This window comes from Ideonella sp. (genome assembly GCF_041914305.1).
GTDB lineage: Bacteria > Pseudomonadota > Gammaproteobacteria > Burkholderiales > Burkholderiaceae_C > Ideonella.
This window is the reverse complement of sequence record NZ_JAYSDQ010000010.1, coordinates 1-57,671: the sequence shown is the minus strand read 5'-3', so window position 1 is coordinate 57,671 and position 57,671 is coordinate 1. Positions and strand designations below refer to the sequence as shown.

The following is a 57,671-nucleotide window of genomic DNA, read 5'->3' as shown; positions in this document are numbered from 1 at the left end:
CTGCTGGCGATGGACCCGGTGCGCATCCGCGACCTGTTCCTGCGTCTGGTGGCCGAGCAGCTGGGCAGCCGCACCCAGGCGCTGCGTGGCCGCTGGCTCGAGAAGACACCGCTGCATGCGCTGTACGCACCCCGCATCGGCCGCATGTTCTCGCGCGCGCAGTTCATCTGCATGGTGCGCAACCCCGAGCTGGCCTTTGCCTCGCGGCGCGAGCTGAACGAGCCCGGCAAGGGTTGGGGCGAAGCCTGGCGGCCGATCGAGGCGCTGTGCGCCGAGTGGCGCGGGCTGATGGCCTCGATGCGGCAGTTCGAAGAAAAGCAGCCCGGCCGCGTGCTCTATGTGCGGCTCGAAGACCTGTCGGCCCGGCCCGGCCGCGAGCTCGGCCGCATCGCACGTTTCCTCAAGCTCGACAGCGACGACGCGCAAGGCGAGGTCGACGAAGACGCGCTGCTGCAGCCGTTCGAAACCTGGAAGGCCGACGCCTTGAAGCCGGCCGACCGCGACATCGCCGCCCGCGCCGGCCGCTCGCACCTGGACGACTACGACCGCTGGCGCGTGCAGACCTTGCTTGCGCCGGAGATGAAGACCTTCAAGTACAACGACCCCGGTGTCGTGGCGCCGGCGATGGACCCGCTGCACCGCAAGCTGGTCGAGTCGCTGGACTGGTACCTGAACCCCCGCTACTGACAGCCGCACCGGCCACACCATGGACACGCCGCTGCTCGAGGTCGACCAGCTGCGCATCACGCTGCCCGGCCCGCACGGCCCGGTCGAGGTGCTGCACGGCCTGTCGTTCACGCTCGGGCATGGCCAGACGCTGGGGCTGATCGGCGAATCGGGCTGCGGCAAGTCGCTCACCGCGCTGGCGGTGATGGGCCTGCTGCCCGAGGGCGCCCGGCGCAGCGGCCGGCTGCGGTTCGATGGGCAGCTGGTCGAGCCTGACGACGAAGATCAGTGGAGCCGGCTGCGCGGCGCGCGCATTGGCATGGTGTTCCAGGAGCCGATGAGTGCATTGAACCCGCTGCACCCGATCGGCCGCCAGATCGGCGAAAGCCTGCGCTGGCACCGGGGCGTGGGCGCCGGCGCCGCGCGGGCCGAGGCGCTGCGCCTGCTCGAGCGGGTGCGCCTGCCGCAGGCCGCGCGCCGGCTCGACGCCTACCCGCACGAGCTGTCGGGCGGGCAGCGCCAGCGTGTGCTGCTGGCCATCGCGCTGGCCTGCGGGCCGCAGCTGCTGGTGGCCGACGAGCCCACCACCGCGCTCGACGCCACCGTGCAGCGCGAGGTGCTGGACCTGATCGCCGAGCTGGTGGCCGAAAGCCGCATGGCGCTGCTGCTGATCAGCCACAACCTCGCGCTGATGGCGCAGCGTGTCGAGCGGCTGATGGTGATGTACGCCGGCCAGGTGGTCGAGCAGGGCCCGACCGAGCGCCTGTTCGCCGCGCCGCGCCACCCCTACACCTGCGGGCTGTTCGCCGCGCGCCCGCGCCGGGGCCAGGCGCGCAACGAGCCGCTGGCCACCATCCCCGGCCGCGTGCCGGCGCCGGGCGAGCGGCCGGTCGGCTGCGCGTTTGCCGAGCGCTGCACGCACGCGCAAGCCGATTGCCGCGCTGGCCCACCGGCTGAACACGCCCTGGCCGATGCCGGCCACGCGCTGCGTTGCCTGCACCCCGTCGGCATTGGCGAGGCGGCCGCGTGACCGCGCCCCTGTTGCAGGTCCAGCAGCTGTCGCGCCATTTCCGGCTGCCGCGCGAGCGCTTGGCGCAGCCCGCCCCGGTGCTGCAGGCGTTGGACGATGTCAGCTTCACCCTGAGCGCAGGCCGCAACCTGGGCGTGGTCGGCGAATCGGGCTCCGGCAAGTCGACGCTGGCCCGGCTGGTGATGGCCCTGGACCAGCCGACGGCAGGCACCGTTCACTTTGAAGGGCAGGATCTGCACCGCCTGGACGCACCCGCCTTGCGCCGGGCCCGGTTGGGCTTGCAGATGGTGTTCCAGGACCCATACGGCTCACTCGACCCGCGGCGCCCGGTCGGCCGCTCGGTCGCCGAGCCGCTGGCGCTGCTGCCGCCGATGCCGCTTGCCGAGCAGGCCGAGCGGGTGGGCGCGATGCTGCAGGCGGTCGGCTTGGGCCCGGCCGATGCGCAGCGCTACCCGCACGAGCTGTCGGGCGGCCAGCGCCAGCGCGTGGCGATGGCGCGGGCCCTCGTCACGCGGCCACGCCTGATCGTGGCCGACGAGCCCGTCAGCGCGCTCGATGTGTCGGTGCAGGCCCAGGTGCTGAACCTGATGCGCGAGCTGCAGCAGCGCTTTGGCGTCAGCTACCTGTTCATCAGCCACGACCTGACCGTCGTGCAATGGCTGTGTGACGACCTGCTGGTGCTGCACCACGGCCGGGTCGTCGAGCAGGGCGAGACGGCCGCGGTGCTGAACGATCCCCGCCACCCGGTCACGCAGGCCCTGGTGCAGGCCGCGCGCGACGGGGCGGGCCTGTGACGACGCCATGGCCGCGCTTGCGGCACCATCACGTTTCCCCAGTGGGAAGGAGCCGACCGATGAACCGAACCCGATATGCCCTGGCCACGGCCGCACTGGCCGCCAGCGCGGCACTGCCTGCCCCGGCACTGGCCCAGCCCGGCAAGACCAGTGCCGTGATCGGCATGGTGCTGGAGCCGACCGGGCTGGACCCGACGGTCGCGCCGGCCGCGGCGATCGGCGAGGTGGTGCACTACAACGTGCTCGAAGGGCTGATGAAGGTCAACGCCGACGGCGGCGTCTCGCCGCTGCTGGCCGAGGGCTGGGCGATGGACCCCGACGGCAAGAGCTACACCTTCCGGCTGCGCCACGGCGTGCGCTTTCACGACGGCGAGGCCTTCGACGCCAGCGACGTGAAGTTCAGCTTCGAGCGCGCCAAGGCCGAGGGTTCGACCAACAAGCTGAAGAAGGGGCTGTTCGACAACATCACGTCGATCGCCACGCCCGACCCGTACACGGTGATCCTGACGCTGGACCACGCCGACGGCAACTTCCTGTTCCGCCTGGGCGAGAACCCGGCGGTGATCCTGGACCCGAAGAGTGCGGCCACCACCGCGTCGCGCCCGATCGGCACCGGCCCCTACCGCTTCGAAGACTGGAAGAAGGGTGTCTCGGTCACGCTGGTGAAGGACCCCGGTTACCGCAACGCCGCAGCGGTGAAGCTGAACAAGGTGACGTTCCGCATCATCAACGACGCGGCCGCGCAGGTGGCTGCCTTGCTGGCCGGCGATGTCGACGCCTTCCCCCGCGGCCTCGCAACGCAGAGCCTGATCCAGTTCAAGGCCGACCCGCGCTTCAGCGTGACCACCGGGTCGACGGCGGGCAAAGGGATCCTGGCGATCAACAACAAGCGCAAGCCGTTCGACGACGTGCGCGTGCGGCGCGCGCTGGCCCATGCGATCGATCGACGGGCTTTCATCGCCGGCGTGCTGGACGGCTTCGGCCAGCCGATCGGCAGCCACATGGCGCCGACCGATGCCGGCTATGTGGACCTGACCGGCGTGACGCCTTTCGACCCCGAAAAATCGAAAGCGCTGCTGAAAGAGGCGGGCGTGAAGACGCCGCTGGACGTGACGCTGACCCTGCCACCGCCGCCCTATGCACGCCGCGGCGGCGAGGTGATTGCGGCGCAGCTGGCCAAGATCGGCGTCAACGCGAAGATCGAAAACGTCGAATGGGCGCAGTGGCTGTCGGGGGCCTACAAGGGCAACTTCGACCTGACGGTGATCAACCACGTCGAGCCGCTCGACTACCTGATCTACACCGACCCGAAGTACTACTACGGCTACGACAGCAAGGCTTTCCGCGACCTGGTGGCCAAGCATGCCGCCAGCACCAACCCGAAGGAGCGCAGCCAGCTGTTCGGCGACATCCAACGCCAGCTGGCGCAGGACGCGGTCAACGTCTACATCTTCAACCCGACCCAGGTGGTGGTCGCGAAGAAGGGGCTGAAAGGCCTGTGGGCCCACTCACCGATCTTCGCCAACGACCTGGCTGCGCTGCACTGGGAGTAGCGCCGGCCCGAGGGCGGCACGCGTTGCACGCCCCCAATGAACAAAGCCGCCAGGGCGAACCCAGGCGGCCTTGAAGGGGTGGGATGGTGCAGCCTGCAGACTGCACCGATCGACTGCTTACGGTGCCACGGCGGGCTTGGTGCCCTTGGTCGGGGCGGCGCCGGCCAACACGGCGGTCCACGTGCCGTGGTTGATGTAGGCACCGTCATTGGCGCGATAGACAGTCCAGGTGGCGTCCTTGTTGACGACCCAGGTGAACTCGGCGCCAAAGCCTGCGCCCACGCCGTACGAGCCCATCACATAGCCGGCGGCGGTTTCGCCCTTGCCCTTGCCTTGCGGGCCACCGACGGCGGCGTTCGTGCCCGCGCAGTCGAGGTTGGTCCAGGTACCCGTCGCGCCCGTGCCGACCTTCGTCAAGCCGGTCATGCCGTCGCAGTAGCCGTCGAACTGGATATTGGACGGAACGCCGGCGTGTGCCGCGCCGACAGCGCCCAGCAGAGCCAGCAAAGAAACGATCTTGCTCTTCAACATAAGTGTGCTCCGGAAGTTTGTGTGGACTAGGGTGTCCCGCCGCCTCGACGCAAGTGCCAACTAACTGCTGGATTTCTTGCAACGTGTTGAGTGGGTAAGTGATTGTGTGAGGGGGCTTGAAAACGTTTATATCCCTCGTTCAAGGGGTCCCGGGAAGACCCTTGGTTCATGCGTTCTAGGGGGCTGACGCGGCGTCAGGCTAACGCTTCAGATCAGCGGTATTGATCACATCGACAGCCCCTTGCCGACCGGCCACGCCTCGTTGTCGGCGAAGATCAAGGCCTTCGCTTCATGGGCGCTTGCACGCGCCCGCAGACCGAGATCCCATGGCCGCCTTGCATCAACTGAACGCCTTCGAACTGTCCGCGGCCTATGCCGCCCGCCGACTGTCACCCAAAGAGGTGACGCAGGCTTTGATCGATCACATCTCGCAGTGGGAGCCTCATATCTGCGCACTGTGGCAACACGAGCCCGAGCAGGCACTAGCCCAGGCCGAAGTGGCCGAAGCCCGCTGGGCCCGCGGCACCCCGGCGAGCCCGCTGGACGGCGTGCCCGTCACGTTGAAAGAGAACATCGCGACGCGCGGCGTGCCGGTGCCGCTGGGCTGCGCGGCCACCGAGTTGCAACCGGCCGCCGAAGATGCGCCCCCCGCCGCGCGGCTGCGCGAAGCCGGCGCGGTGTTTCTCGGCAAGACGACGATGCCGGACTGGGGCATGTTGTCGTCGGGCTTGTCGAGCTTTCACAAGCTGGCGCGCAACCCGTGGAACCTGGCCAAGAACCCCGGCGGCTCCAGCGCCGGTGCCGGTGCCGCGGCGGCCGCCGGTTACGGCCCGATTCACCTGGGCACAGACATCGGCGGCTCGATCAGGTTACCCGCGCACTGGTGCGGCGTGGTCGGCTTCAAGCCGAGTCTGGGCCGGGTGCCGATCAAGCCGCCCTATGCCGGCCGGGTGGCCGGGCCGATGACCCGCAGCGTCACCGACGCGGCGTGGGCGATGAGCGTGCTGAGCCGGCCCGACTGGCGCGACGCGATGAGCCTGCCGGCCCAACCCATCGACTGGCTGGCGCTGGCGCGCGACGCGCGTGGCCTGCGCATCGGCCTGTGGCTCGATGCGAGCTGGGGTGACGCGCTGCTGCCCGAGGTGCGCGCCGCGGTCGAGGCGGCGGCGGCCGCCTTCGAGCGGGCCGGCGCCACCGTCGTGCCGATCGCGCCGGTCGGCACCCGCGCGATGGTCGACGGGCTGGACCGCTTCTGGCGCATGCGCTCGTGGCTGGACTACCGCGCACTGCCGCCCGAGCGGCAGGCCCTGGTGCTGCCCTACATCCGCCATTGGATCGCCAGCGGCGAGCGCCTGAGCGGCGAAGAAGTCTTCACCGGCTACAGCCAGATGGGTGCCCTGCGTGACGCCGCGGTAGCCGCGCTGCAAGGGCTGGATGCGCTGATCTCGCCCGTCAGCCCCGACGTCAGCTTCGCCGCCGAACAAGCCAGCCCACGCAACGACTCCGAGCGGCCGTTCGAGCACATCGCCTACACGGTGCCGTTCAACTTCAGCGAGCAGCCGGCGATCTCGGTGCCCGCGGCCATGTCCAGCGACGGGCTGCCGATCGGGCTGCAGATCGTCGGCCATCGGCACGACGACCTGGGCGTGCTGCGCGTGGCCCGCCTGTGGGAGCAACTGCGCGGGCCGCTGCCCGCCGGCCCGACGCTGCCGCGCTGAAGAGCGGGCCGGCGCATCCACTACAGTTGGCGCCATGACGCTGCCGACCGCCTCGCCCCGGCTCGTGGACCCACGCGACAACCGCCTGGGCACCGCCTCGCACGAAGCGGCCGACCGGGTCGAGACGGCCTTGTGGCGGATGATGACCTTCTTCGACGCGCCGCTGGCCGACCTGGAAGCGGCACAGTCGGCCGACCCCGGTTGGGCCTTGCCGCGGGTGATGCAGGCGGGCTTCCTGCTCAGCCTGACCGAGCCGCAGCACCAGGCCGAAGCGCAGCGCCTGCTCGACACCGCCGAGCCCTTGCTGCAAGGCGCACCGGCGCGTGAACGGGCCCATTTCGAAGCCCAGTGCGCGGTGGCCGAAGGCCGCTGGCAACACGCCTGCCGCGTGTGGGACGAACTGCTGCTCGAACACCCGCGCGACGCACTGGCGCTGCAATGGGCGCAGCTGTGGGACTTCTACCGCGGCGACGCGCTGAGCCAGCGCCTGCGCCCGGCGCGCGCGCTGCCCGAGTGGAGCGAGGCCGATCCGTTGTTCCCCTGCGTGCTCGGGCTGTATGCGTTCGGGCTGGAGGAATGCAACCTCTACCCGCAGGCCGAAGAGGCCGGCCGGCGCGCCGTGGCCGGCGATGCGCGCGTGCCCTGGGCCGTGCACGCCGTGGCGCATGTGATGGAGATGCAAGGCCGCTTCGAAGACGGCGCGGCCTGGCTGCGCCAGCACCAGCCGGGTTGGGCCGAAGGCAACGGCTTTGCCGGCCACTTGTGGTGGCACATGGGCCTGTTTCGCCTCGAAGCGCTGGACGTGCCGGGGGTGCAGCGCCTGATCGACGCGCACCTGAGCGGCCCGGCCTTGCAGATCACCTTGCAGCGGCTGGACGCGGCCGCGCTGCTGTGGCGCATGCACCTGCTGGGCATCGACGTCGGTGCGCGATTCGTCGAGCTGCTGCGTGACTGGACACCGCGCGACGAAGACGCCGGCCACCACGCGTTCAACGACCTGCATGTGCTGATCGCGCTGATCGGTGCCGACGAACTGCTGCGCGCCGAGAGCTGGATCGCGCGCTGCGCCGCCCGCGCCATGACCCCCGAGGACGCACGCCGCAGCAACCACGCGGTCGCGCGCGAGGTCGGCCTGCCGTTGATGCGCGGCCTGCTGGCCTTTGCCCATGGCGACGCCGACACCGCGGTGGCGGCGCTGCACACCGCGCGTGGCCAGGCGCAACGCATCGGCGGCAGCCATGCACAACGCGACCTGATCGACCAGACGCTGCTGGCAGCCTCGGTGCGCGCCAGCCATCGCCACGTCGGCCGGGCCCTGCTGAACGAACGCCGCCTCGCCAAGCCGATGACGCCGCTGACGCGCCACTGGGCCGACCAGCTGGGCTTTCCGAGCTAACGCAACAGGTCAGCGCACGTGTGCGCGGCCCAACCAGGCGGCACCGCGCACGCCGGACGAATCGCCATGCAACGCGGGCTTCAGCTGCGTGTGCAGCGGCTGGCCCGCGGCCCCGGCGGCGAAGACATGCCGGCCCCAGAGCCGAGGCACGGCGTCGTACAGGCGCGCCAGGCGCGACAAGCCACCGCCGAGCACGATGACGTCGGGGTCCAGCAGGTTGATCACATGCGACAGCGCGCGCGCCAGGCGCTCGGCGTGGCGCTCGAGCGTGGCCTGCGCGGCAGGGTCACCGGCGGCGGCCAGCGCCGCGATGTCGCTCGCCGTTGGACCGCCCGGCTGCGGCTGGTGGTCACGCGCCAGGCCCGGGCCGCTGAGCAGCATCTCGATGCAGGTCGACTGGCCGCAATAACACGGCCAGCGCGGGTCGGCCGCGGTGGACCACGGCAGCGGGTTGTGACCCCATTCACCAGCCAGGCCGTTGGGGCCCGTGAGCACCCGGCCGTGGACCGCGATGCCACCGCCGACGCCGGTGCCCAGGATCACCGCGAACACCACCGCCGCGCCGGCCCCCGCGCCGTCGGTGGCCTCGGACAAGGCCAGGCAGTTCGCATCGTTGGCCAGCGCCACCGGCTGACCCAGCGCCGCTTCGAGGTCGCGCTGCAGCGGCATGCCGTTCAGGCAGGTCGAGTTGGCGTTCTTGATCAGGCCCTCGGCCGTCAGGCTGCCCGGTGTGCCGGCGCCGACGGTGGCGGCATGCAGGCCGAGTTCCTGTCGGGCCTGACCGACCAGCGCGGCCACGGCAGCGACGGTGGCGTGGTAATCGCCGGCCGGCGTGGGCACCCGGCGGCGCCAGCGTTCGGCGCCGTCCGGCCCGAGCACGATGGCTTCGATCTTGGTGCCGCCGAGGTCAACACCGATGGCGCAGCCGGATTGCAGGAACGTGCTCGACATCGTCATGGGACAGCACCAAAGAAAACGGCTCCCGGTGGAAGCCACGGGGAGCCGTTCATGTGTTTGGTGGCCTGGGGCTCCATCACATCCGCCCATGAAACGTTGCACCCCAGCGACATCCTTACCCGCCAAGTTACCCACATCGGAGTAGGGCTAACGGGCCGGACTGGCTGCATCGTCTATCCCGCCCGGAGGTTGATGAAGCCGGGCCGCGTGGCCAACGTGGAGTAGCGATGGAGTAGGTGATTGACCAAGCTACTTCTAAGACGCATCAAGCCTACGCAGTCCTTGGGCAACTTGTCCAGCTGGTGACTCAAGAAGCGCTTGCAGCAGATCGCCACAGAAGCCAATTGCCCCTCGATCGGCCACGGGCCCAGAACTTCGATCGCGTCCGACACGTACGGCGTACGTCTTGTGGGGTCGCCGGAGGCCAGGAAGTCTTTCGTCAGCTCAACTGGCACCTCCGCTGCGAGCAGAAACCGGTGGCTGCGCGGCTTGCGCTGAGCGTGATCGCAATCTGCGCCAACCTCGACAAGGAGAGGACGCACCCGTGCGCTGACCTCTTCCTTCCGGGCAAGCAACTGCGGCCTCTTCTCGTCGGTGCCGCTCAAGCGGATCGGGTCGTGAAGAACTTCCTTCCACAAGAAGGTCGCCCATCCCTCTTCAAGTCCAGCCTCCTTCAAGAATTGCTCACTGGGACGGAGTACCAAGCCTCTTGAAACTCCGGCTGGGGCAGCACCGGCAAGCAATTCGACCTGAAACAGGCGATTGATCCGCGCGATCGTTTCGGTCGGAAGCGTTGCCGGCCCAGCCTTTACTCGCGCCGAGAGCTCAGCTCGTACCGCGTCCTCGGCTGCGGCGCTACTCTTGGCAGATCTCAAGTGGTCAAGGACTAGGTCCAAAAGCCCCTCGGTAAGAGCACTGAGCGGATCCTCCTTCGCGTTCTTTTGGCCAATAGCCTCGACGGCGATGGTCGAAAGGAGATCCGCAAAGGCTCCAGCGTGATCGCCGGCGGATAGTTGCCTCGCTTCAGAATAGAGTTCCTTAAACGTATTTGACGCAGCTTCACTGAGCAACGTTTCCCAGGCGCTGGCTACGCCAACAGACCCTGAACTTTTGATAACCTTCTCAAGCGAGTCACCCAGTTTTTCGGAGAGTTCCGCCTGTTTCTCAATATGGGCGCGGAGACCCAAGTTTGCTGCCTCGGCGTCCTTGCCATTAGTTAGGGGAATCAGCTCGCCCTTACCCAGGTAGGTAACCAGAGACGGCAAAGGAATATTTTGCTGCTCCAACTGCCTCTCGACTTCGGGTTTTATTTCATCGAACTTGTCTGAATAGCTGGTCCAGAACACTAGGCAGTACGGGCCGGAATCCGCAGAAATTGCGCTACCGAGTGCTTTCGTGATAATCGACGCCAAGTTTTTTGGATCAAAGCCCGCAGCATCCAGCAGATTAATGTCCACAAAAACAAGTCGCAGGTGGCCATAGCCTCCTTTCGGCGGCGGAGGAACCAGCTCACCGGTATCGTATAAGTGCGCACTGCACGCGATGCCTTGAGCTGCAAGGCCATTGACGATGGAAATCAGCTCCAGGCTGTTGTTGTCAATCGCGATCGCTCTGACGGGTGAAAATATCATTTCGTCCCCCCAAATCGGAACACCACGGCGGCTCCATCGTAGACATCCGCCAACTCAAGTTCGTCGGCGAGCTCCTTCGCGCTAGTTACCTCCAGAGCTCCGCCACAGATCTCCATGGTTTGGTCTGCGAAGTAGAGCCCAAGGCCCATACCGCCCGGGCGGGTTGAAATGAAGGCCTGGGTTGCTTGGTCTTTCGAGATTGCGAATCCGGGTCCGTTGTCAACCACCGCAACCAGACCACTCTCCGTGCTCGCATTCCAAGCTGTTCTTACCGCCACCGCGGGTTTGTGATTCGGCTCGTCGTCCCGCCGAATCCGACACCAGTAGAGGGCGTTGTTGATTGCGTTTGCGATGGCGCTTACAAGCAGGTTGCTTGGTGCCTTCACCTTGAAGTCAGGATCCTCGGCGACAAGGATCGGCGCGCTCCAGGCGACGCTGTGACCCGCGAATCGCGCCTCGTAGAAGCTAACTGCCGCCTTGACAGCCTTGCTGATCATTAGCTGACGCGCAGGTTCCTTGCGAAGCAAGGGACCGATCTCCTTCAGCAAAGATTTGAGATGGTTCAGCTGGGCGGCCGCGGAGTCGAATGCCTTTGTATCAATTGCCTTCGCTACACCTTCTACAGCCCGTTCGACCTCGTGCACAACAAGTGCCAGGTTCAGTCCCGAGGAGCCTGCGGCAACCATGACATCGCGCATCTTCTCAAACTCGTTCTCAATCGCCCGAATGTCTGTGTCGAGCGAGACGGAGAGCTGCTTGTCTTTCGAGATTGCCTTCTTTACATTTTCAAGGGCCGTCGTCAGCCGGATCGGCGGAGCCTCCGGATCCGTGCCCTTCAGCGCAGCGACTAGCTTCATTCGATCTTCAGCATGCAGGCGCTCGAAGTGATCGAATGCGCTCAGCACGGCTCGTCGAAACCTACGGAACACCTCGTTCTCGTTGAAGCCCTCCCGATTGGTCTTCTCTGTGAGGCCATCGCTGGTGGCGCTGCTAATCTCGATTCCAGCGATGACTGAGTTGGTTCCAAATTTCCCTGCCGGCCGGTTGATGCGCCTGACGTTTAGGCCCAGCCAATCATCGGTACGTTCACCGTAAGTGAAGACGCGAACGCCATCTCGGTAAATGCGCACCCCGGTTTGATCATCCAACCACATGGTCAGCTGCTGTTGAGCACCTGATGCACCCGATGCCTTCAGCACTTCCGCGCGTCGAAAGTATCCATAGAGGACGCCTCGCACGGGACCGATGCCGTGAAGATCTGTTGGCTGAAGTGTCACCCGTTCCCGGTCTCCAGGAGCTTCGTACTCGCCTGCCTCCTCAGGAAGCAACAGCAAGGATGTGTTGTCAGACGAGAGCGTCCGGAACTTAAGGTCCTTCCAGTTGGGCGGTCGGAAGTCATAGCGCCAGCTGTAGCGCCCCTCGGCATCGAGGTCGAACTGGAAGTACCAGGGCGCACTCTCAAGGAACTGACTCAGTGAGAGGGTGTCGGCAAGCTCGTCTTCGCGGCCCGGGACCTTCAGCTCGACATGGAAGTTGTCCGGGGTCGAGAAGGGGCTTGCAAGGCTCGTGATCAGTCGCTGCATCCTACGGACATCACCACGCGACCATACCTCCCGACTTAGGGCTCCGATTTCGATGCGCGTTCCCGTCTGGCCGTCTGAGAAGACTTTGCCGACCTCCCTGGACAGCACCGTGGCCGACAAATCCTGCATGAGCGGGCCTTGACTGATGAGTTCCTCAAGATCGAGATGGACTTCATACTCAGGCTCTCCTGCCTTGCGCGTGATCAGGTGCAGCCGCCGACCAAGCTTGAACGCGGCGAGACGGCCAACCCCCTTTTCTCCCAATGGCAGCCGCCCATACTTCGGTGATCGGATGGCACGAGCAGCGCGCTTGGCACTATGGCCGATGAACAGCCAACCCTGCTCAATGCGCTCAATACCCATGCCGTGGCCGTCATCCACCACCACGATGCGACCAGCCTTGCCCGCGCTGATGCTGAGCGTGACCACGACGTTGTTTGCGTCCGCGTCATAGCTGTTCTTGACCAGCTCAAAAACGGCAAGCTTTTCATCGCCGATCAGTTGATGTCCGAGCAGCGCCAGAACATGACTGGCAGCCTTGACCGGCAGCCGATATTCTTTGTCCGTCTGAGACATGATTCATTCCTTTCGGGAACGTCTTCCCGTTGTTGCCCCGGGAATCGACATCTCGACTGGTCCGGTGACTCGTGCCGCCAGGAACCCACGCACTTCGCGGGTCAAGTCATCAAGCGGCAGCTTCCGTGGACCTGTCAGTGCGCATTCCCAGATTGTGAGAACCCGCCAGCCTGCTTCATTCAGGGCCGACGATGCTTCCATGTCCCTGCGCACATTTCCGGACAACTTGCTGCGCCAGAAGTCCGGTCGCGTGGCTGGCAGTTTGAAGGAGGGGCAATCAGCGTGACAGTGCCAAAAGCAGCCGTGGACAAAGACAACGGCAGAGTGCTTGGGAAATACCAAGTCGGGAGTGCCAGGAAGACTACGCATGTGCAGGCGGTATCGCAGGCCGATGGCGTGGAGCGCCTTCCGAACTATCACCTCAGGCTTCGTGTCCCTGCCTCGGATTCGACTCATGTTCAGCCGACGTTGCTCCGGTGACAGCACGTCTGTCATGGCGAACCGCAAGCGTCCTTGATGATGGACTGCAGTGCCTCGCCGATGCGCTCTATCGGCGTGCCTGGAATCAGCGCGATAGCGCCAAACTGGAACGCGCCGCGATAGGCAGGATGGAAGAACCTTGCGGGTGCAGGTGTCTCCTGAAAGCTCGTAGTTGGCGTCGCGGGAAGATGAGGCGTCAGCACGTATGCGGCGCGCACCACGCGACGCACTCCCGCAACATCATCGTCTTCAACGATCGCGTCCCGATACATGTGGATTGATGCGATGGCATCGTTCAGAGCCTCTTCGACCCGGTACTTAGCGTCGAGCACTATCAGCGTTGGTTCATCTCGCCCCTGTGCACCGTAGGCGGAGATCACCAAGTCTGGCGTCATTGTGCGTGTGAAGGATCCGCGCCCATCAGCCTCAAGCCAGTACTCACGGAACGAGCGCTGAAAGTGAATCCGGACGCTTCCAGCGACTTCAATGCTGGAAGCATGGGATCGAATGGTCAACGCTCCGCCTCCAGACTTTGTGAAAATGTCCCGGCTGACTGGCGCTCCACCAAAAATGAGGCCAGCCGCCCGGGCGATGCGCAGGTAGCACCAGACCTCATACAGGTCGAACGTACGAGCGAGCGGGACGTTCAAGAAGTCCCCCTGTATGTTTGCGATCCCGCGACTGATGTCCTGCCATAGCGCATAGAAGGACCGATAGGCAGGATCCCGGCGGAACACTGAAGTGAGGCGAAGAGCGATCGGTGCCGTACCCACGTCAGCAAATGCGGGTAGATCGATCAGCTTTTGAACACGTTGGGAGAGCGAGCGGCACCTCCGTGCCCACTTTGCACACTCACCCTGCCGCTCTGGCTCGCCCTCTTTGACGCCTCGCAGTAGTACGTCTGCAGTGTCCGCCAGCCAACCTGCCCACAGGCGCAGGCTTCCGACCACCTGTCGGTTCTCTGGAGTGTCCGCGGTCGTGAAGCGCCGCTTTGTTTGAATGGTCGCCGGGAGCGCCCCATTCAAGGCCTCCGGAAGAACCGACGGCCCAGGGGACTCCTTCAAGATGCGGCCCCTTCGAAAGGATCTCGCCACGTCTTCCGGAGTAGCCCGGATTGCCTTGTAGTACGGGAGGGTTGCCTGGTCCGCGTCAATCCGCTGCCTGGGCTTGCGGGCGATTTCTTGTACGACCTTTTCAAGCTGAACTATGCGCGAGCGTAGAAATTCGAGGCGCGCGATAGGTGGCCTATGAACACCATCGCCCCTCCCTACGCCAAACCTGAAGCCACTCAGTGCCAGCAACGAGAAGGAGTCTTCAAGAATGTCGCCAACCATCTGGTCGAAGCATTCGCGAGAAAGCTTTCGCTCCTCCGGGTCAGTAAGAAACTGAAGTTCGATCGTCGATCGCCCCGGCACCCGAACGGCCGCTTCTACGAACCCGGCGTAGAAGCCGGGCGACCACCTCCAGCGAGCCAAGTCAGTCCGCCCCGTGCGCAACGCTGCAAGGGGCTGATCGTCGATGTCCAACTCAGCGCGTCCACAGCCGGTTCCCTCCAGTTCAAGGAGGTAGTTACGAGCTTCTTGGATAGCACCCGCAGGCAGCGGCGCTGGATCGGGCCATAACTTCCAGCGTGCGCCACCCCTCTCGTCGATCAGGTGGAGGACAGTCACGTCAGCGCGACGCCTGGAATGAGCCGAAGTCGTCCAGATCGACCAGGAGCCTGTCGATCAGCTTGAAGGCCTTTCCCTCCGACGCAACCAAGCCGCGCAAGGTGTGAAGCATCGGACGCTGTCGCTCAGACCCGCGAAGCTTCACGAGTACCTTTTGTACAAGCAGGTCATCCAGCACGAGGTCTGCGGACTGGCCCAGGGTAGACGTGGCAAACGCCATGTACCGTGCGACTTCTTCGCCGACCCGATACCCAAACGCTTGCGAATGCGGAGACAACACCGCGTGAATCTTCACAAGTGGGCCGGCGCATAGTTCAACCGCGGTCTTGAGGGCGCCGTCCCGCCCAGCCAAGCTCGCGAAGAACCCTTCGAGGTCGACTGTGGACATGTCGATGACCTGTGCTCTGTCGAGCACCTTGTCGCTTATGCCATGCGTCGTCTCATCCACATTGACTGTTCCGATGATGTACAGGTTCGGCGGCATGGGCATCGCGGCCGGAACCGCAATCCCGTTGGAACCTTCCATTGGAACGCTGCTCGTGTGTAAACGAAGCAATTCGCCCGGCGTCTCAATGCACGATAGAACGTCGGCGAAGTAGTACTCGACACGGGCCAGGTTCATCTCGTCCAGAACGACGAAAACGGGGGAGTCCGGGTTGGCTGTTGCGAGAAGCGCCGCCTCCAGAAACGTTGGAACGAGAAACTTTCTGGTGAGTACGTCCGGATATCCGGTTAGCCCGGCTGGGTCCGTCCAGTCCGGGCGGACCGGGCAGGTGAACAGGAAGGGGTCGCGTTCGGTCATCGACTTGACGCCATGGACCGCGCGAGCGTACTGATGAATCAGCTGGGTCTTGCCGGTTCCAGAGAGACCAGAAAGTATGACGAAGTGCTTACGCTGAGAAAAGTTCAGCGCAGCGTGCAGCCGCAAGACTTCACCACCCGGATAGTGGCCGCCAAGTGCCTTGACGCTCGCCTCAACTTCTTCGATCGGCACGGTGGGCGGCATGCGCCGCATCGATGCGCCTACCGTCGTCTCGGCATGCCAAGCTTGTTCTTCGTAAACATTGGCTTGGCCGACAAGATTCCCAAGGTAGCCGACAAAGTCTCGGGCGAACAGGCTCTTTCGCGACGCCACCTCAGGAGGCCAGACGGAGAAGATCACTTCGTCAATCTTGATCCCGGGAGGCAGTTGCGAAAGATCGGTTGGCAGGCTATCCCAGAACCCCTTATTCCTCGTGTAGAGCAGCCCGTCGCGACCGATGTAGCCCTTCACGTTCTTGTTGTTGTCGGTATAGCTGAGCAGACCTGTTCCCGCAGCCTCGTCCCCTCCTGCCTCCAATTGGAACTCTTCTGAGCTTTCGGCGTCCACTGCTCCCTTAGCAGCCCTCGACTTTGACGCGCCACTGCGCTTCATTTCATCCAAGCGCCTCTTCAGGGAAGGCAGCCCAGAACGAATACAGAGGGAGAAGAAGATCTCTTCTTCTGGCGGGAAGCGAATGAGGCAGTGGACAACCAGCTCGTTGACGTCGTCTCCAAGCTTGTCCAAATTGACATTGAAGGCGAACAGTCCCCCTTCAACAATCTTGGAGCTGTTCGAGAATCCGAAGGCATCGCTGTACTTGATGCCGACGCGGCCGCGACCGCGTGTCGCAACGGCTTCTCTATACCGTTGCTGCCTCTGCTGAAAGTTCATGCGATGCCTCCCTCGGCCCCTGTTTCAATTGCTTTGCCATCTCAAGCGCAACCGCCTTCGCCAGCAACGGCGGAACGGCATTTCCAATCTGCTTGAACGCCGGATTCATCGTTCCGCTGAATTGGAATCCGTCTGGAAAGGACTGTAGTCGCGCTGCTTCACGGACGGAAATTGTTCTTGCCTGTTCGCTGTCGTAGTGGATGTGGCTGTAGCTGTCTTTCCCCAGATGCGCCATTAGCGTTCTGGCAGGCTGATCCCGCCACATCTTTCTCCACTTGTTTGGGAACTTCCCGACATCGTAAGGCGGCACGATGGCGCTCCAAAGGGCTTTGTACGCGGCAGACCCCTCCTTGAGCTTGTCACCTGCAGCGCGACGGGCGGCCAAACGCTCCTCGAACATCGCAATCGCATGCGCGTAGGCTTCCGGATACTGGTCGCCCGGATTGAGCCTGGCAAACAACTCGTAGTCGCGAGGTAGATACCGGATCACATGGTCCTTCAATCCGGCGTCAGGCGCGACGTGAGAAGGCCATTCCCGCATTAGTTTCGCGTACGCACTGACCTTGCGTCGACGATCGTATGGGACCAGCTGATCAAAGCGCCGCGCGCCCCGCACCAACTCACCTGACTCGAGCAAAGTCCTTGCGTAGATCGGCGGCAGATCACCAAGCGCTTGCTCGGCTGACACTGCGGGAGTCAGCGCAGGCGCAGCCGCTGGGGGTTCGATATACGAATGCGCCTCTCGAACGAGGCTACTAAGGGTCTTGAGAGCTACGGCACGGGAGCCCTCATATCCGGGCGGAAGCTGCGCCCAGTGGGTTGGCCCAGGAAACTTCACTTTGACGCCCAGTTCCTTTCGGTAGGCGATCAGGAACATGCGCTCCCGCATCTGTGGCACGCCGTAGAAGACGGCGTTAAGAAGCGTGTAGCCGCAAACATACCCTTTGCCCTCCAGTACCTCGCACGTCTCCTCTGCGACGTTCTGCCCCCCGTGATTCAGGATGTCGGGGACGTTTTCCATCAACACCGCCAGCGGCTTGAAGGCATCCACGTAGCGCAGGTATTCCTTGTACAAACGCGCGCGCGGATCGTGGATGAACGCCTGAGGGTGTTCGTCGATTTCCCGGAGCTTCGACCGTCCTACCCGTGCAAAGGCTTGGCAAGGCGGGCCACCAACGATGACATCTACTGCGTCACCGACCGCCCCGAGGCCCAACTGCCTGACCAAGTCTTCCGGATGGGTTTCAGTGATGTCCACAGCCCTGGAATGAGCAGGATCCCCCCCGTGGAAATTGAGCCCGTGAGAACGAGCCGCTGCCTCGTCGAATTCAACTGCACCGACAATGTCGAAGCCCGCGGATTCAAAGCCCAGGGAGATTCCCCCGCATCCCGCAAAGAGATCGAGAACACGGGGCTTGTCGCCATTCTCTAGGCGCTCAATTTTTCGAGCGACCGCTTCATCAATCATTGTCCAACCTCGTTCAGAAGCAAGCTACCCTGGGTAGGCGTTGTGCGAGTGCGCTTAAGCGCTTCAGATCTGTCAGGACGAGCTCGTCGCACGCGGCCGGGCTTGTGTTCGCTGACATCCACCAGGAACTGTTCAACCTGCATGTCGCGAAGGAATGCCGCCGCTGAATCCAGCGAAGCAAACTTCCTCAGGCCGCCGCGAGATGTGCAGAGCACCCGGTGACTTCTGGTGTCGCCGGAGCCGCAGGTGGCAATCACTCCCAAGCCGCCCTCCTTGAGGCCAACAATTCGGAAGCCTTGCACCGCCCCTACGGCACGGAGCTCCCGTAACGTGTGCTCGGTGATGGCGTCTAGCGCATCGGCGCATAGCGGGCCTGGATGGGTCACGGCAGTAAACGTTACTTGTGGATCAGCGATAGTAACTCGCTTCAGCAGTTCCGGGCGACTTTGACGCTCCTTTTTCGCGTGAGGCATGAGCCACGCCGACTCTTGCAAAACGCCGGAAGTAGGGCGCTCCACCGCGTCGGTTGGCCCGTCTTTTGGCGCGCATCAGCGCCGTCGCACTAGCGCCTGCCCCAAATTGCCGATAGCTCGAAGCACCGCATCGATGCGCTGATGCAACAGCAACGCACCCTTGTGCCGTGCATCGATTTCCTTCAGCCGCCCCTGAAAGGGCTCGGACGCGAAGAAGTCGGCCACGGCGCTGATGGGTGTGTTCAGCGCCAACGGCAGCGGTGTCGCCCCATGCAGCGTCAGACACGACGCCTGACCCTGCAGGTCAGCCAAATAGCGTGCGCGTTGTTGCCGACACACAGGAAAGTGCAGGAAACCGCGCCGGGTGCCTCAGCCCGCCGCCCTCCTTCCACTTCTCCTCTGCCCCGTCCGGGTGGTCCCTGGGCAGACAGACCAGCCCAAGGTTGTCATGGCCGAGCACAAAGAAGTGCTGCAGCGCTGTCTGTCCGTGCGCATAGGCTGCGACGAGTTCCTCAAACGCCGATTCAGGCATTGCCCTGACCGCGTCGAGGCGGTCGGACACCGCCTGCAGGGCCGCGAGTTCGCTCATGGTGGTCAGGTCCGGCAACGGATCTGACCCCACCTGACAGGCCATGAGTCCAATCATCCAGTCGCCCCGGGTCTTGCACAGTCGCTCCAGCACCTCGGCGTGGGCACCCAGCAGCGGCCACATCGATACGTCGCTTCCCCCAACCCGACCCAGCTTTACGACCTCAGACGGCAGGTCTTGCGCCAGTTCGACATAGTGGGACAGTCGGGCGCCGTCGCCCACCTCGAAGTCCATGCCGGAATCGCTCGTATGCGACAAGTAGTGGCAGACCACCCGGGTGCGCTCGGCCGCCGTCCAGAGCCTGGGGTCGGTGATGTGCCGATCGGTTGGCCGCTCGGCCCCGTCAGCCACATGGCGCAAGAATTCGCTGACCGTCAGCTCCAACCGGTCGGCGGGCAGCTTGCAGATGGCAATGGCTTCGCCCAAGCGAAGCTCACGCAATCGAACAGCGACGCGTTTGGTGCGCAGATAGGCAAAGGAAAGCATGGAGCCTCAGCTGCTGCGGTTGCCGGCCATGGCATTGGCCCAGTCCGCGGCATCGATGGAGGTGAGTGTGGCCAGCGTCAATGTGATCGACTGGTTCAGCATGGCGCCGCCCCGCTCGCGTGGCACGGTGATCGCATAAGGCGCTCCTTCGATCACCAGCGGCATCAGCAGCATGCCGGCGTAGGTCATGCCGATGATTTGCGGGATGCGCGACGGGTACAGCGACACGTTGCCGCTCTTGACCGCCTGGCCCACCACCCCATCGTGCGCCAGTTCCTGCGGCAGCGCCCACTTGATGAGTTGATCCACGGGCTCATGCACCTCGGCCCTGGCATCGGCCAGGGCACGGAAATGCGCCGTCACGGTGAGCTTGGCCGGCGGTAGGCCGGTGAACACCTGCGTGCTGTTGAGCTTCGTGACACCGCTGCGCCCTTCGAGCGAAGAGACCTGTTCGGCCGCCGAGTTGACGGCACCTGCTGCCGGGGTGTTTCCGAGCCACTCCTTGAACAGCATCAGGATCGCATCAAACCCGCCCGACTGAAGCATCGCCGATGCCGTCCCCAGCTTCTGATCGACACCCATGTGTTCGAAGGGGCTGGTCCAGCTGATCGAGTGATCGATCGAGCCCTCCGTCAACGGGGCCTGCACTTCGACGGTCCCAGCCTGGCGCTGCCAGTAGCTGGACCTGGTCGTCGGATGGGTCTTGCGCTCGACGGGGAAGAAGCTGGCCACTAGGTGGCGAGACAGCCCCGACCAGTCGGACGACAGGACGTTTGGGGCCTTGGTCCAGGTTGTCTGCATTGCCATCGGGTGTCCTACTTCAGGCCGAACTTGGCCCGCAGGTTGACCGACTTCAGGCGCCGCATGCGCGCCGCGGCCGAATGCGCCTTCATTCCGGCCTTGCGGATGGCGACCTTCTGCGCAGCCGTCAGGCGCACGGTGCCGGACACCCGCTTGTTGACCCGCACCTTGCGCCCGCCTCGGACCACGAGCTTGCGCTTGTAGACGGCATCGAAAACGGCCGAGTCCAAGAGCGACGCCTGTGAGTCTTCATCGAAAGCAAAGCTGTCGATGTCGTCCGCAGCATCGTCGTCCGTGGTCGCCTCGCCGGTCAACAGTTCGGCAATGCGCTCTGCAGCCCCACTGTCGCCGTCGTTGAACAACGCTGAGGCGTCGGCTTCGGTGACGCCCTTGCCGAGCAGGTAGTCGTAGCCCGAATCCATCGCAATCTGGATCAGGTCGGCCTCGTCGTCGGTCACGTCCCCGTCCATGTTCTGGTCGGCCAAGCCCACGAACATCGACAGCAACCTGTCGGCAAGCGTTTCACCTTCGTCCAAGTCGGATCCCGGCGTTGCAGCCCACTGCTGCAGCGTCGCGACAGCCTGGCCGCGGATGTCTGCCAGCTCGGCCGCACCCGCAGCGTCCAGGATCGATTGCTTCTTCTGTTTCAAGGCGGCCGAGTCCAGCACCGGCATGGGTGTTTCGAAGGCGCCCATATCCTTCATCAGGTGGGCGGCGGGGTGGTTGGCGAACATCGAGTCTCCAGAAAGGTTGTTAGCGGCGTCTTCAACGGGTTAACGTCTGCTCGACGATCACCTGGCGCACGACGCCATCGCAGCTGGTCCAGTAGCTCACCAGCGCCAAATCGGCGGGCCGCACCTCGCTGGCCTTCACGTCGTAGGCAAATGCCGCATTGCCCGGCAACGCCGGCACGCCGTCGATGTTTCGGGAAGGCACCAGCCAGCCGCTGGCCTGCGCGTTGGACAGCAGCGTGTCCAGAAACGATTTCATCTTGCGGATGAACACCGTCATCGGGCTTTGCAGCAGTTCTCGGGCGTACAGGGTCACCCAGTTGTCCAGGGTGGCCGTCATCTCGGCCACCGATTGCAGCTTCCTGAAACTGACCGTCGTCTTGGCCGTGGTCAATGAATCGGTAGGGACGTAGCGCCCCCCACCGTTGAACGTCTGGAAGATCACGGGATTGATCTTCAGCGCGGCCAGGTCAGACAGTTCTTGCTGCGTAGGTCGGTAGTTCTGCCGAATGCCGGTGCGGCCCACCGGGTGTGCCTTGCCCGCAACCGGATAGTTCTTCGGCGCGAAGCCCTTGGCGTTCACCCGGGCGTTTCTAGCGCAGGACATCCCCGCAATCAGGCCGCCCGTGCCCCAGGTCGCTCGGCCACCGTTCAGCGGATCATCAGCTTCGAAAGGTGCCCAGTAGACGTGGATGTAGTGGCTGTCGAACGCGTATGTCTCCAGCAGCGTCATCGCCTCGGTGGGGGTCAACCTGCCAGGCAGATCCACTTTGAAGAACACGTTGGCCTCGATGGCCAGCGCGGCCAGCTTGCCGATGAGAGCTGTATCTCCGGTACCACCGCTGATGATGTAGCCGAAGCCCAGCTCGGTTTCTCGCAGACGCGCTACGGCCGCGTCCAGATCGGTTGGCGTATAGACGATGCTGCCCTCGTCGAAGCACACCAGCCCCGACGAGGTGGCCCACCGATCATCCCCATTCATGCGACCGTAGGCCACGCTGTTGGTCGGAACACTCGCCCCGGTGGCCACCACAACCTCGACGGCCTCGGTCTGACGCGCCACCACGTCGGGCAGGTACATCGACGCGCCGAAGTCGTTCACGGCCGTTTCCGACAGCGATCCGTAGAACTCGTGCAGCTTGGCGCCATCGGCGTCCAATACCCGCAGCGTCAGGTACTCGTTGGCTACCGGCGTGCCGTTGACAGGCGTCTGGTCGGCGTGGACCGCGAGGATGATCCCGTCGTTGTGGCAATCGTGGTGCAGCAGCGCGAGCGAATAGTCCGCGCTTGGCTGGGTGGCCGACACCGCAAACGCGACGGTGCCCGCTTCTTCGAAGCGAAGCATTGCCCACTTCTTCTCAGCGGCTGCAGGCACAAGTCGGCTGACGACAGCGGCATAGGCGCCGTTTTGCAGCGCCTCGTACACCTGTAGCTTCGCCTCGTTCAACGCGTTGAGGCGAAGGGCTTCGGCCGGACCGGTCTTCTGCAACAGGTTCGAGCGGTTCACCGCAAAGGCGCGGTCAACCGGCCCACGCGTAAACCGGCCGACGATGGCGAACACCTGGTCAGAGTTGTCGGGCACCGCGCCATCGGTCTGGTCGACCAAGGGGTTCAGCTGAACCCCAGGCTGGTTGCCGAGCTGGCGAACGAACGGACGAGACAAAAAAGGAACTCCCGATGGATCAGCTCTGCAGCCGATCGAACTTCAGTTGGCCTGGCCGAGGCTGGGCGCGATTGAACTGCTCGACGACGTTCAGCAGTTGCGCGCGGTGGAGTGCATCGCGAATCGTCACCAAGCGCGAAGCACCTGGTGGCAGGAACAGGCCCGTGTGCCTGCACGCGAACTCGGCCGTGCTGTGGTTGCGTAGCCAGTCGGCAATCGGGTACTGCTGATCTCCCGGTGGCGGGGCCACGGTCTCCGCGAATTCGCGGTCGGCTTGCGTTGGAGTTGCGGCCACTTCACCAGGCTCGATGCCTGGAAACGGCGGGGCCACCGACCCCACCTCACCGGTTGCTTTCTTGCGTGTCATGCGGGGCCCCTATCAGTTCAGGTTCGTCACGTCGATGACGGCACAGCCCAGCGCGGAAGGCTGGTGCGGGTTCACCTCGGTGTAGTCACGCGCGTACATCGCCGACTGCTTGGCCAGGTCGCTGTTGGTGGCCAGCGGCAAGAAGGTCGGCGCGACGGCGTCGCCCAGGACGATCGGGTTGCGGCCGGCTTGGGAGCTGCGGCCAACTGCGAGCACCTTGGCGGTTTTGAGGTCATCCGATTGCGTCGGGCCGAACGGGGCGTAATACACCTCGTACTTGTCGTACAGACGCCCCACGCGGTAGATGCCCGCCCGTGCCGCGATGCCGGAGGGGCGAAACAGCTCGCTCGGCAGGCTTTGCATCTGCGCAGCGATGAACGACGGCGCGTACAGGTGCGTGATGCCATGATCCATCGTGTCCTCGGCCATCTGTTGATCCGCGTTGGCGATCACCGAGGCGAAGTCCTGCCAGATCTGCGAACGGGTCTTCTGAGCGATTTGGCCCGAGAAATCGAAGTTGTAGGCCACCCGGTTGTTGCCGCCCAGTGCCTCGACCTTGCGCAACGCGTTGAAGTGCCGCTCCATCGCCATCTGGTTGCGGATGGCGATCAGGGCTTCGCTGTCGGCATCCAACCCCAGTTCGTTGCGCAACTGGGTGTTGGAGTCGATGCCCAGCCGGGTCATGATGCGCCACGGGTTGGCGTACAGCGTGTAGGTCTGGGCCAGTACCTGCATCACCGGGATCAGCGCCGGGGCGGTCTCATAGTCCACGATGCCCTCGGCCGTCAGCGCGCTTCCTGCGGGCAGCGGCGGGTTGATGCCGGTGATGCTGATTTCGCCGGTGGCAGGCGTGACGACGCCCACCATGGCGTGGTCAACACCCTTGAGACTGAACACACCGCTGATGGCGCTGGTCGCCGTGCTGCCGCCGGCCGTATCGCGCGCCACGGGAATGCCGTTGACGAACACGGTGGTTCGGCCGCGCAACACTGGAACGCCAGTCTGTGCAGGGTCGCAGAAGCCGCGATCGTCGGCCAGATTCACGGCCGTGAACTTGCTCGTGAAGGGTGAGTTGCCGCCCAGCTCGAACCGGACCATGCGTTGCGCCGACGCGTAGACGCCACCGACGTTGACGCCGTCCATGATCGCGCCCTGCCCGTAGTCGCCGTAGTCGGAAGCCGCCGTGTGAGACAGGATCGCGAGCTTCGACTCGTTCGACGAAATGTCCACCGGCAGGTACGACGCGAACGGAATCGCCTCGGCAATGGCCGAGAGGATGGCCACCACCGCTCGGTTGGGCTGCAGGCTGGTCGGCGCCGACGTGGACGAAGTCGCGGAGGTACCCGTGACAGAGTCCATCACGTTTCCGTGGGCATCGATGCCGTGCAGCGCCGACTTGGCCTGCTGGATGGCGGCCTCGACGACGTCGGCGGTGGGCGCAACGCCGTGCTCGCTGCGATAGTGGGTGATGCCGGCGCCGATCGAGTCCAGCAGCCGTGTTGAGTCGCGATCACTCAACACGCCCAGCAGTTTGTCCAGCGTCGCGGGCAACGCGATGCCGGGCGCGTTGGCAACCGCTTCGCTTACGGACCGGTCTCCGACGACGGTGACCGAGTCCAGAAACGCGGCGACTTCTCGGGTGGCCCGGGTGCTGTACTGCACGGCGGGTGCGGCGGATGGCTTCATGAGGCTCCAGTAGGGGGTTACCTGTGCGGCCTGGGAAAGGCCGGGGACTGGAGCGAATTCTTGGGGTGGGGTTTTAAGGCGGGAGGGGGCGTTTTCCCAATCGAGCGCCGAACGCAGCCCGTGCTGGCGAGAACCGGCGGCGGCCTGTAGGCGGTAGCGGCTTGCGATCAGCTGCGACTCTCTGGCATTCTTGGCAGATGAACCAACCTCGCACTCGGGGCACCAGTCGGCAGATCTCCCCTGCCACGGCTTCGCCACCGCTGCCAATGGACGCGGTAGCCGCCTACGAAGCGCTTATGGGCACAGTGCGAGGACGCTTCCTGGTTCTTGATGTGGATGTCGATGGCGAAGGGGCCTTAAACAGAGCCGAGCGCTTCGCGCTGCACGTCAGAAAGACTGTGGAAGCTGTCGCCTTTGCCGCACTCAGCGCAACCGAACACAAGAACGCCGGTCAACTGCTTCAACAACGCACCAAGGACGCAAGTCAGCTGCTTGCATGGCTCAACCGCAAGAAGCTATTGCGATTGCCTCAGTCGCAACGCCTCGCACCTTCGACAGATCCGCGATACAAGGCCATATCTGACGGACGTCCGACTGCCGACCTCGATGCGGCCGACTTACAAGGAATGTTTTCTCGTGCAAGCGCGCTGATTCATGAGCGGCACCCAGAGCGTTTATCCGAAGAAGGTCTTGCAATCGAGTTGCAGGAACTTGAGAGGGATGCCCGAGCCTTGCGGCACTGGCTATGGAACCACATAGTGTTCCTTGGGAAAGAGGGGTTTCTGGTGCAGATGGGCATGTTCGGCAGCCCCAGCTTCATGGGTCACGTATCACGCGCCGCCCCTTCGAACTAGGCACTCTCGTGGCGGCCTGATGGTTCGCTATCACGCTACGCAATCACGCAGATGTCAGCTGGCTCAATTCTTCCCGAGCCAAGCCGACCGCCTCCAACAAGCCGTCGCGCTTGGCAGTCTTGGCCTTCAGGGTGTTGACCGCCGATGTTCGAATGCCCGCTGGAACGGGCGCGTTGGCCTTGGCCAGCGCGCGCTGAAACGCCGCGCGCTTGCGCTCCAGCCACCCAGCAATCTCCGTGATCGCCTCACCGTGATCGTCCTGGTGCCGAAGAGGAATGGTCGATCCGTTCACCTTCACTTCGAAGACATCACCGGTCGTCTTCACGTTCATCACCACGACCTGGCCATCGGCAAACGTGAAAGCGATCGAGCGAAAGGCAACCCCGGCCCGCTTGGACAGCGTCTGCGCCACGTCCGTGCTGACGACTTGTGCGCCCGCTTTCTGAAACAGCCGGCTGGCCGTCACCAAGGCCTTGTCCTTGGCCTTCTCAAAATCAAAGAGGATGGATTTCATTGTGGTCTCGGTTCGCGTCGGGATTCACATCTGTGTCGTGGGCTCGGCCGTGCCGGGGTGTCGGTGGGCGTTGAAGACATCGCGCATGCCGGACATCGTCTTGGCCCCGCCCGCATCGGCCACATTGCCAGCGGCCGTGATGTCGGCATGGGACACGATGCTGCCGCTGACGGTCAGGTTTTTGTCCATCGTCACGTCAGCTCCGGTGATCGCCACCAGACCGTCGGTGATCGTGATCTGCGTAGCACCGACCGTCAGCAGCATCGTGCTCTCGGCAATGAGCTGCATGTTGGCGTGCTGCCAGCGCCGCCAGCCGCTGGTGTTGGCCGCACGCGGCGTGCGGTAGCCCATGATGATCGGAAACCTCGGGTCGCCCCCTTCGAACATCAACCACACAGGGTCACCCGCAAGGATGCGAATCTCGGTCGTCGCCGCGTTGTCGCCAAGGGCGTTGTTGAACACGGCCTCAGGAAGGGTGTCGCTGCCATCCGTGATCCCTTCGATCAGGACGCGGCATGCGCGCGCGGCGGGGTCGTAGCTGACCACCTCGCCTGGCCAGAGGCTCGGTAGCATGTTCATGTGCTCAGCTCGCCCAGCCAGTACAGCGAATAGGTCTCCTGACGCCCCGGCTGCTCCCACGCCAGCACATGGGCCGCGGTGATGACAATGTGAGGCTCGTCGTCGACATCAATGCGGACGCCCGCGTTGATTTCGGGCGACAGCGCATTGCGCAACTTTCTGGACATCACCAATGCCGTCCCCAGGTTGTTCAGCAGGCGCACGTCGGCGCGAGGCCGGTAGGCCGCGCGTCTGGCAACCCCTCGCCGTCCGGTCACGAATGCGTTGCTCGGCGACGTGCTGATTCCAAAGGGGATGGCCTGGCGCTCCAGGAAGGCGCTGGCCAGGCGCTCGGTGGCCTCGCCGCGCACGGCCTGTGACGCCCTGGCGTCACGTAGCTCGGCAAGCCTTCGAAACCCGATCCGTCCTGCGTCATAGACCAGCGCGCCGGCTTCCTCCTGCAGAACTTTGGCAACCTCGAACGAAGGCGTCATGCCGACGAACGCAGAGAACTGCGGCGCGGTGAAATCCCCGTCGATGCGCGCCTGCGCCCCGCACGCGCGGTAGATGGCGCCCAGCGTCGTTCGCTCACGGATCACGGCTCGCCCGAGCGGCCGGGCCATCGGTTCACAGGACGCCAGCAGCCCGGTCGCCGAATTCGTGCTGAGCAGCCGATCCCCCTGGACATGGGCGCCGCCGACAGGGCCCGATTCATCGGCGTGTTGGACCTTGACCAGTGTGAACGCCACTTGTTCGGATCCAACTCGAATCACGGCACCTTCGGTCAGCAACTTTTGAGTCTCCTCGGTCTGGCGGACCGTCAGCTCGACGGTGGCCGGAACTGGCGTCAGGTCCGTGCGCAGCACCAGGCGCACGATCAGGTCGCCGCGCAAGGGTGTGGAGGAATCTGGTGGGTAGACGTTCACGGGCTACTCCACCGTCACGGCCGCCGCCGCAAATGCACGGGAGGGCACTCCGTCAGATCCCTCCATCAAGGCGATGTCTCCGGCGATCTCGCTGACCGGCCGGCCATAGACATCCAGCCCCGCGGCGCGGCTGGCCTCCAGGCGCAGGGCCTGTTCTCTTTCGACGTACAGAGCAAACAGCGGCCGGACGATCGACCACTCGCCGGTCGTCAGGTCTACTGCCAAGTGGATCAGGCGCAGATCGATGGACGTATCAACGGGCAACCCGTCAGGGTCGACCACCACGAGGCTTGCGACGAACCCGTGGGCTGCATAGAAGCGCAAAGCCGCCACGGCGCATTCCGCGGCTTCAGCTTCGGTCAGCACAAGCCATCCGGGCGAGCGCGTCGCCACGAACTCGGCGACCAGATCAGCGAGCGTCACGGATGAACTCAGACGACGATGTTGCCGGCGACCCTTTCGCCGAAGAAGTGGAAGAACAGCGTGCCGGTCACGTTGGTCACCTGGCTGCGGTTCTCCCAGTCACGGTCTGGTGCCTCCGGCACAAAGAAGCAGTCCCGCAGCTTCCACGCGTAGTGGAAGGCTTCGGGCGTGCCCTCGTAGGCAGTCGCCTGAAACTTGGCTCCGCCCGCTGCCACGTCGGCCAGGAACTTGGCGATCGAGCCGGAGACCGTTTCGGACAGGGTCAACGGCCCCTGGTGCGCCGTCTTGAGCGCCTGAGGCTGCCAGCTCTGCAGGCCCATCGGCCCGGGGACTTCGATTTCTCCCATGACGCCGATGACCGGCCATGGAAACTGCTTGGTCAGCAGCGTGAGTTCCTCGTGGCCATCGATGACCAGCATGGCGTCGGAGGACACCGACTTGTCGCCCAGCAGGCGGGCGGCGTTGTAGTGCCCCATCAACACGGCGGCGGTCTGAACGGACATAGGACTTGGGGCAACGTTGCGTTGCCGCGAAGTCTGTCGACCCACGATGGTCGCTCGTGGTTGCGTTTTCCCAAACGAGATGACCGAGCGCTCAGCGCGCAGCCTCCGGCGCTGCTGCCCCGGCTATCCGCCCAGTCCCCCCGTCACGGCGTGGGCGATGGTCCTGTCGCGTACGTTCTGGCCAACAGACTCCTGAACGACCACCACGGTGGAATCTCGCCGGTCCGCAATCGGCATGGCCGGCGGCGGCGCGTCCTGAGGAACCGCTGGCAACTTCGGCATGACCGGCAGGCTAAGTTTCGGCGGATTCGACATGCTCAGCCTGGGCGTTGCTACCGCGGTCGCCGGCCCGGTGACCGGCGTCACGGTACCCGCCTTGAAGCCTTCGACGCGCGCCATGGCATCCAGGATGGCCGCACGCTCGGCCGGTGAGTAGTCCGACATTGCCTTGTTTGCACCGCCCACGGCCGCCAGCACGGACTTCTGGTAGCGAGCCGTGTCGTTCTCCTTCGGCGGCGCATAGCGCTCAATCGCAGCCTTCAGGTCCAGGCGCCTGTATTTCGCCCCTTCGAAGAGCATCTTGCCCTGCGCCTGCCTGCCGGCAGCCAGTGTCGGAAACACCGCAAACCGCCCATCGGACCCCACGGCGCCGAGCGACTTGGTGTACTCGTTGAACTCCAAGTTGCCGGGATTGTTGTTGCGCCAGTTGCGCGCGCCAGTCCGCCTGGACAGCGTGCCGTTGGCCTCTTCGACCTCGGTGTAGCCCTTGCCGGCGGCCACCACGCGGCGCACGCCTGCGGCCACGGTGTCGGCGGCCCCTCCGATGACTCTGGACAGGGCTTGCGCCGGGCGTGCCATGACATCGGCCACGACGCGCGCACCAGCACCCACTGCCTCGCCTACGCGCTGCGGCAGCGTCTTCGCCTTGGCATCCACGCGCCTCGGGTCGTCGATCACCCGCCCGCTGGCATCCAGCGCCGGGTCGCCCGTAAAGCCTTGTCGAAGACCGGTGGTGGCGTCACGGATCCACGTCGTCGCCTTCTTCCGGGCGTCGTCCACGAATGAGCGGACGTTGTCGAAGGCGTCGAACACCTTGGCCAGGATGCCGGAGCTGTCGAGCCAGGCGTAGATCTTTGTTCCGATCCAGGTACCCATGGCGCCCGCAGCCAGGCCGGCAAGCACCGGCAACAGCGCGGCGGCGATAGCCGGCAGCAACCGCCCCAATGCGCCTGTCATTGCACCGGCCATCGTTCCCAGCAGGCCGCCGCCGTTGTTTGCATCACCGCCGTACGCCGCCGTAGCACCGTCGGCCGCTCGCCTGCGGGTCAAGGCACTGAGGATGCGGCCGTACCAGCGCTCCCGCCTGGATTCCTTGCGGCGCTCGCCCATCGCCGAAAACATCCCCCGGCCCAGCGGCGCGACCACGTCCTTGATTTCTGCAGCAGCCTGCAACGTGGGATCAACGCTCGATGCGCCACCGCCGGCCGCGTCCAGCAACCCGGCAACGACCGACCTGGCAACGGCGTGGGCTGGCCCGCCAACACCGTCAGCGTCCACCGCACTGTCGCTGCCGTCTCGCGGGCCACCACCAGCGAATCGACCGTTCGCCGAACGATGTTCCGCGCGACGGGGCGTCACCACAGGCGCGTGGCCTTGCAGCAGTTGCGTCGGGTCGGATGTCGCCGGCCTCGTGTAGGCGGCACTCAGGAAGCGTCCTCGCACGTCGCGCGAGCGCGGCATCACGATACGGGTCCGCACGTCCGACCCGATCTGCGCTGCTGCACGCGGTCGTCCGGTTGCCCCGGGCGCCGTGGCTGCGCCGTTCGTGGGCCGAGCCCCCGCCGAGCTGCCTCGCCCGGCCGGCTTCACGGTCACGGCACCAATTGCGCTCGCGGAAGCAGCGCGGCGACGCCCGGCATCCAACGCCCGTCCGGGGGCGCTCGCCTTGGCGCCCAATGCGCGGGCGATGGCCGCCACATCCGCCGAGATGCCACGCCAGATCGCCCGGTCCTGCTGCGTCGTTCGCAACAGGCTGCGGTTCGTGTCCAGCAACTCGCCGACCAGGAACCCTTGCGCATCGCCGCGGAACGTCATACGTCTTTTCGTCTCTCGTCTATGGTTGCGCCCATGCTCGCGCTCGTGCCCTCAGTCCCGGGTCAAAGCCCCGTGAACGAATCAAACTGCGTGAAGGTCATGTTCAGTTCTGCCAACGCCTGTTCGCGCCGCGACAGCTCATGCTCCACCGTCACCGGCCGCATCCACACATGGGCCGAGTACGGCTCGCTGCCGGAAGCGGCCACCACCTCGGGGTCGGGCAGTCCGTGCACCACCTCGATGAAGACACAGTAGTCGCGGGGCAAGCCAAACGTGCCGTCCTGGGCCACGGCCTGCGAGCACTTGGCGTCGAACCAGGACTTGAGCGTGCCGATCTCGTCGTCCATCGTGGTGATGCGCAGCTCGACCGCCTCGCTGCCGGTGAGCCGGTCCATCACGGCGCCGCCAATGGCGACCTTGTCTCCGGTCAGCGTGGCCGGGTTGTAGCTGACGTCCACGGCCAGCAACTGCAGCACGCCCTCGGCGTTCAGGCCTGATCCCAGATTTGGCGGGTTCAAATCGGTGATGCGGACGTAGAAGTTCGCCTTCATCGCCGGGCGAGCGCGGTGAATCTCCCGAATCCGCTCCATCGCCTGCAAGGGCGTCATCCCACCCAGCAGCGAGTTGGGCGTGTTCTCGAACTGAGGCCCAAAGACGTTGTCGAGTTGCTGGCCCGCGTGCACGATCTGGGATGCCAGCTTGACCTGCGCAGGCGAGAGCCGCGACGCCACCGCCACGGCGGCCTTAGCGCCAGCCGTCTGCAGCGCCGTCGCCTTCAGCTGCTCGCGGTCAACGTTCGCTGCGCTGAACCGCCGGGGGTCAAACAGCATCGGCGGTCTCCTGTTCCTGCGGCTCGGTGCCGCCCTCCAACTGGTTGTTGGCACCCGGTGCACCGCCCCGCCCGCCGTCGCCGCCGAACCCTTCGCTGGCTGCCTTCTCTTCCTTCTTGGCTGCAGCCAATGACTTGGCGTACAGCTTCGCGTCCGCCTCGTCCAGCTTCATGACGTGGGTCAGCAGGTGCGACAGTGCGCCCTCGTCCAGGCCGCTGTCCTTCAGCGTCGTCAAGGTCTGCGCCAGCAGCGCCCCTGCGTTGTAGGCGTCGGCGGTCGTGCGTTGGCGCTCGTTCTCCAGCGCCGAGATCGAGCCATAAAAGTTGATCTGCCAGGGCCGGTTGCCTGGCTCGTACTTGACACCCTTCTTGTACGCCAGGTGCACATCGATGATGTGGCTGAAGAAGTCCGACAGCGCCGTGCGAATCGTGCGCGAGCGCTCGGCCGCCTGGATGGATGTCCTGAAGAACCCGCCGTCGCCAAGACCGCCGCTCATCAGGTCGGCAAAGCCCAGCATCGAGATATCCACGCCAAGCGCCCCGCCCAGCAGCTTCGCGTGGAACATCACGTCGTCGACGTTCACGGTACCGGCCCGGCCCGTACCTGCGCCGCCTGCCGAGTTGACACCCTGCAGTTGCATGACTTGCTTTTCGGCGTAGACGGGCAGCATGTGGCGGACCCGGCCCAGCAGGTAGGCGCCTGACTTGACGGCAGTCTCGGCCAGCTCCTTGGAGCGCATCAGGATCTTGGTTACCGACCCGAGGAACGTCGTGCGCTGCTCCTTGGTCATGCCCGTGACGTTCACCGTCACGATGGACTCGTCAATCGAGTCGAGCACGCGCTGCCCGACCAGCCCCAGCATCGCGGCCGTGAACTTGTCGAACTGGTCTTCGGCATCGATCAGGAACGAGCCACCCGCGAGCGACGGCATCAGCGGCAGAGCGTTCACGTCGTCCTCGCGGATGCGCGTGCGCCAGGCCTTTTCGATGGCCATCGGCTGCGGCGCATAGATCATGCGCGGCATCTTCAGCCGCGCGATCTGGTCCATCGCCAACGTGTCGACGTACTTCTGGCCCGCTGCCACCTGGCACACCACCGTCTTGTCGCCCAGCTCGAACGGCTGCACCAGCGGCGGCAGCATCATCTCGTCGCTGATCGCGTTGACGACTCCAATGCCCTTGCTGGTGTACAGCCGCGCGAAGCTGTCGCCGTACGCGACGCCGTTGAAGGCGACCGTTGCCGCGATCCGGTTGAACAGCGCCCCCAGATCCGTGTTCAGCTCAGCCACCAATGCCTTCGCCGCGGCATCCTTCTGCGCCTCAGGCCTGGTCTCGATGAACACCATGTCCCCGGTGGTCTCGTGGCCCCCGAGCGCCGCCATTACATGCACCCGCAGCGCGCCGGCCACCAGCGGGTTGGCCAGCATCTGCTGGTACTTCGAATAGATGGCTTGGCGGGCACGCGCCTGCACCGTTCCCGAGCCCAGCAGCGGCGCGGTCGACAGCGGCTCGGCGCTGAAGCCGAACTCGCCTGTGCCACGGTCAACCTCGTCGACCCGGTCACGTCCAAACTCGGTGGCCGCTCCGCGGCCGAGCACTACGGCGAGCGCTTCAAAGATCGATTTCCTGGGTGCCTTCGGGTTGCTGCTCTTGGCCATGCGTGAACGAGCGGAGGCCAGCGGCCAAAGAAGTTCGCCCAATTCTTGAGGAGGCTGACGCGGTGGCAGGGACTGCGTTTTCCCAACAGCTCCTACGGCTACGCCCGCAGGCGCAGCCCTTGCATGGCGACGCCCCGCTACTTTCTTGGCAGGGAGCGATTGATTCGCACCAGGCGGCGCTGCGCATCGGCAATGAGGGCCGGACTGGCACCATCGGACACGGCGGCTGCATTGCCCTTGCTCAGGTCGATGGCGCGGCCGATCTGCCCGGAGCGTTGCAGTTCAGCCACCAGCTTCTTCGGATCGGAGCCCTCGGCCGCCAAGCTTTGCGTCGACCACCGCGGTCCACAACTCGCCGCCCTCCTCGAACCGGACCTGCACGTCGTCAAGGATCGGCTCATCCGGCTCGCGAATGGCCTGCCCGTAAGCCGCATTCATGCGCGCCAAACCACCGTTGGCGCGACCGAGCCGCAGGGTCTCCATATTGATGTCGAGCAGCGTGTACTCGCCCGCAACCGTCTCGTCCTGGCCTCCCAGCGCAAAGGTGGTGGTGCCGGCCATCAAATGGGCCCGGTAGTACTCGCGAAACTGCTCGCCGGCCACCAACGCCTGGTGTGCAGTCAGGCCACTTCCATAGGCCGCGCGCAGCTCCGCGCTGTCGACGTCGCCAAAGTCGTGGCCCTCGCCCCGCAAGGCTTGCTTGACGGACCACCAGTAGGGCCCGTACTGGAGATACCCGCCCGGCGCGCTGCGCAGCCGCTCGGCGATCACCTTTGCCGCGAACGCCTCGGGACTGTCGCCCGGATGAGCTTCAGCCAAGGACGCTGCACTGTTCTCGGCGGCCCGGGCGATCACCTCACGGTCGAACTGATACTGTTGGTACATGGATCTTTCTGAGCAACCCTGAGACTGCGGCCATCAGGCCGGAACGATTTGCAGTTCCTGCGCCGCCTGCGGATAGAGCTTGACCAGTTCGTCCCACGCCGCCGGGGTGATCTCCCACATGCTGCGCTTGCCGTTCCAGTAGGCCCGTTTGCCGGTCACTTGCGCGGCGTACTTGATCCGGTCCTTGTGCGCCATCGTGTTGCCGGTGACGCCGATGCTGCCGTAACTGTTGGGCAAGACGTTTTTGGGCATGGCGGCCGATGTCAACGGCGCCGCTTGCGCCTGTTTGACCTCACCGACATCGGAAGCCTTCGCCGCTTCTTGCTGCTGGATCTGCCGCGCCTTCTGATTGATCCAGCGCAGCGATTCACTGGGCAGCAACCCACGCCAGTTGTCCGCCGTGACCTCGTACCAGGGATAGACGCTGACCGCCATCTCCAGGCCCACCGCGTCGAGCGCTGACTGAGCGGCGGCTTCCTCGATCCGGGCCTTCCAATCGTCGCCCGGCGGCTTGGCAACGTCCGGGCGAACGGACGCCAGCAGGCTGCACAGTTGGTCCCCCTGCGTGTCGCCGCCGTACAGGTGCTGCAGATCAGCGCCGTTGAGCTTCTCTCCTGCCGCCGCGGCCGCCGTGGCCAGATCCGCCATTTTTCGGTAACCGTCGACCGACTGCCACAGGACTGTGGCCTCGCCAAAGGCATAGAGCACATCGTGTCCTTCCCAGCGAACAATGGCACTGGCTTGGCTGTCGGCGACGGATCGTGCAAACGCCGACAGCCCTTCCCCATCCGGATTGATGGGGTGGGCAAATAGCGGCGCCGGCAGCTCCACCAGGGTCGCCGAAGCCATGATCAGCGTCTTGGTCGTGCGCCGCGATGCAACGTCAGGGCTGTGGGTTGAGAACAGAGTCTTAGCCTCATGCTCTGACAGGCCATCGGTCGCTTTCTCAACGACGGCGTCATCCAGCCGTGCCGCCTCGGCCACCGCTTCGTCGTAGCCTGTCCCCCCAGGGTAGAGAGCCGTCCAGCCACGCGACAGCACGTCCGCCACCGAGCGGGCGCGCTCCTTCGGGGACACGAAGGTCGTAGCGCTGTCAACGACGGCCAGCTTGCCATCCGGGTCGCGCAGGAGCATGCCCCGGGCGACGAGCTTGCCGTCCATGATCGACGCCTGGCCCTCCTTGAAGGCCTCCACCAGGCCGGCGGGATAGCTGCCGACGGAGCTGTCGCCCACACGCGCGAAGTCCGCCAACGCTTCTTCCATCATCTTCTGCGCGGCGGCCACTTCGCTTGCCCAGTCGTCTTGCAGTGGGCCGGCCTCACGCATCTGCAGGTGATCCCGCACGTTGCGCTCGACCACCTCGCGCTGCTTGGCGTGACTCGAACGCGCGTAGTAGCCCGACACCGTCAGGACGGCGTCCAGGCTCGACGGTTTGCCCGGCGAATAGGCGCTGTAGCTGCGAACAACAAACTCGGCAGATTCTTCGATGTCCCGGCGCAAACCGTCGACGCGGGCCGTCAACTCTGCCACCCGAGTGGCGAGCTTGATCTGACCGGCAGGCGAGCGGGGTGTTCTGGTCCGCAGACCATCCAGTTCGTGCCGCACGTCGTACAGCGCCATGACCTTCTTCTCCACCCACTGTTTGGCCGTGGGGTTCTTCTGCAGGAACGCCTGCTGAGCACCGGCGGTGCGCAGGTTGATCACCTGGCGCGCTTGTGCCGATTCGGCGCGCGCAAGCTTCTCCTTGAGCTCGCTACGGGTACGGATGGCTTCTATGGCTGCGCCGTCGCCCATCGATTCGATCAGTTCGTCGTACTCCTGCGCCGTCAGCCCGCCCGAGACCGCCACCTCGTTGCCGCCGTCCTTGGCCATCACGCTGTCGATCCAGTCGCCCTTCTTGCTGGTCAGGCGGCGCTTGTAGGCGTCGAAGGTGCCATCGGCGTCGTAGTGGTAGATCGCGACCGATCCCGTCGTGTTGCCCTGGCGCACACCCCGGCCGTTGCGCTGGATCTGGCTGTCCGGGGTCCAACCGATCGTCAGATGGTGAATCGCCTGCGTTCCCTTCTGAAGGTTGATACCCACCTCGGCCTTGTCGTTGCCGATGATCGTTCGGTAGCGGTTGTCCTTGCCTTCCGCATTGAAGCCATCCTGAATCGCCTGCATTTGCTCGGCGTCCTTGATCGACTGCCCACTGATCACCGCAATGGCGGAAGACGCCACGCCCGCGTGCCGAGTGAGAAGCCGCTTGATCTTGTTGTGCAGCGGCAGCATGTCGCAGAAGATCAGCTGCTTGACGCGGCCAGACAGACTGCGGGGCTGCGCCTCTTCACCTTTGAAGTTCTCAAGCAACGCAGCGAGCTTTGGCGGGATACCCACCTCCAGCACCAGGCCCGCCTTCTCGGCCGCCACCTCGAAGGCCATCTGGTTTGCGTAGTCCATCGTGTCCAGCACGATGCGCTGGCCCTCGATCCTGGCCGCCAACCGGATGCGCTGCATCACAACCAGGTCGTCGCCGTCGCGCACCGACTTCGTCCCGACGACGTTCTCTGCGGCCGTATGCGGCCCCGGACGTGCCCGGGTCTCGACCTTGCCGAGCTTGTTGAACGCGGTGACGGCTGCTTGGGCCGCGTCCGCCTGGGCGGGTGCAAAGGTGTAGAAGGTGGCGCGCTCGTCCAGCTCCGGATCCGCGATCAGCATGCTCATCTTGTTGATGAGGTTGAACGGGTGGGCGATCAGGTCCATCGACTCGCCCAGACGCTCCTGTACGCGGCTCGCTGCCGCCAGTTGAGCCGGGGTGGGCTGCGCCGCGTTCTTGCCGAGCGCCCCGGTGAGGTAGCGCGCCGCGTAGTAGGCGTCCTTGTACTCAGCCAGAAGCTTGCGCACAGGTTCAGGCAACTGCACGCCGGACTTGCGCTCCTGGGCTTCAGGCAAGCGCAGATCGTCACCCTCCAACTTGACGTCCTTGGCCTTCTTGATGGTCGCGACAGCCCCGAGCGTGCGGCGCAGCAGCTCGACGTTTTGAAGCCCCTTGAAGACGCGGCAGTTCTTCGAACGGCCGTCGATCGTGAGTTCGTCGTCGTCCTCGACGTTGCACATGACCTCCATGAAGGCGTCGGCGCCGCGGGCGCCCATGCACAGGCTGTGAACCTTGCGCTCGCCCACCGCCAGGCACAGCATCGAGTAGATCTCCAGCGGGCTGTTGGTGATAGGCGTGGCCGTCAACGCGAGCACCCCGTCGCCCATCGGCGTGAGGCCGCGCACGAACCAGGCTTTGATCTGGATGTCCAGCCCGCGCTGCGACGCGTCGGCAACGCTCAGGAACTTCGCACTGGAGAAGTCGACTGTCTGCTTGCTGTTCTTGTAGGCATGGGCCTCATCGATCACGAGCGAATCGACGCCCATGTCTTCGAAGAACGGAACGGCCGAGGACTTGGCACCCGTGGCGGCCGTCACCTCGGCAAGCTTCCCGTCCGCGCGTTCCGCATCCGCTGTCCGGCTTCCGCCATCGAAGGACGGATCGACTTGTGCCAGGTACTGTTCGTAGGCTTCGATGGTCTCGTGTTTCAGCGGAATGCTCTTGAAGGCCTCCATCGTGCAGAAGATCTTCGCGTGGCGGTTTTCCAGAACGCGGGCGAAGTCGCGCGCATAGTTGGCTGGGTCCACCGTGGCGTCGCCGGTCTTGTCGTTGACGCTCAGACCAACGAACAGGCAATCCTCGGTGCTCTCGTAGGCCCGGCTCGCCTCGCGCCGCCAGTTCGACAGCACCGCACCAGGCACGATGAACATGGTCTTCTTCTTGACGCCGATGCCCTGCACGTACTGCGTCGCCGCGAGCGCAGTGAAGGTCTTGCCCAGCCCCACATCAAAGCCGTTGATCCCGCCGAACTTGCGGCCCTGGCGCCGGACGTAGGCGTTTTGGTAGCCGTGCAGCGTCAGCTCGGGGTTCAGCCCGCCGATGGCCAGCGGCGTCGAGTCGTCAACCTCGGTGAAGTACAGGCTCGCGGGGTCGTTGGCCGACTGGCGCAGCCGCTCCATGATCACCGGGTTCGACTTGACCCACTGGTCGAACTGGGCGCTGGCCTGCGCGGCCATGTCGCGCAGCATCTTGCGCCGACGCGCTTCCAGCTGCGGATCGGCCTTGGCGTCTTCCTCGCGGGTGCGGGTAGACAGGTTGCCGCGCTTCAAGTACTCGGCAAAGCGTTTCAGTTGACGCTCCCGCTCGGTCTGCGGCGACGAGATGTCGCAGATGATCACGGCTTCGCCGTCGTTGTCGAACGCCACCGTGAACGCCGGGTGCATGAAGCGGCGCAGGTACTCGGCCTTTTCCTCCAGCGACACAAAAGGGCTGAAGAGGTTAAAGCGCAGCTCGCCCGGGTTCACCCGCTGGACACGGTCGATCGCGCGGGTCTTCTGCCGCAGTAGTTTGTCCCGCAGCGGCCCTTCTGCCGCCGAGATCTCCGCATCGATGAGCGCCAGGAACGCCCCGAGGTTGCCGACGTAGTAGTCGTCCGCACGCGTGGCGCGCTTGCCGTCTGCGCTGACGCACCAGTCGTCGTCGGAGAGCGGATCGAACGCGTCGCCGTAGATCGCCTTGAGATCCGTCACATCCAGCGCAACGCCCTTGGCGCGGTACTTCAGCGCATCGACCTGCTCACCTGGCGTCAGCACCCTGCCGTAGGTGACGTCGGCCTGCACATCGCCACGCCAGACGGCGGAAAAGCCGTGCTTGGGCGAGTAAACAATGCGCGACTGCTCCAGTGCCTGCTTCGACGATCGCGACAGCAGCGCTGAGGGCCGCTTGGCGACCGAGTGGTTTGCCTGCAGTGCGTCGCTGAGCTTTGGGTACTCCTCGGCGTAGTTGAACCCGACGTCAGCGGCGTGCGCCCTCAGCACCTCGACAGCCGCTAGGCCTGCCACCAGCGCGTTCCAGACCGCGCTGCGCTCGGCATCGGCCAGTGCGGACACATCAGCGTGCACGCCTCGCAACCAGTCCGGCAGATCCAGGTCTTGAGAGCGCGTGCGCATCCCGGTGACATAGGTGTCGCCGTCGTCCCAGCGCACCGCCGCGTCAACGGCACGAAGCGGTGTGCCCAGGCGCTGGCCCAGATCATCGAGAGTGCTGTCGTCCTGGGTCTTCGGCAAGGCGACCCATTGCCCCTCACGCAGTTGGAGGGTCTGGCCGGCCATCGTGAGGGTGTCGCCGTCGTTGTAGACGATGGGTTCGGTCTCGGTCGCGTTGAGCTTGGCCCAGTCGATACGCGATCCGGGGAACTTGCGCAGCAGCTTGGCGATGTCGGCCACCGAGCCGCCATTGACCACGCGGTCGACATCGCGCACCTTGGCCGGGTTCTTGGCCACGAACTCGCCGAGCACGAAGCGCGTGCCTTCGCCCTTGAAGTACTCGCCACCAATGAACTCGGACCACAGCACGTTGGCCTCGGTGAGCGTCGCGGGGGCTTGTTCGCGCGCTTCGGCGATCTTGGTCGCCGCCTCGCGCCCGAACTTGCGTAGCACGATGACGTCGGTGATCGTGTCGGCGTCGGCGGTGCCGAACACGCTGTTGGGCAGCCGGTAGGCGCCCATGAACTCGGCCAGGTGGCTGGCTGCGGTGCGCAGGCGCTCTTCCTGGCCGCCCTTGCCGCTGACAACGCGGGGAGGGACGATGAACGTGGCCAGGCCGCCGGGCTTGAGCTTTTCGAGGGAGCGAAGAATGAAATAGGTTTCGAGCGAGGCGTCCTGGTAGCGCTCGTCCTTCAGGCGGTTGCGACCTCGCGCGCCGTTGTCGCCGAAGGGCACGTTGGTGACGACGGCATCGAACGATTCGTCGGGCGTCTGGCTCGCCACCGCTTCGAAGGGCGAGATGACGGCGTCATGGCCCGGCCCGCCGTTGACCAACTGGTTGATGCGACCGGACACCGAGTCCAGTTCCACCGCTTGCATGGCGACACTGGCCGGTGCGGTCGCGCCGAAGATCCCCACGCCGGCGCAGGGATCCAGAACCTTGCCGCCCTTGAAGCCCAGCTCGGCCAGCAGGTCCCACATGCCTTGAGCGATCGGCTTGGGCGTGTAGTACTCGTAGGCGCTGCCCTTCAGGCCATCCGCGCGCTGGAGGTTGCCGCCCGTGCCGCTGTAGCGGGCGAGCGTGGTCTTCTGCTCGGCGGTCAGGGCGTCTGCAGCGACCTCGCCGGCATCGATCTGGGCCAGCAGCGCCAGGGCCTGCGCGTTGTCGCGCTTACGTTGGGCGTGCTTGCGGTTGGGGTCGAAGTCGAAGAACTGCGCGGTCGCTACGCGCGGCCGGGCCAGGATCTCGGCGTCGCCGTCCGGCTGGAACGCAGCGGCGGCTTCGGGTGGCTCGTCGATCGCGGGCGCAGTCGTCTTGGCGACGACGGCACCCAGCCGCACCAGCAGCGCACCGATCTTCGCGGTGATCTGAAGCCGCTGCAGCGTGCCGAGCGTGCCTTGCGCTTCAGCAGCAACCTTCTGCCGAAGCAGGGCACCCAGTTCCACCGCGAGCCGCATGCGCTCGACGGCGTTCACGACGGGGACGCGGTCCAGCAGGGCGCGAAGCTGAATCTGTGCAGGAGCCCGTACAGCGGACTGGGCAGAAAACATGGGCGGCGTTCCTCGAAAGAGGACGCCGATTCTTCTTACGCGGTCAACGGCGGATGGGGGAGTTTTCCGAATCGGCCGGCAGCGGCCAGACGCTCAAGACCAAGCAGGCCAAGTCGCCAGGTCGGTGCTGTCGGGTGGGAGGTGGTGGCGAAGCAAGTCCGCGCGCCGCGATTCGTTGGGGCTGTTGCTCGGCTCGGTCCAACTCGCTTGGCCAGGCTCGCTCACCTCGTGTTGCAAGGACATTCTTGGCGACGCTGAAGCCCGCGGTCAGAATCGACACGGACATCCTCAATCGAGCAAGCCAATGAAACTTCGCACCTTTCGTCGCGGTACGTCGTTGCAGGTCGCCATGCGAACGCTTGCCGTCTTCGTCCTGCTCTCAACATCCACTTCGGCGGTTATGTCACTCAACATCAATGAACTTTGGGATCACAGCAAACCAGATCTGTCTGAGCAGCGGTTCATCGCTGCGCTCGATGGCGCAAGCGAAGACGAGAAACTGATTCTTCAGACCCAAATCGCCAGAACCCATGGCATTCGCCGCGATTTCTTGAAGGCTCGCGAGGTACTCGCAGGTGTTGAGCCCAAACTACCACGCACGTCTGCCGAGGTGCAGGTGCGGTATTTCCTTGAACTTGGCCGGACCTACATGTCCACCACGCATCCCGAAAGCGCCCGGACGCCCGAGAACCTTGAGGCTGCCCGGAGCAATTTCATGCATGCGCATGAACTGGCTGCCCGCGCCCGGCTTGACTTCCTGGCCATCGATGCGCTTCACATGATGCCGTGCGTTGATTTTGAGCCGGCGCTGCAGCTGGAGTGGAACGAAAAGGCCGTGGCCTACATGGAGCGGTCCGACCAAGCCGACGCAAAGGGATGGGAGGCATCGCTGCGAAACAACATCGGCTATGCCCGGCACCTCAAGGGTGAGTACGAGACCGCGCTCACACAGTTTCGGCTGTCGCGCGCAGCGCATGAGCGGGCCGGTCGAATCCGCAACGTGAGGATCGCCGACTGGATGATTGCCTGGACCTACAGGGCGCAGAAGGAATACGCCCAGGCTCTCACCATTCAGCTAGAACTGGAGCGGGCATGGGAAACCGATGGCGAGCCCGATCCGTATGTCTTCGAGGAACTGGAGCACCTGTATCGTGCGCTTGGCGACCAGGAACGCGCCGCGCACTACGGCATCAAGTTCAAGGCGACTCAGCAGTGAGTGCGCCAAGGTTGCTTTTTCCGCCAGTACGAGCCCATCGGCGATTTACGGCAAGTCCTACTTCTGGGGGAGTGGCTTGTACACGGCGTCCACTTGCGCCCAAAGAACGTCGTCGGCCTGGTCGTAAATGAAGCTGAGCATGGTGACGTCCCCCGAGGCTCCGCCCAGAACGGGCGGCAGATCGCCCGGCCACTTGAATCGATCGCCGAACCCCAATGCGTAGCCGCCAGTGTCAGCCTGTGTCAGCTTCAGCTTCAGGGGTTGCCCGCCCATCAGGCCCGCTGGCTTGTCGAGCGTCGCGTCGGATGACAGCGTCAGCCGCGCGTTGTTCGACAGCCGTGCATCCCAACGTACCAGCGTCCCAGGCTGCTCGATCTGCAGATCGATGAACGCCACCGCCTGCCCCGCGGTGAACTGTGTGGCCACATCCACGCGCGACTGGATCTGCAACGTCTGCCCCGGCCCGCCGTCCGTCAATTGGATGCGGGAGCCGGCGGCGAGTTGACGGGCCTGGGCAGTGAGACCCATGGCGCCCACGACGACGAAGGGCACGCCTGCCACTTCGGCCACATCTGCCTGAGCCTTTGCGGCGACTTCGGTGGCGAGCGCGGCGGCACTGGTCGCAGCGCTGATCTCCCCGGCCAGCACATCGACTTGCTCCTGCGCTGAAGCCGCCGCAGACACCGCGCTGTCTGCGGTGCGTTGGGCGGTGTCCGCTGCCGAGGCAGCAGCGCCTGCCGCCAAGACCGCGTCGTTCGCGGCAACCGTGGCCGCGGATGCCGCCTCCTGTGCTGCTGTCGCATCCTCGGCGGCGTTCTGCGCCGCAATGAGCGCCTGCGACGACGCAGCCAGCGCCGCCCCGTTGTCCGTCGCAAGCTGTGTCAGCAGCGTGGGCAGACCTGCGATGTCTTCCTCGACGTGCTTGTGCCCCTCGTCGGATTGCACCAGCAGTCGTTCGCCATCGCTGCGATAGCGCGTGAAAGGCGCCGCTTCGGCGCGGTAGATCGCATCGACATCGCTCAGCACATCCGCAGACGGTGCATCGATCTCCTGCGGCGTCAAGGCCACGGGCATCGGCATGGCACCGATGGTCTGGCGCAACTCGGTGGCCTGGGCCGGCGACAGCGGAATTTCCGAGCCATCGTCGGCCCGCAGTGCGATCGTCATGACGTCATCCACCTCCGCGTCGCGGCGGGACGCTTGGGATAGCTGGGCTGGGCAGCGTTCGGTACGGCTGCGATCGGTTCAGGCATTTGTCTCTCGAGTGCGACGTTTTCGGGGTGCCACTGAACGGCGCAGGCCCTTCATGACCAGGGACAACCTTTCCACCACCAATGGCTTCATGTCGACAAGTAAAGCAGCAGCCATCGGGTGCGCGAGCGTGGCTATTCCCAACGCCAAGGCCCATGCACCCCGCCCCGCCTCGGTGGCCGCCGCCGCCCGCAAGTCGTAGGCGCTGGCTGACGTCAAGCCGTCCGCGATGCCGGCGCCACCGCCGCTGTCGCCGACCGCTGTGCCCGAGCGCGGCTGCGCGAACCCGGTCCCGGCGTCGGCGTACTCGACGACATAGGATTGCAGTTCGGCGTCCCCCATCTCATCCGGTCCCAGCCAGCTCACGGTGACGTCAGTTGCACTCACCCGGTCGACAGTCAGCTCCTGTGGGGCCGCGGGCAGAGCCCGCGCTGTCGTGGACACGTCCAGAAGCGTCACCGTGCGGCCTGGACCGGCGGTGTTCACCGCATACACCCGCAGGTCGTACCGAGTACTGAACGCCAGGTCGGCGACGGTGGCCGAGGTGGTTGTGACCGTGATCGACAACGCTTCGTCGAAGCCCGTGCCCGCAGGCGCCCACTCGATGATGTAGCCCAGTGCTTCGCCGCCACTCAGTGGAGGGCCCCAAGTCGCCGTCAGCGTATGCGCTGTCGCGTCGGCGAGCGCCAGGTCCACCACCGCACCTGGCGGCGCAAACACGTCGCCGCCGCCATCGGGGAACGGTTCAACATCCGGGGTGTAGGGCTCGGTGTAGCGGCACAGCCCATTGGTCCAGCGCACCTCGTCAAAGCGAGTGAACGCTGCAAGTCCTTCGCGGTTGCCTGGTCCGGACAGCCCCGCCTCGGTGCTCGACGGCGGGTTGAACTCGGAGGACCCCACCGGCTGACCATCCAGCCAGATGGTGCACAGGCCCGCGTCGTTGCGCGTCAGCGCAATCATGCGCTGCGCCATGCCCGCAGTCGTCAGGTCGATCAAACCCGTGGCGGTCTCCAGCACTGTTTGTGCGCCGCTTTCGGGCCGGACGTTCGAACCCAGTCGGACGGCGAGCGAACCGCTGGGTGCGATGACAAAGGACCAGGAGCCGAAGTAAAAAAGGCAGCAGTCCTTGTAAACACTCAGGGGCTGGTCCGGCGGCAGGCTTGGCACCCTGCGTGACACCCGCGCCTCCATCGTGAACGACCTACCCCTGAAGTTCAGCGACGGATCCACGCTCACCGCATACACGCGCGCATCCGGATGATTGCCGAGCTGGATGGCGTTGCCGAACGTTTCGCCGGCGTCCACCTGCGCGGTGCGGGTGAATCCATTGGTGCGGATGTCGCGCCGAAAGGGCGAGGTGTCTCGCACGATGGGCTGTGCGGTCCCATCGCTGACGACCGCATCGAAGTGGGTGAGCCACACGACCCAGCTGAATCCGTTGTCGTCGTCCAGCACCAGTTCGTAGCGTCCGAGCACTGCGGCGAACGGGTCGACGTCCGGCGTATGGGGCACGAAGCGCACGAGCGTATGCGCGCCGGTCTTGCCATCGGCCACGCGCAAGGTGCCACCGGACCATTCGCTCGCAGGGATCGGCGCCACGACCAGCCACAACCCGTCTTCCGGCGTGATCACCCGTTCGTCGCCTGCCCCGTCGATGCCGCGCCAGGTCAGCGGCAGGGACCAGTCGTTGCCATCGAGTGGCTGCAGCTGCGGCGCGTCCGTGTAGCGAGACGAAAAGTCCGGATCGGGAGTCCACTCGAACACCACCGGATCGTGGATCGTGTCCGGGTTGGGTGCACTGTCCTGCAGTTCCCAGCCATCGGCGCGGGTGGACCGGCGCCGGGCCAGCACCACGTAGGGGTGCACGTCCGCCAGCTGGCTGCCGTACTCGTCGGCCGAGATCCCCAAAACCTCCCAGCTATCGCCATCGGCCCACGGCACTGCGTCGAGCACGTCGAACCGGCCACGCGTGGGCACGACTCCGCCGCCCACCTTGTCCATCAGGACGCCGGGCCCCTGCACCTGGTGGAAGCCCCACCATTCGGGTGATTCGAAAGACATCGGCGTCGGCTCTCCAGTGCCACGTTCCAGGTCGTTGCCGTGCGAGGGGTCGCACGGTTGATCCCAACGACTCTAGGAACTGCTTGGGGCCGGCGAAGGGGGCGTTTTCCGAACAGAGCCCGGCGCCCCGCACCGCTGGCCAGCGGGTGCGACCGGCGCTGTTATCGAATGGCTTGCTGGGCCATCTGCATCACCTGGGCGCTGTAGGCGTCCATCGCCTGCGCGAGCAGCGGCCCCATGTCCGGGTGGCTTTCGTACTTGCCCACCAAGGGTTCCATGCGCACGAGGATGTCGTCTGCCAGCACGTCGGCGCTGCCGTCAACGAACGTTTGCAGGTACGCGCGGTCGTCTTCCATGGCGCCATCTTTGGGCGGCAAATCCGGCGGCATCGGTGGCGGAGCTCCAGATTCAGGTTCTTGCACAGCCGGCACAGTGGGGACCTGCACCGGTTGGTCCACCGGTGATGCGTCCGGAGCGTTCAGCAGGTCGTCCAGCCACCCGATCATCAGCGGAGCGTCGTCATCGCTCCACAGTGCCTGGCGGACGGCGCCGTCAACATCGCTGCGGAACGACACGCGTTCGTCGCCAGCCTCACCGACAAAGACCATCGCCTTGCCGTCGCCAGATCCAATCTCGGCGCGGCCGACGACATCGCCACCGCGGTAGATGGTGCCGACCAGGTCGCCACCAATGGCAGACACAGCATCCAGCACAGCGCCAGGCGCGGCATCAGACTCTCCGGAGGGCAGGCATGGCGAGGCCGACGCTTGGTCTCCAGCTCGTGAGTCGATCAGTGCCTGCTTGCTGTCGATGCTGTCGAACATGCCAACCGCGTCGAGTACCGAGTCGCTCGCGACATCCCAATCGATGAACAGCCCCCGCTTGGTTGCTTCGCGGTCCATGGCTTTGGCCGTCGCGAACGCGCTGTACTCGGCTTTGTTGACGGTCTCGGCGACCACGCGCTTGAACTCAGACGTCGCGCTGGCGAATCGGTAGGCCGCGTCGACGGCAACGATCGGGTCCGGCGTGGCAGGCAACGATGCCGCCCTGACCGCGCGAGCGAAGACGTTGCCGCGATTCTGGAAATTGAACGGCATGACGATGCCCACTGCGGTCCCGCGGTGGCGCACCAGCACCATGTCGATTTCGTTTCCGATATAGAACTCGCAGCCCGGGTAGGTCTTGAAGAAGTACGCGAAGAACGGAAGCTGAATCGCTGTGTAGGACCCGGCGCGCGCCTGATCCACGAGCACCACGCATGATCGTGCCCTTGTGACCGGCTTTTCCTTCTTGGCATCGGTGACCGTGCCGTCCCACAGGGCCAATGGTTCTGCAAGCGCCGTCGCATTGGCCTGGGCCTTGGGCATGAAGCGCTTGAGTACGTCCTCCTTGTCGTAGCGGCGCACGCGGGCGCCCGGATTGAGCAGGTCACCGAGGCGCCGTTTCATGGCGGTCTCGATGAAGCGGGGCATTTGGTGCACGTCCAGCAGGAAACCGTTGGACCAGCCCGTGGCCATCGCCAGGCCTTCGTTTCTGGTCAACACCGTGGCGACAAAGTCCTTCGTGGCACCGAGCTGCGCGGCCGAGGGCATCCGCACCTTACTGACATCGAAAGGCTTGAAGTCGCGCTGGATCTCGGCGTCTTCGACCGCCTTGGCCGCGCGGTGCAGGTCTTCCTCCGTGTACAAGCGGATCGAGCCGAGCGTGGCGACAGGTGCACCAGAGGCGCGCTCATCGGCCCCGGGCACTGCATTGCGGAGAATCCCGCTCACTTCGTGGCCCGCCATGGCCTGCGCTTCGAGCTCGTTGTCACTTGGACTCACCGCAGTCTCGGTCTCGTCATGTGGGCCCACCGTCGCCCCCTCGTCGGCCGGCTGAACTGGCGCGCTCGACAACTCTGGCGTCTCGCGAACCAAGGGGGCTTCGGCTGGCGCCTGAGCCGCATCCACCGCGAAGCGTCCTGACAGCACCTGGAGCTTGCGGTCAGCACCCGTCAGATCGCGGTGAAATTCATCGACCAGCACCGCGCCCGCATCGGTCAGAGCACTGCGGCGCAAATAGACACCAGTGGCATTGAGCCGCATGACCGCGTCGTCCCATGCCGCGCGGCCGATGCCATCGTCAGCACCTGAGAAGCGATCAGTGCGGGTTTCCCGGTTCGCTGCTTGGAACCGAAACGCTGGCTTGTAGCCCTTCGTCGCAATCAGCACCACCATCTGGGCGTCGGTGAGATTGCCAGGGTTGCCGCTGGTCGATGCCTCCGGCTCGTCGTCGTCCGACTCGCCAACGATCTTCTTCGCCGTGTTTTCTGGGGTGATCCCTGCCTCGAAGGCCTCGTTGAGCCAATCGGTGTAGAGCATCAAATGCCCCTGGGCATCAGAGCGCGTCATCTGCAGGCCGTCTTCAACCGCCGCCGTGACGGCATCCTCCCAGACGATGTACTCGGGCGAGCCAGGCTCGATCGGGGCCAGGGCCTGTTTGGGCTTGTCCAGGAACGCGACGCGCGCAATCTCGATCTTGTGCTGCAGGTCCGAGAGTTCACTTGCGAGCTGGACAATTTCAGCGTCGAGCGCGCGCAGCTGCTCGGCACGCTCGGCCGCCCGCTCGTTGGCCTTGATGAACGCAGCGGAGTTCTTGTCGACCAGACGCATCAGGCGTCGGGCCACTTCCCGGGCGTCCAGCTCGATGCCACGTTCAGGTGCGACCACGATCGTGACGTCGCGCTTGTTAAGCATCCACTTCCAACTGATCAGCTCATCCATCGGCGCCAGACGGCTTGGTGTCGCGTCAGGGTTGTGCAGCCACAGGCTCACGGTCTGGCCGTCGTCCATCAGGAACAGCGCCATGACGTTCAGCACACCCCGTGCCTTGACCGGCTCGCTGATGCTGACCGACACCGGCTTGACCGCTTGTCCGGCGAGCAGCATCACACGCAGCATGGCATCCATCTTCGGCTGCAGCCTGCCCACCTCCACGACCAGCGCATCCAGCACTGGCTGGCCTTCCCACTCGGGCGCGCCCATCAGCTCGTCCATCGTGACCGCGTCCAGCAGCAGGCCATCTTCGGCATCTGCGGCACGCAGCGCGTACATCCAGCGGTTCGGGGACGGGTGAACGGGTTGTCCCGCCGTTGCGTGGTTGACACGGTCCATGATGACGCTCTGGTTGTTGAGTTGCGCGGATGTGACTTCGCCGCTGGGGCCCGCGTACAGCCAGGCGCGAAGTTGGTCGATCTGCATGGGCACGGTCGACTGCAGCCACGCCCAGCCCGGTGCGTACGAACCGGTGTAGGCAGCCCGCGCCTGGTCTTCCGTGTGGAAGCCGAGCATGACCTTGTGCTCATCGAACGCGCCGTCCGCGCGGCGCTGATTGATCACCCACGCAGCTTCGGATTCGGGAAAGGGACCGACGAACACGTCCACCGGGTCGCCGTCTGCACCGCGAGTGCCCGCGAAGTAGCCGTAGTGCGCAGCTACACGGCTGGACCAGGCCCGGCCGTCGGCACCCACTCCGCAACGGTACGTGCCTCGCGGGTGCTCGATGACGAGCTGAAGGCCGTGCAGCTCGATGCGGCCCTTCTTGAAATTTCCCGCTCGCTGCTGCGCCGGACTGGGCGGCGGGCGCAGGTTGTGGCCCGTCGCAGCCTCATGCGCTGCCGCATCGATGCGGGCATAGGCCAGGGAGTCGAACTGGATCTGCGCTGAAATTTGCACGAGGACTGCCGTCACACGGGTGGGTCGGCAGTGTCAAGGGTCAGGTCGGCAGTGGTCGGGGAAGATTTTCCCGATCGTCAGGACGTTCGCCGGCGGCACCGGAAACTCAGCTTTGCAGGCCTGCGCTCCCGCGCAAGACTCACCTTACTCGCAGAGTCACCAAACCGACCAGAAGCCTCGCGCGGCGGTCAGGTGCGAATGGACCGAATGAAGGTGACGGCAGAGGTGATCGACGATGCGAGGACGCCGGCAAAGATCATCTGAAGCATGACCAACGCAAAGACAGCCAGAAATACTTCGAGCCTTCTTTCCTTCAGTGTGTCCGAGAAGAGTTGAAAAGGGACGCGTCCCTTTGCGATCTTGGCACTTCGAAGGACATCCTCGCGCTGCGAAACCCATGGCATGAAGCTAGGAAACAGCTCTGCCAGGAATAGCGAGATGTTGGAGTACACGGCAAAGCCAAATAGCAAAAGGAACGCAAAGAACATGAACGTTGGCCCGAAGTTTCGAAGATCGGGCCTCGTGAAGTCGAGTCTGGAAGCCAGCACCCAGGCCATGGAGGCCAGCAAGACTTGAGGCGTGAGATTCCGTAAGAAGTTGAGGTAGGGTCCCCGCGCAGAACGAAGCCACGCCGACAAGGACAACGGAGGGCTGTGAACAACTGAATTCACTTTGGATTCGGTGGCGGAAATTGACGACGTCCGTTCGAGGGAATCTGGCATGTTCTAAGTTCTTTCAGTTGAAGTGACGGTGCACATTGGCCTTGCTTCGCCGTCCCTAGATCTTCCCTAGATCCACTTCTGCCAAGCAGAGAAGGCCCGCCGGAGGTTGCCGGCCAGAATGACCGCGTCGCGTCGCTGTTTCGCCGGCAACTCATCTGCTGGGGTAGGCAGTTCGGGAAATGCATTCACGCGCGCACCGCAATAGAACACGTTGCAGGTCGGCGACCGCTCATTGAGAGGCACGCGGCAACCGTTCGGTCCACGAAATCCTGTCTTGCGGTCGAACCCGTACTCGGCCTTCAATCGCTTCAGGCCAGCACGGGTGAGTTCGGTCTCTTGGAAATAGCCTTCGTTTTCAGCGCAATCCTTGCAGCACCGCCCATCGCACTGCCGGCAGCCAGCCACGGCGAACGTTTCATGATGCAAACGCGCCAGTCTTGTCGCCTGGCTCGCCGACATCCGGTGCTGCCAGAAGACCACCTGTTCAACCTCTTGCTCCATCCCTGTCTCCCATGACTTTGGTCGTTTGGTATTCGAAGGAGAGTGTACGAACCCTGCCGTGCGGGCCACGGCCACGCAGTTGGCTCATGGCGAGCACGAGCCCGCTCATCCACCGCGCGACATGCCGTCGGCTGAGTCGCGGCTCACCGCTTGCGCCGGCAACTGAGCGTCACAAGCTCAAGCGATTCGTCGGCATCCAGCCAAGTCTTGCCGTTAGGCTCAGCTGATTCAAGTGACCCGTTACCGTCGTCGTACCTGCACAACACTGTTCCGTCTCGATACAGCGCGGCCGACAGCACTCGCACGGTCGGGCCAAACAGGCGAATGAACATGCCGGGCAAGAGTCGATCGGCGCGGACCATGCTGATGGAATCAGTGGCGTTGACGGAACTGATGGCGCGCAAGACGCATTCCCTTCGAGTTTCAAAGGGAATCAAGTTATGGTTCGCACGCGAGCGTGGCTTGGGCCGTTTTCCCAACCCGACAAGCCGCAAAGGAACAGGACTTCCTCGCGTGGTGCTCGGCACTGCGCGCCACGCAGGCCTCAATGCCTACGGCAGGCTCGCAAACGGGTCCAGCGCGTGCAAGTCATCGCGAGGTTGCAGCACCACCCTGCGCACAAAGGGCGGGATGTTCACGCTGCCGGTGACCGTGGCCACGTCATAGGCCAGTAGCACGCCCAGCCCCAGATCCTGGATGACCAGGTCGCCCGAGTCGACTTCGAAGTAGCCGGCAGCGTCGGGTCCGGCGATGCTGACGATCTGCGTTTCCTGCAGCTGCGGCTGCAAGGTGGCGTCGCTGCGCTCGTTCATGTCCGCCGGCTGGAACACGCCGCACAACAACATGCGTGCCTCGCCCAGCTCCTGGTAGTCGATGTCGATCTCATCGTCGGCGCGCAGCACGCCCATGCCGCCCAAGGTGGGACTGCCGCCCATCGTCGAGTCGCCGCCCTGGTCGTCCTTTTCGGTACGGGTAACCTTTCTGCGCCAGACCCCGCAAGAGAAGCCGTTGGGATGGCGCAGTACGACCTGCCGGGTTGCGTAGGTGACGGACTTGGAAACGTTGGCGAGCATGGACGGGCCTCACTCGCACAGGCCGTAAGCCGACGCGCAAGCCGTCGAGGGCTCGGCCGAAGCAAGCAAGTCGTACTGCCTGCCACCTCGGCGCGTGGTGGCCCACTGCACGCGCGACCAGATGTGCAGATCCGCGAACACCTTTCGCCGGTCTCGGGCCGCGTGCGACTCGGTCATGAACGTGCTGCCGCCGCGCTTGGATGCGGCGCTGACCTTGAACTCCCACTCGGCGATGCGTTGCAGGTGCTCGGGAAATCGGACGGCGATCTCCCTCAGCTCGGCCTTGTTCACGTTGATGCAGGGCATGCAACCCACCCGGGACATGCCCTGCAGGTACAGCGGGTTAGGTTGCAGCGAACGCCCAGCGCAGTAAGCAAAGACCTCGGCGGCAGACCAGTCCACCAACGGCCGAAATGCGTACAACCTTGGCGCCAGGCGTTCGAACTTGGTCGCTGCTCTTCGGTTCGGCGACTCGTCGCGCCGCACGCCCTGCCAGCTCACGACCGTATGGCCGGCCTCAATCAGGCCCAACTGGAACGAGACCGCCGGATCGCGTTTGAGCTGCTCTGTGCAGAACTGGGCTTTTCGAGAGGGGAATCGGCCCTTCCATAGGCAAAGGTCCAGGAACGCGTTGCCTGTGGGATGCAAGACTGCGAGCGCCCTGCGCTTGGCCTTGTTGGTCCAGCGCACTTTGCGCCCCGCGTTCCAGCCCGTGGCCTGCACCGGCTGCTGGCCGACGGTCTCGCCCGTCTTGGCATCAATCACAGGCACCATGACGAGCGAGCCGTCACGGTGGCGCCGATAGACGGCCCGGCCGGCGCGGTCAACCTTGCTCACGCGCTGGTACTCGCGTCGGTGACGCGTATCCCTGGCGATGAACATTCGCTTGGCGGCGATCTCGTCTTCGAAGCTGGCACGCAAGCGCATGATTCGAACGCCGAGCGCCTGCTCCAAGTGGTCGAGGTAGGCATAGGTCCGTTCGTGCTCGTTGCCCGTGTCGCAGAAGACCGGCACGACGCGCGACGACCCGAAACGCTCCAAGGCCAGCAGCAAGGTAGCCGCGCTGTCCTTGCCGCCCGAAACGCTCACAACGTGGAGCACGCTCATGCACTCGACCTGCGGGACCGACTAGAAGTGTCAGTCGCATGCGAGCGTGCAACGGCACACGGGTTTGCTTCGGCAATGAAAACGGTTGCGTATGTCGCAGAGCGTGTCTGGTAAGAGCGAAAAAACATCAATCACGCAGGAACTGTGGTTGGGTCGGCAGTCTGTGGTGGGCTGCGCCCACAACGCGACGCCGTTTTCCCAATCGACGGATCTGGGTCGAGTGGGTCAACTGGCGAGTGCTCAAAGTCACGCCTCTTACCGTTGTATGGCTATGGATTCGGCCTGACATAACAGTTCGTCGAAGCTACGATCACTCGTGAAGTGGCTGGGCCGGCGTGGCCAATACCGCCGATGCAGGGCGGAAGATCGGGTGCACTTTCGCTCCCTCATTCCGCCGTCCTCAGGAACAGCGGATTACAAGAGCGCCAGTGCACTGGGGAATACGAATAAGCATGCGCGACAACAAGTGCAACGACACAAACAAGTTGATCGAGGTTCGGCGCAGCAAGGTCCATGGTCTAGGGGTGTTCGCGAACAGTGCGTTGCCCGCCGGCGCAGATCTCGGCGTCTACGAAGGGCGCCGCTACTCCCTCAAGCAAGCGATGCGGATGGCGTGGAACCCGTCTGTGACGTATCTGTTTGAGCTTTCCGATGGAACGTACATTGACGGCAGCCGTGGCGGCAACGGAACGCGGCATTTCAACCATGCCTGCGATCCGAACTGCGAGGCGTTCGAGGAGACCCTGCCTGACGGATCTCTAACGATTCGATTCAGAACGACAACGGCAGTCGCGGCTGGAGAGGAACTCTTCCTGGACTACCAGTTGGGTGTCGCCGAGAACGCAGACCCCGCGCAATACCTCTGCCGCTGCGGAACGCGGGCGTGCAGGGGAACGCTTTTCGCGCAGCCGGCTTGAGGCACGCTCCGTCTGAGATGGGTGCCAGGCTTGTGCTTACCATTGCGGCTTCATGCGAAACCAACCACTCAGCGCTCAAGAGCCGTATCTTGACCAACTGTGCCGCGATCAAGCCGACGTGACGGTGTACCTGCTCAACGGGGTGCGGCTGAGCGGCCGGCTGACCCACTTCGACAATCACGCCCTGCTGTTATCCGACCGCCTGGCCAGCCAGCTCGTCTACAAACATTCGGTGTCGACCATCGTTCCGTTCGCGGGCCTGCGGCGTGGTCGCGCAGTGCCCAACCCATAGCGACGGGCGCCGCGTTACCGATTCACCTTCGAGACCAGGGCCTGCAGTTCCCGTAGCTGCTGCGCGCTCAGTACGCCGGCAGCGGCCATCTTCTGGGCGGCAGCGACAAAGCGCTTGACGTCCGTGTCGAGCGGCCCGGCACTCGCCCGGCCCGCGGCCGCACGCTTGCGCGTAACCACTTGCTGGACGGCCGCCTTGCCCAGGCGCAATACCTTCTCGTTGGTGGTTTCGACCTGGCTGGCCTTCCATTGCCTGCGCTGCAGCTGTTGGCGAGCGATTTCCTGGGCCACGTCTTTGCCTATCAGCGTGGTGGCCTGGCGCACCCTCGCCCGGCCCCGCTCGAGCATCCTCACCAGCACTGCGCGCACGTTGGGCTGGCTCAGTTGGCGCATCACGCGCAGCACATGCTTGCAAGCGATGCCGCGCAGGTTCGGATTGCGGATCTTCGGATAGCCCTGCTCCGGCCGGCCCGCATTGAAGCCGCCGATGGTGCTGATGAAGCGGTACCAGAACGTGTGCCGCCCGCAGTCGCAGTCGAACTTCAGTGGCCCGCCGGCCAGGGCCTTCGCAATCGTGTCCACCTTACCCGGCGCCGAGATCGCATTGGCGTAGTTCATCAGCTCGACGTGGACGTGGTGGCGAACGTCCTTGCTGTGTGGTCCTGCGTTGGTGACGAAGTGGACGCGCGCGCCCTTGTGGCTGACGGGCACGGCCGTGTGGATCTCTCGGTTCGCCAGGTCCCGGTCCCGAAGATCGCTGCGATCGATGATCGCCTTGGCGGTGATACCGCCCCTGAACGCCCGGCCCGCCGTCTTGACGTTGCGCGAGAAGCTGCGCAGATCGTCGTGCGTCAATGCGCGCAAAGCGCCCGTGCCGCCCAGCGTCGTTTGTAGCATCCGCCCGGCGTCGTACTCGCCCGTCACCTCGTTGGGGTGCAGGATGGTTGTCGCAGCCTCGCGGCGCCGGGTGTCGGCCTTGTGCCGCTCCCTGGCCTGCGGCCCGGAACTGCGGAGCTGGGACAGAAGCCGGTCAAGTTCAGCCATATGCGGGCCGCTCGTCGGGCAGGTCGTATCCCGCATCGCGCTTCATCGCCGCCAGTTGCTCAGGCATCGGCAGCACCAGGCGCCGTTCGGTCAACTCAAGCTCGGGGCTGTCCAGCCCGGCCGCGGCCTGGATGACCAGCGCCTCGTCGCGCGTTCCGTACACCCGCGCCGACACCTTCGTCAGGTCGAAGCGCTCGTCGGGCAGGGTCATGTAGCGCACGGCCTGTTCCCAGTCCCTCGTGGCTTGGGAAAACCGGCGCACCGCCTGGAACAGGCGCATGCGGGCGAAAGCGGCCGGCATGTCAGCAGGACCCCTTCTGATTGCGTTCTGTCGGCCCCGCGTGCCTCGACATTACGCCGTGCGGCGCCAGATGGCGACCACCAGGTACGGGTTCATGAGGCTGAACGCCTGTCCGCCGCCTGCAGCGCTGGTCGCCTGCGTCTTCTCGGTCGAGTGATCTTGCCCTGTGCCCGCCACACGCTGGTGCGTCGCATCGTCGGCGTCCCAGAACGAGACGTTGTGGCTGTGGGCCGGCAGTTCGGCAACACTCAACGTGTGTGCCTTGGCGCCACCCGCCTGGCCAATCGTCTGGAACATCGGATCTCCGGCGTCCTGGCCCACCAGCATCCGGCCAGTGGCGACACGACCCCAAATCGTTCCAGGGTACAGAGAGGCCGGGTTCACCTCGTCGTGGCGATGCAGCAGGTGGCCCACCGGCATCACCAGATCGAAAATCGATCGATACAGCAGCGTCGGATCGGCGGTGTTGTAGACCGCGCCCGAGTGCTGAATCAGTGCCTTGACCGCCTGGCCGGCGTAGACGGCATCGGCCGCCTCCAGCTTGGTCACGTAGGTCGCTGCGGCCTCGGCTTTGCTCAGGTAGATCGCAGCGGCATCGGTCTTCCTGAGGAACGCGCTGTCGGCGTCGACCTCCTTCAGGTACTGCACATGCGGGTCCGCCTGAGCGACGTGCGCCGCTAACAGCGTGGCGCAGGTGCCTAGGTCCGTGTCCACCTTGACCGTCACCGATCCATCGGCGATGCGGGCCAACAGCAGAGACATCGAGACCACGTAGGCCACCGCGCTGCGCGTAACCAGGATGCCGGACGATGAGTACACGGCGAACAGCACACCACCGGCCTGCGGATCGCCCGCATAGATGCCGATCTCGCCTACTGCATAGCTCGGCGCAGTCCACTCCGGGAACGTCGCTGAGACCTGGAACCCGTTGGGGCCCTTGGGCGCCGAGGCGTTGATCGCAGCACTTTCCTTCAAGCCCACCAGCGACCGCTGGCTGTAGCTGGGGGTGTACCGGCCGGTGCCCAACGCCATGTGGGTCAGCTCCAGTTGCAGGCCGTTGGATTGGGCGTTCTGCGCCGCCGCCAGGCCTACGTCGGTGATCTTGGGCGCCATCGCTGTGGCCATGGGCGAGCAAAGGCGGCTTCATCCGCCCGTTGTTGCGATGGCGCGCATGCTCAAGGCGCGCGGATCGGCCGGTGGAGAGCGTTTTCCGAATCGCGTAGGCGTAGCCCTTGCGAGTCGTCTGGAGCCCCGGCGTTGCGAGAATTCGGACACGTCAACTCCCACGTTGCGCTCGGATTTGAAGGCTTCCGGGCTGCACCCCGCCCGCGCGGCCACTACACTGCAGCCTCCCGGTTAGACGCCTTCCTCCCTGGGCGTCATTCTTTTCCTCCCTGAGAAGACCGGTTCCCTTGGGGCGCCGCTTGAGCAATCGCGGCGCCCCGACCTTTTTCGCTGCCTCCTCTGCACGCCTGGAGCGTGACACCCACGGCCTCGACTCAGCCCCGCTTGGCTTTCGAATGCGTGATCTCGGACATGAGCGAACATCACGGCTCCGGGCATTCCGGGGCGATGAAAAGTCATCCGACACGGACAAAGGGGCGCAACCTCAATGGCATTCGACATAGACGAGTTTGGAGCTGGGCCGGCTGACGAGGTGCAGTCCTCGCAGGGCGTGCTCTATGTCTACCCACCGGGCCAGATCAGCGTTGGCCGCTTCAAGGCGCTCTCACAGCTGCCGCCTGAAGAAAAGGGCGCCAAGCTGTTCGCTTGGCTGGTGAGCCAGGTGAAGCGCGAGCGATTCAGCGATGGAGACCCGCAGCCGCTGCCGCCGGCGGTCAACGAAGCGCTCACCGAGGATGATCGCCTACGTGTGGCGGATGCGATGCTGACCGTCGTACAGAAGGACCGGGACACGGCTGAGGGCGCGGAAGCAGCCGAGCCGATTGCCCCGCGAGAGGGCGGCGAATCGGCATATTCCTATCTGGCCAGAATCGCCGATGTTGAGTTCGCGCGGCAAACAGCAAGACTGCGGGCGACCGTAGACCGTGCCATGAAGGGCCTGGGCAGCACGGTAAGCGAGGCCTTCAAGCATTTGAACGCAACCTCCGACAGGGTGGGCAGCACGCTGGCCCACTTCGACAGATTGAACAGGGCCACGGCACCGCCGGTTGACCTTCCCGCCGACATGGGGGGATTTCAGGCGCGGATGGCGCAAGAACACCAGGAGACTCGCGAGCGGGCTGAGCTGACCAGCCAAATGACCGCTGATTCGGCCAGGATGCTGACCCAACTCGTCGAGGCATCACAGCAGTTCATGGCCCAGCTCGAAAAGAGGGACCGTGAAGACGCCAAGAACGTTCGGAGCCAACTTCGCTACGCTCTGATCTCGTTGGTTCTGGGGGTCTTTCTGTCTGCAGCATCCGCTTGGTACGCAAAGGTCACCTACGCTCATGACCTCGACAAGGACAAGATCGACGACATAGCGGCGAAGGCGGCCACGCAGCGCGAAGAGCGTGTCACGAAGGCCCTTGAACAGAACGCATCGTTGCTACAACTGAATGCGCAGTTGCTCGACCAGCTTCGAGCCACCAACGCTCGACTGACTGCATTGGAGTCGCCCCCAGCCTCGGCGGCCAAGCACAAGGCAGCGGCGAATCAGCCAGCACGACCGAAGCGCTGATGCAAGGCACCACTCTTGGCGCCATCGGCCTCCATCCTGGCATCGCATCAATTCACTTCCTGACGCGTCGATGATGACCTCGCAAACTCTCTCTTGGCAACAGCTCAACGAATCGATCTCGCTCAAGCGCGAGGAACTGCGACAGCTCGAAGGGCATGCTGCCTTCATGCGCGACAGCGCCATCGCAACCGCGCGCAACATCCTGCGCGCCTATGACATATCCATCGACGAGCTAAACTCTTCGATCGCCGACGATGCCAACGCCGCGCGTACGGTACGTGACAGTGGTCGAAAGGTTCGCCGCGTTACTACGCCCAGGCCGGTCGCAACAGAGCAAGATGAACCGCCCCGGGAATCGAGGAGGCTCCTTCGATTGAGAATGGAGTCAAGATG

General features: G+C 64.6%; 49 protein-coding genes (1 of these 49 running past the window's edge). 12 read left to right on the top strand and 37 right to left on the bottom strand.

Annotated features, from left to right (window positions below; genetic code table 11):
- The 4 genes in view from ACE3SG_RS14630 to ACE3SG_RS14615 are tightly spaced (at most 59 nt apart) and all read left to right on the top strand, a layout consistent with a single transcriptional unit that may run on beyond the window.
- Nucleotides 1-687, top strand: partial view of a sulfotransferase gene (locus ACE3SG_RS14630; protein WP_374566085.1) — the 3' portion only. It extends 219 nt beyond the left edge of the window; the window shows 687 of its 906 coding nt (coding positions 220-906); the start codon falls outside the window, past its left edge; the stop codon is at nt 685-687.
- A gap of 19 nt (nt 688-706) precedes the next feature.
- Nucleotides 707-1,696 carry an ABC transporter ATP-binding protein gene (locus ACE3SG_RS14625; protein WP_374566083.1) on the top strand — a complete coding sequence of 330 codons (990 nt, stop codon included), beginning with the start codon at nt 707-709 and terminating at the stop codon, nt 1,694-1,696.
- On the top strand, nt 1,693-2,490 hold the full coding sequence (locus ACE3SG_RS14620; protein ID WP_374566081.1) for an ATP-binding cassette domain-containing protein: 798 nt from the start codon (nt 1,693-1,695) through the stop codon (nt 2,488-2,490). Before ACE3SG_RS14625 ends, ACE3SG_RS14620 begins: the two co-directional genes overlap by 4 nt.
- A gap of 59 nt (nt 2,491-2,549) precedes the next feature.
- On the top strand, nt 2,550-4,043 hold the full coding sequence (locus ACE3SG_RS14615) for an ABC transporter substrate-binding protein (protein WP_374566079.1): 1,494 nt from the start codon (nt 2,550-2,552) through the stop codon (nt 4,041-4,043).
- A gap of 117 nt (nt 4,044-4,160) precedes the next feature.
- Here ACE3SG_RS14615 and ACE3SG_RS14610 read toward each other — a convergent pair whose 3' ends face one another.
- Nucleotides 4,161-4,574: a hypothetical protein gene (locus tag ACE3SG_RS14610; RefSeq protein ID WP_374566077.1), complete on the bottom strand. Its 414-nt coding sequence runs from the start codon at nt 4,572-4,574 to the stop codon at nt 4,161-4,163.
- A gap of 326 nt (nt 4,575-4,900) precedes the next feature.
- Here ACE3SG_RS14610 and ACE3SG_RS14605 point away from each other — a divergent pair, with 326 nt between their 5' ends.
- On the top strand, nt 4,901-6,292 hold the full coding sequence (locus tag ACE3SG_RS14605) for an amidase (RefSeq protein ID WP_374566075.1): 1,392 nt from the start codon (nt 4,901-4,903) through the stop codon (nt 6,290-6,292).
- A 34-nt stretch (nt 6,293-6,326) separates the two neighbouring features.
- Nucleotides 6,327-7,688: a tetratricopeptide repeat protein gene (locus ACE3SG_RS14600; RefSeq protein ID WP_374566073.1), complete on the top strand. Its 1,362-nt coding sequence runs from the start codon at nt 6,327-6,329 to the stop codon at nt 7,686-7,688.
- Between the two features lie 9 nt (nt 7,689-7,697).
- On the opposite strand, the gene ACE3SG_RS14595 is transcribed toward ACE3SG_RS14600, so the two are convergent.
- The 14 genes from ACE3SG_RS14595 to ACE3SG_RS14530 all read right to left on the bottom strand — a co-directional run bounded on the left by ACE3SG_RS14595 (nt 7,698) and on the right by ACE3SG_RS14530 (nt 24,542).
- Nucleotides 7,698-8,645 (bottom strand): ROK family protein, encoded by a 948-nt coding sequence (locus ACE3SG_RS14595; RefSeq protein ID WP_374566072.1) that lies wholly within the window; start codon nt 8,643-8,645, stop codon nt 7,698-7,700.
- Between the two features lie 173 nt (nt 8,646-8,818).
- Complete coding sequence (locus tag ACE3SG_RS14590; RefSeq protein ID WP_374566070.1) at nt 8,819-10,276, bottom strand: hypothetical protein; 1,458 nt, start codon at nt 10,274-10,276, stop codon at nt 8,819-8,821.
- The gene (locus tag ACE3SG_RS14585) at nt 10,273-12,435 is read right to left on the bottom strand and encodes an ATP-binding protein (RefSeq protein ID WP_374566068.1); all 2,163 of its coding nucleotides are present in this window, start codon (nt 12,433-12,435) and stop codon (nt 10,273-10,275) included. The genes ACE3SG_RS14590 and ACE3SG_RS14585 overlap by 4 nt, the downstream gene beginning before the upstream one ends.
- A 3-nt stretch (nt 12,436-12,438) precedes the next feature.
- Nucleotides 12,439-12,930, bottom strand: coding sequence for a very short patch repair endonuclease (locus ACE3SG_RS14580; RefSeq protein ID WP_374566065.1), 492 nt, complete (start codon nt 12,928-12,930; stop codon nt 12,439-12,441).
- Nucleotides 12,927-14,585, bottom strand: coding sequence for a DUF2357 domain-containing protein (locus ACE3SG_RS14575; RefSeq protein WP_374566064.1), 1,659 nt, complete (start codon nt 14,583-14,585; stop codon nt 12,927-12,929). Before ACE3SG_RS14575 ends, ACE3SG_RS14580 begins: the two co-directional genes overlap by 4 nt.
- 1 nt (nt 14,586) lies before the next feature.
- Complete coding sequence (locus ACE3SG_RS14570) at nt 14,587-16,278, bottom strand: McrB family protein (protein WP_374566061.1); 1,692 nt, start codon at nt 16,276-16,278, stop codon at nt 14,587-14,589.
- The gene (locus ACE3SG_RS14565; RefSeq protein ID WP_374566059.1) at nt 16,247-17,746 is read right to left on the bottom strand and encodes a DNA cytosine methyltransferase; all 1,500 of its coding nucleotides are present in this window, start codon (nt 17,744-17,746) and stop codon (nt 16,247-16,249) included. The genes ACE3SG_RS14570 and ACE3SG_RS14565 overlap by 32 nt, the downstream gene beginning before the upstream one ends.
- Nucleotides 17,747-18,294: 548 nt before the next feature.
- Nucleotides 18,295-18,531, bottom strand: coding sequence for a hypothetical protein (locus tag ACE3SG_RS14560; protein WP_374566057.1), 237 nt, complete (start codon nt 18,529-18,531; stop codon nt 18,295-18,297).
- Nucleotides 18,524-19,294: a hypothetical protein gene (locus tag ACE3SG_RS14555; RefSeq protein WP_374566056.1), complete on the bottom strand. Its 771-nt coding sequence runs from the start codon at nt 19,292-19,294 to the stop codon at nt 18,524-18,526. Before ACE3SG_RS14555 ends, ACE3SG_RS14560 begins: the two co-directional genes overlap by 8 nt.
- A 6-nt stretch (nt 19,295-19,300) precedes the next feature.
- Nucleotides 19,301-20,026 (bottom strand): hypothetical protein, encoded by a 726-nt coding sequence (locus ACE3SG_RS14550; RefSeq protein WP_374566055.1) that lies wholly within the window; start codon nt 20,024-20,026, stop codon nt 19,301-19,303.
- 83 nt (nt 20,027-20,109) lie between these two features.
- A complete protein-coding gene (locus tag ACE3SG_RS14545; RefSeq protein WP_374566053.1) occupies nt 20,110-20,829 on the bottom strand; it encodes a hypothetical protein in 720 nt (239 codons plus the stop codon).
- Between the two features lie 31 nt (nt 20,830-20,860).
- Nucleotides 20,861-22,432, bottom strand: coding sequence for a hypothetical protein (locus ACE3SG_RS14540; protein WP_374566051.1), 1,572 nt, complete (start codon nt 22,430-22,432; stop codon nt 20,861-20,863).
- 76 nt (nt 22,433-22,508) lie between these two features.
- The gene (locus tag ACE3SG_RS14535; protein ID WP_374566049.1) at nt 22,509-22,856 is read right to left on the bottom strand and encodes a hypothetical protein; all 348 of its coding nucleotides are present in this window, start codon (nt 22,854-22,856) and stop codon (nt 22,509-22,511) included.
- Nucleotides 22,857-22,868: 12 nt separating this feature from the next.
- The gene (locus tag ACE3SG_RS14530; protein WP_374566047.1) at nt 22,869-24,542 is read right to left on the bottom strand and encodes a hypothetical protein; all 1,674 of its coding nucleotides are present in this window, start codon (nt 24,540-24,542) and stop codon (nt 22,869-22,871) included.
- A gap of 266 nt (nt 24,543-24,808) precedes the next feature.
- Here ACE3SG_RS14530 and ACE3SG_RS14525 point away from each other — a divergent pair, with 266 nt between their 5' ends.
- Nucleotides 24,809-25,396: a hypothetical protein gene (locus tag ACE3SG_RS14525; protein ID WP_374566045.1), complete on the top strand. Its 588-nt coding sequence runs from the start codon at nt 24,809-24,811 to the stop codon at nt 25,394-25,396.
- Nucleotides 25,397-25,439: 43 nt separating this feature from the next.
- On the opposite strand, the gene ACE3SG_RS14520 is transcribed toward ACE3SG_RS14525, so the two are convergent.
- From ACE3SG_RS14520 to ACE3SG_RS14470, 11 genes are all read right to left on the bottom strand, one after another.
- The gene (locus ACE3SG_RS14520) at nt 25,440-25,910 is read right to left on the bottom strand and encodes a hypothetical protein (RefSeq protein WP_374566043.1); all 471 of its coding nucleotides are present in this window, start codon (nt 25,908-25,910) and stop codon (nt 25,440-25,442) included.
- A gap of 24 nt (nt 25,911-25,934) precedes the next feature.
- The gene (locus ACE3SG_RS14515; RefSeq protein ID WP_374566041.1) at nt 25,935-26,456 is read right to left on the bottom strand and encodes a hypothetical protein; all 522 of its coding nucleotides are present in this window, start codon (nt 26,454-26,456) and stop codon (nt 25,935-25,937) included.
- Between the two features lie 29 nt (nt 26,457-26,485).
- Nucleotides 26,486-27,394, bottom strand: a complete 909-nt coding sequence (locus tag ACE3SG_RS14510) for a hypothetical protein (RefSeq protein ID WP_374566039.1) — start codon at nt 27,392-27,394, stop codon at nt 26,486-26,488.
- A gap of 3 nt (nt 27,395-27,397) precedes the next feature.
- Nucleotides 27,398-27,817 carry a hypothetical protein gene (locus ACE3SG_RS14505; protein ID WP_374566037.1) on the bottom strand — a complete coding sequence of 140 codons (420 nt, stop codon included), beginning with the start codon at nt 27,815-27,817 and terminating at the stop codon, nt 27,398-27,400.
- Between the two features lie 8 nt (nt 27,818-27,825).
- Complete coding sequence (locus ACE3SG_RS14500; RefSeq protein WP_374566036.1) at nt 27,826-28,320, bottom strand: hypothetical protein; 495 nt, start codon at nt 28,318-28,320, stop codon at nt 27,826-27,828.
- A 123-nt stretch (nt 28,321-28,443) separates the two neighbouring features.
- Nucleotides 28,444-30,414, bottom strand: a complete 1,971-nt coding sequence (locus ACE3SG_RS14495; protein WP_374566034.1) for a hypothetical protein — start codon at nt 30,412-30,414, stop codon at nt 28,444-28,446.
- Nucleotides 30,415-30,476: 62 nt separating this feature from the next.
- Entirely contained in the window at nt 30,477-31,244 is a 768-nt protein-coding gene (locus tag ACE3SG_RS14490) for a hypothetical protein (RefSeq protein WP_374566033.1), read from the bottom strand.
- The gene (locus ACE3SG_RS14485) at nt 31,234-32,901 is read right to left on the bottom strand and encodes a hypothetical protein (protein WP_374566032.1); all 1,668 of its coding nucleotides are present in this window, start codon (nt 32,899-32,901) and stop codon (nt 31,234-31,236) included. The genes ACE3SG_RS14490 and ACE3SG_RS14485 overlap by 11 nt, the downstream gene beginning before the upstream one ends.
- Before the next feature lie 137 nt (nt 32,902-33,038).
- Nucleotides 33,039-33,191 (bottom strand): hypothetical protein, encoded by a 153-nt coding sequence (locus ACE3SG_RS14480; protein ID WP_374566030.1) that lies wholly within the window; start codon nt 33,189-33,191, stop codon nt 33,039-33,041.
- The gene (locus tag ACE3SG_RS14475) at nt 33,184-33,786 is read right to left on the bottom strand and encodes a hypothetical protein (protein ID WP_374566029.1); all 603 of its coding nucleotides are present in this window, start codon (nt 33,784-33,786) and stop codon (nt 33,184-33,186) included. Before ACE3SG_RS14475 ends, ACE3SG_RS14480 begins: the two co-directional genes overlap by 8 nt.
- 33 nt (nt 33,787-33,819) lie before the next feature.
- Nucleotides 33,820-40,398, bottom strand: a complete 6,579-nt coding sequence (locus tag ACE3SG_RS14470; RefSeq protein ID WP_374566028.1) for an N-6 DNA methylase — start codon at nt 40,396-40,398, stop codon at nt 33,820-33,822.
- Nucleotides 40,399-40,702: 304 nt separating this feature from the next.
- Here ACE3SG_RS14470 and ACE3SG_RS14465 point away from each other — a divergent pair, with 304 nt between their 5' ends.
- Nucleotides 40,703-41,614, top strand: coding sequence for a hypothetical protein (locus tag ACE3SG_RS14465; protein WP_374566026.1), 912 nt, complete (start codon nt 40,703-40,705; stop codon nt 41,612-41,614).
- 57 nt (nt 41,615-41,671) lie between these two features.
- Here the strand turns inward: ACE3SG_RS14465 and ACE3SG_RS14460 are convergent, their stop codons facing one another.
- From ACE3SG_RS14460 to ACE3SG_RS14425, 8 genes are all read right to left on the bottom strand, one after another.
- A complete protein-coding gene (locus tag ACE3SG_RS14460; RefSeq protein WP_374566024.1) occupies nt 41,672-42,781 on the bottom strand; it encodes a hypothetical protein in 1,110 nt (369 codons plus the stop codon).
- 78 nt (nt 42,782-42,859) lie between these two features.
- Entirely contained in the window at nt 42,860-44,926 is a 2,067-nt protein-coding gene (locus tag ACE3SG_RS14455; RefSeq protein WP_374566022.1) for a fibronectin type III domain-containing protein, read from the bottom strand.
- Nucleotides 44,927-45,087: 161 nt separating this feature from the next.
- The gene (locus ACE3SG_RS14450; protein WP_374566020.1) at nt 45,088-48,654 is read right to left on the bottom strand and encodes a hypothetical protein; all 3,567 of its coding nucleotides are present in this window, start codon (nt 48,652-48,654) and stop codon (nt 45,088-45,090) included.
- A 173-nt stretch (nt 48,655-48,827) separates the two neighbouring features.
- Nucleotides 48,828-49,361, bottom strand: a complete 534-nt coding sequence (locus tag ACE3SG_RS14445; RefSeq protein WP_374566018.1) for a hypothetical protein — start codon at nt 49,359-49,361, stop codon at nt 48,828-48,830.
- 66 nt (nt 49,362-49,427) lie between these two features.
- Complete coding sequence (locus ACE3SG_RS14440; RefSeq protein ID WP_374566016.1) at nt 49,428-49,862, bottom strand: hypothetical protein; 435 nt, start codon at nt 49,860-49,862, stop codon at nt 49,428-49,430.
- Between the two features lie 143 nt (nt 49,863-50,005).
- Complete coding sequence (locus ACE3SG_RS14435; RefSeq protein ID WP_374566014.1) at nt 50,006-50,266, bottom strand: hypothetical protein; 261 nt, start codon at nt 50,264-50,266, stop codon at nt 50,006-50,008.
- 147 nt (nt 50,267-50,413) lie between these two features.
- On the bottom strand, nt 50,414-50,935 hold the full coding sequence (locus ACE3SG_RS14430; RefSeq protein WP_374566012.1) for a hypothetical protein: 522 nt from the start codon (nt 50,933-50,935) through the stop codon (nt 50,414-50,416).
- Nucleotides 50,936-50,944: 9 nt separating this feature from the next.
- Nucleotides 50,945-52,042, bottom strand: a complete 1,098-nt coding sequence (locus tag ACE3SG_RS14425) for a phosphoadenosine phosphosulfate reductase family protein (RefSeq protein ID WP_374566010.1) — start codon at nt 52,040-52,042, stop codon at nt 50,945-50,947.
- Between the two features lie 452 nt (nt 52,043-52,494).
- Between ACE3SG_RS14425 and ACE3SG_RS14420 the strand changes: the two genes are divergently transcribed.
- Together ACE3SG_RS14420 and hfq are read left to right on the top strand one after the other, a co-directional pair.
- Complete coding sequence (locus ACE3SG_RS14420; RefSeq protein WP_374566008.1) at nt 52,495-52,959, top strand: SET domain-containing protein; 465 nt, start codon at nt 52,495-52,497, stop codon at nt 52,957-52,959.
- A 52-nt stretch (nt 52,960-53,011) separates the two neighbouring features.
- A complete protein-coding gene (hfq, locus tag ACE3SG_RS14415; RefSeq protein WP_374566007.1) occupies nt 53,012-53,251 on the top strand; it encodes an RNA chaperone Hfq in 240 nt (79 codons plus the stop codon).
- A 14-nt stretch (nt 53,252-53,265) separates the two neighbouring features.
- Here hfq and ACE3SG_RS14410 read toward each other — a convergent pair whose 3' ends face one another.
- From ACE3SG_RS14410 to ACE3SG_RS14400, 3 genes are read right to left on the bottom strand one after another with little or no spacing between them, the layout of a single operon-like run.
- Nucleotides 53,266-54,294: a hypothetical protein gene (locus ACE3SG_RS14410; protein ID WP_374566005.1), complete on the bottom strand. Its 1,029-nt coding sequence runs from the start codon at nt 54,292-54,294 to the stop codon at nt 53,266-53,268.
- Nucleotides 54,287-54,595 carry a hypothetical protein gene (locus ACE3SG_RS14405; protein WP_374566003.1) on the bottom strand — a complete coding sequence of 103 codons (309 nt, stop codon included), beginning with the start codon at nt 54,593-54,595 and terminating at the stop codon, nt 54,287-54,289. The genes ACE3SG_RS14410 and ACE3SG_RS14405 overlap by 8 nt, the downstream gene beginning before the upstream one ends.
- 51 nt (nt 54,596-54,646) lie before the next feature.
- Nucleotides 54,647-55,708 (bottom strand): phage tail protein, encoded by a 1,062-nt coding sequence (locus ACE3SG_RS14400; RefSeq protein WP_374566001.1) that lies wholly within the window; start codon nt 55,706-55,708, stop codon nt 54,647-54,649.
- 499 nt (nt 55,709-56,207) lie between these two features.
- Here ACE3SG_RS14400 and ACE3SG_RS14395 point away from each other — a divergent pair, with 499 nt between their 5' ends.
- Nucleotides 56,208-57,278 (top strand): hypothetical protein, encoded by a 1,071-nt coding sequence (locus ACE3SG_RS14395; RefSeq protein ID WP_374565999.1) that lies wholly within the window; start codon nt 56,208-56,210, stop codon nt 57,276-57,278.
- 70 nt (nt 57,279-57,348) lie between these two features.
- On the top strand, nt 57,349-57,671 hold a 323-nt coding region (locus ACE3SG_RS14390), incomplete at its 3' end, for a hypothetical protein (RefSeq protein WP_374565997.1).

Excerpts from the sequence above, each read along its gene's own strand:
- ACE3SG_RS14625 (WP_374566083.1), top strand. The coding sequence starts at position 707 with ATGGACACGCCGCTGCTCGAGGTCGACCAGCTGCGCATCACGCTGCCC.
- ACE3SG_RS14615 (WP_374566079.1), top strand. The coding sequence starts at position 2,550 with ATGAACCGAACCCGATATGCCCTGGCCACGGCCGCACTGGCCGCCAGC.
- ACE3SG_RS14610 (WP_374566077.1), bottom strand. The coding sequence starts at position 4,574 with ATGTTGAAGAGCAAGATCGTTTCTTTGCTGGCTCTGCTGGGCGCTGTC.
- ACE3SG_RS14605 (WP_374566075.1), top strand. The coding sequence starts at position 4,901 with ATGGCCGCCTTGCATCAACTGAACGCCTTCGAACTGTCCGCGGCCTAT.
- ACE3SG_RS14600 (WP_374566073.1), top strand. The coding sequence starts at position 6,327 with ATGACGCTGCCGACCGCCTCGCCCCGGCTCGTGGACCCACGCGACAAC.
- ACE3SG_RS14595 (WP_374566072.1), bottom strand. The coding sequence starts at position 8,645 with ATGACGATGTCGAGCACGTTCCTGCAATCCGGCTGCGCCATCGGTGTT.
- ACE3SG_RS14590 (WP_374566070.1), bottom strand. The coding sequence starts at position 10,276 with ATGATATTTTCACCCGTCAGAGCGATCGCGATTGACAACAACAGCCTG.
- ACE3SG_RS14585 (WP_374566068.1), bottom strand. The coding sequence starts at position 12,435 with ATGTCTCAGACGGACAAAGAATATCGGCTGCCGGTCAAGGCTGCCAGT.
- ACE3SG_RS14580 (WP_374566065.1), bottom strand. The coding sequence starts at position 12,930 with ATGACAGACGTGCTGTCACCGGAGCAACGTCGGCTGAACATGAGTCGA.
- ACE3SG_RS14570 (WP_374566061.1), bottom strand. The coding sequence starts at position 16,278 with ATGAACTTTCAGCAGAGGCAGCAACGGTATAGAGAAGCCGTTGCGACA.
- ACE3SG_RS14565 (WP_374566059.1), bottom strand. The coding sequence starts at position 17,746 with ATGATTGATGAAGCGGTCGCTCGAAAAATTGAGCGCCTAGAGAATGGC.
- ACE3SG_RS14555 (WP_374566056.1), bottom strand. The coding sequence starts at position 19,294 with ATGCTTTCCTTTGCCTATCTGCGCACCAAACGCGTCGCTGTTCGATTG.
- ACE3SG_RS14545 (WP_374566053.1), bottom strand. The coding sequence starts at position 20,829 with ATGTTCGCCAACCACCCCGCCGCCCACCTGATGAAGGATATGGGCGCC.
- ACE3SG_RS14535 (WP_374566049.1), bottom strand. The coding sequence starts at position 22,856 with ATGACACGCAAGAAAGCAACCGGTGAGGTGGGGTCGGTGGCCCCGCCG.
- ACE3SG_RS14530 (WP_374566047.1), bottom strand. The coding sequence starts at position 24,542 with ATGAAGCCATCCGCCGCACCCGCCGTGCAGTACAGCACCCGGGCCACC.
- ACE3SG_RS14525 (WP_374566045.1), top strand. The coding sequence starts at position 24,809 with ATGGACGCGGTAGCCGCCTACGAAGCGCTTATGGGCACAGTGCGAGGA.
- ACE3SG_RS14520 (WP_374566043.1), bottom strand. The coding sequence starts at position 25,910 with ATGAAATCCATCCTCTTTGATTTTGAGAAGGCCAAGGACAAGGCCTTG.
- ACE3SG_RS14500 (WP_374566036.1), bottom strand. The coding sequence starts at position 28,320 with ATGTCCGTTCAGACCGCCGCCGTGTTGATGGGGCACTACAACGCCGCC.
- ACE3SG_RS14495 (WP_374566034.1), bottom strand. The coding sequence starts at position 30,414 with ATGACGTTCCGCGGCGATGCGCAAGGGTTCCTGGTCGGCGAGTTGCTG.
- ACE3SG_RS14490 (WP_374566033.1), bottom strand. The coding sequence starts at position 31,244 with ATGCTGTTTGACCCCCGGCGGTTCAGCGCAGCGAACGTTGACCGCGAG.
- ACE3SG_RS14485 (WP_374566032.1), bottom strand. The coding sequence starts at position 32,901 with ATGGCCAAGAGCAGCAACCCGAAGGCACCCAGGAAATCGATCTTTGAA.
- ACE3SG_RS14475 (WP_374566029.1), bottom strand. The coding sequence starts at position 33,786 with ATGTACCAACAGTATCAGTTCGACCGTGAGGTGATCGCCCGGGCCGCC.
- ACE3SG_RS14470 (WP_374566028.1), bottom strand. The coding sequence starts at position 40,398 with ATGTTTTCTGCCCAGTCCGCTGTACGGGCTCCTGCACAGATTCAGCTT.
- ACE3SG_RS14465 (WP_374566026.1), top strand. The coding sequence starts at position 40,703 with ATGAAACTTCGCACCTTTCGTCGCGGTACGTCGTTGCAGGTCGCCATG.
- ACE3SG_RS14460 (WP_374566024.1), bottom strand. The coding sequence starts at position 42,781 with ATGACGATCGCACTGCGGGCCGACGATGGCTCGGAAATTCCGCTGTCG.
- ACE3SG_RS14455 (WP_374566022.1), bottom strand. The coding sequence starts at position 44,926 with ATGTCTTTCGAATCACCCGAATGGTGGGGCTTCCACCAGGTGCAGGGG.
- ACE3SG_RS14445 (WP_374566018.1), bottom strand. The coding sequence starts at position 49,361 with ATGCCAGATTCCCTCGAACGGACGTCGTCAATTTCCGCCACCGAATCC.
- ACE3SG_RS14440 (WP_374566016.1), bottom strand. The coding sequence starts at position 49,862 with ATGGAGCAAGAGGTTGAACAGGTGGTCTTCTGGCAGCACCGGATGTCG.
- ACE3SG_RS14430 (WP_374566012.1), bottom strand. The coding sequence starts at position 50,935 with ATGCTCGCCAACGTTTCCAAGTCCGTCACCTACGCAACCCGGCAGGTC.
- ACE3SG_RS14425 (WP_374566010.1), bottom strand. The coding sequence starts at position 52,042 with ATGAGCGTGCTCCACGTTGTGAGCGTTTCGGGCGGCAAGGACAGCGCG.
- ACE3SG_RS14420 (WP_374566008.1), top strand. The coding sequence starts at position 52,495 with ATGCGCGACAACAAGTGCAACGACACAAACAAGTTGATCGAGGTTCGG.
- hfq (WP_374566007.1), top strand. The coding sequence starts at position 53,012 with ATGCGAAACCAACCACTCAGCGCTCAAGAGCCGTATCTTGACCAACTG.
- ACE3SG_RS14410 (WP_374566005.1), bottom strand. The coding sequence starts at position 54,294 with ATGGCTGAACTTGACCGGCTTCTGTCCCAGCTCCGCAGTTCCGGGCCG.
- ACE3SG_RS14405 (WP_374566003.1), bottom strand. The coding sequence starts at position 54,595 with ATGCCGGCCGCTTTCGCCCGCATGCGCCTGTTCCAGGCGGTGCGCCGG.
- ACE3SG_RS14400 (WP_374566001.1), bottom strand. The coding sequence starts at position 55,708 with ATGGCGCCCAAGATCACCGACGTAGGCCTGGCGGCGGCGCAGAACGCC.
- ACE3SG_RS14395 (WP_374565999.1), top strand. The coding sequence starts at position 56,208 with ATGGCATTCGACATAGACGAGTTTGGAGCTGGGCCGGCTGACGAGGTG.